At 62.9% G+C, this 43820-nt stretch carries 45 protein-coding genes and 6 pseudogenes; 41 read left to right on the forward strand and 10 right to left on the reverse strand.

The genetic code is table 11. From position 1 onward, the window contains the following. Positions 1 to 332, forward strand: a 332-nt coding sequence (locus GTW51_RS20020; protein WP_163045826.1) for a DUF389 domain-containing protein, incomplete at its 5' end; no start/stop codon positions are given. 39 nt (positions 333 to 371) lie between these two features. Here the strand turns inward: GTW51_RS20020 and GTW51_RS24095 are convergent. Continuing rightward, positions 372 to 1195 (reverse strand): annotated as a pseudogene (locus GTW51_RS24095) (ISL3 family transposase); the annotation flags it as partial. 102 nt (positions 1196 to 1297) lie between these two features. Here GTW51_RS24095 and GTW51_RS20030 point away from each other — a divergent pair. Further along, positions 1298 to 1753, forward strand: a pseudogene (locus tag GTW51_RS20030) (transposase); the annotation flags it as partial. A gap of 162 nt (positions 1754 to 1915) precedes the next feature. After that, positions 1916 to 2909, forward strand: a pseudogene (locus tag GTW51_RS24650) (IS110 family RNA-guided transposase). A gap of 714 nt (positions 2910 to 3623) precedes the next feature. Here the strand turns inward: GTW51_RS24650 and GTW51_RS20040 are convergent. From GTW51_RS20040 to GTW51_RS20050, 3 genes are read right to left on the reverse strand one after another with little or no spacing between them, the layout of a single operon-like run. After that, positions 3624 to 4250 (reverse strand): response regulator, encoded by a 627-nt coding sequence (locus GTW51_RS20040; RefSeq protein WP_163045827.1) that lies wholly within the window; start codon positions 4248 to 4250, stop codon positions 3624 to 3626. A gap of 21 nt (positions 4251 to 4271) precedes the next feature. After that, complete coding sequence (locus GTW51_RS20045) at positions 4272 to 5708, reverse strand: sensor histidine kinase (RefSeq protein WP_163045828.1); 1437 nt, start codon at positions 5706 to 5708, stop codon at positions 4272 to 4274. A gap of 10 nt (positions 5709 to 5718) precedes the next feature. Beyond that, positions 5719 to 6246: a hypothetical protein gene (locus tag GTW51_RS20050; RefSeq protein WP_163045829.1), complete on the reverse strand. Its 528-nt coding sequence runs from the start codon at positions 6244 to 6246 to the stop codon at positions 5719 to 5721. Positions 6247 to 6587: 341 nt separating this feature from the next. Between GTW51_RS20050 and GTW51_RS20055 the strand changes: the two genes are divergently transcribed. The 12 genes and pseudogenes from GTW51_RS20055 to GTW51_RS24570 all read left to right on the forward strand — a co-directional run. Then, positions 6588 to 8525 carry a methanol/ethanol family PQQ-dependent dehydrogenase gene (locus GTW51_RS20055; RefSeq protein ID WP_163045830.1) on the forward strand — a complete coding sequence of 646 codons (1938 nt, stop codon included), beginning with the start codon at positions 6588 to 6590 and terminating at the stop codon, positions 8523 to 8525. Then, on the forward strand, positions 8476 to 9552 hold the full coding sequence (gene moxJ, locus GTW51_RS20060; RefSeq protein ID WP_163045831.1) for a methanol oxidation system protein MoxJ: 1077 nt from the start codon (positions 8476 to 8478) through the stop codon (positions 9550 to 9552). Before GTW51_RS20055 ends, moxJ begins: the two co-directional genes overlap by 50 nt. After that, on the forward strand, positions 9552 to 10094 hold the full coding sequence (moxG, locus tag GTW51_RS20065; protein WP_163045832.1) for a cytochrome c(L), periplasmic: 543 nt from the start codon (positions 9552 to 9554) through the stop codon (positions 10092 to 10094). The genes moxJ and moxG overlap by 1 nt, the downstream gene beginning before the upstream one ends. Before the next feature lie 107 nt (positions 10095 to 10201). Next, positions 10202 to 10495: pseudogene (locus tag GTW51_RS20070) on the forward strand (methanol dehydrogenase [cytochrome c] subunit); the annotation flags it as partial. A 224-nt stretch (positions 10496 to 10719) separates the two neighbouring features. Beyond that, positions 10720 to 11763: an AAA family ATPase gene (locus GTW51_RS20075; protein WP_425483293.1), complete on the forward strand. Its 1044-nt coding sequence runs from the start codon at positions 10720 to 10722 to the stop codon at positions 11761 to 11763. A 14-nt stretch (positions 11764 to 11777) separates the two neighbouring features. Then, positions 11778 to 12680 (forward strand): DUF58 domain-containing protein, encoded by a 903-nt coding sequence (locus GTW51_RS24770; protein WP_484463066.1) that lies wholly within the window; start codon positions 11778 to 11780, stop codon positions 12678 to 12680. A gap of 38 nt (positions 12681 to 12718) precedes the next feature. After that, on the forward strand, positions 12719 to 13609 hold the full coding sequence (locus GTW51_RS20085; protein WP_163045835.1) for a hypothetical protein: 891 nt from the start codon (positions 12719 to 12721) through the stop codon (positions 13607 to 13609). Then, complete coding sequence (locus GTW51_RS20090) at positions 13609 to 14637, forward strand: VWA domain-containing protein (RefSeq protein ID WP_163045836.1); 1029 nt, start codon at positions 13609 to 13611, stop codon at positions 14635 to 14637. The genes GTW51_RS20085 and GTW51_RS20090 overlap by 1 nt, the downstream gene beginning before the upstream one ends. Then, positions 14634 to 15266 carry a hypothetical protein gene (locus tag GTW51_RS20095; RefSeq protein WP_163045837.1) on the forward strand — a complete coding sequence of 211 codons (633 nt, stop codon included), beginning with the start codon at positions 14634 to 14636 and terminating at the stop codon, positions 15264 to 15266. Before GTW51_RS20090 ends, GTW51_RS20095 begins: the two co-directional genes overlap by 4 nt. Then, positions 15263 to 16804 (forward strand): SRPBCC family protein, encoded by a 1542-nt coding sequence (locus GTW51_RS20100; protein ID WP_163045838.1) that lies wholly within the window; start codon positions 15263 to 15265, stop codon positions 16802 to 16804. Before GTW51_RS20095 ends, GTW51_RS20100 begins: the two co-directional genes overlap by 4 nt. A gap of 70 nt (positions 16805 to 16874) precedes the next feature. Further along, a pseudogene (locus GTW51_RS20105) lies at positions 16875 to 17646 on the forward strand (IS5 family transposase). Then, positions 17645 to 17725: pseudogene (locus tag GTW51_RS24570) on the forward strand (type II toxin-antitoxin system prevent-host-death family antitoxin); the annotation flags it as partial. The pseudogenes GTW51_RS20105 and GTW51_RS24570, both read left to right, overlap by 2 nt. Positions 17726 to 17734: 9 nt before the next feature. Here GTW51_RS24570 and GTW51_RS20115 read toward each other — a convergent pair. The 3 genes from GTW51_RS20115 to GTW51_RS20125 all read right to left on the reverse strand — a co-directional run bounded on the left by GTW51_RS20115 (position 17735) and on the right by GTW51_RS20125 (position 20567). Next, complete coding sequence (locus GTW51_RS20115) at positions 17735 to 18160, reverse strand: LacI family DNA-binding transcriptional regulator (RefSeq protein ID WP_163045839.1); 426 nt, start codon at positions 18158 to 18160, stop codon at positions 17735 to 17737. Between the two features lie 139 nt (positions 18161 to 18299). After that, positions 18300 to 19442 carry a mandelate racemase/muconate lactonizing enzyme family protein gene (locus GTW51_RS20120; RefSeq protein ID WP_163045840.1) on the reverse strand — a complete coding sequence of 381 codons (1143 nt, stop codon included), beginning with the start codon at positions 19440 to 19442 and terminating at the stop codon, positions 18300 to 18302. Positions 19443 to 19511: 69 nt separating this feature from the next. Next, entirely contained in the window at positions 19512 to 20567 is a 1056-nt protein-coding gene (locus GTW51_RS20125) for a LacI family DNA-binding transcriptional regulator (RefSeq protein WP_163045841.1), read from the reverse strand. Positions 20568 to 20783: 216 nt separating this feature from the next. On the opposite strand from GTW51_RS20125, the gene GTW51_RS20130 reads away from it, so the two are divergent. From GTW51_RS20130 to GTW51_RS20205, 17 genes are all read left to right on the forward strand, one after another. Then, positions 20784 to 22088, forward strand: a complete 1305-nt coding sequence (locus GTW51_RS20130) for an ABC transporter substrate-binding protein (RefSeq protein ID WP_163045842.1) — start codon at positions 20784 to 20786, stop codon at positions 22086 to 22088. A gap of 117 nt (positions 22089 to 22205) precedes the next feature. Further along, a complete protein-coding gene (locus GTW51_RS20135) occupies positions 22206 to 22931 on the forward strand; it encodes an SDR family NAD(P)-dependent oxidoreductase (protein WP_163045843.1) in 726 nt (241 codons plus the stop codon). Positions 22932 to 22938: 7 nt separating this feature from the next. After that, positions 22939 to 23799, forward strand: a complete 861-nt coding sequence (locus GTW51_RS20140) for a carbohydrate ABC transporter permease (protein WP_163045844.1) — start codon at positions 22939 to 22941, stop codon at positions 23797 to 23799. A 4-nt stretch (positions 23800 to 23803) separates the two neighbouring features. Continuing rightward, positions 23804 to 24637 carry a carbohydrate ABC transporter permease gene (locus GTW51_RS20145; protein WP_163045845.1) on the forward strand — a complete coding sequence of 278 codons (834 nt, stop codon included), beginning with the start codon at positions 23804 to 23806 and terminating at the stop codon, positions 24635 to 24637. A gap of 3 nt (positions 24638 to 24640) precedes the next feature. Continuing rightward, positions 24641 to 25645: an alcohol dehydrogenase catalytic domain-containing protein gene (locus tag GTW51_RS20150; RefSeq protein ID WP_246233299.1), complete on the forward strand. Its 1005-nt coding sequence runs from the start codon at positions 24641 to 24643 to the stop codon at positions 25643 to 25645. Next, positions 25645 to 26715 carry an ABC transporter ATP-binding protein gene (locus tag GTW51_RS20155; protein WP_163045847.1) on the forward strand — a complete coding sequence of 357 codons (1071 nt, stop codon included), beginning with the start codon at positions 25645 to 25647 and terminating at the stop codon, positions 26713 to 26715. The genes GTW51_RS20150 and GTW51_RS20155 overlap by 1 nt, the downstream gene beginning before the upstream one ends. A gap of 120 nt (positions 26716 to 26835) precedes the next feature. After that, entirely contained in the window at positions 26836 to 28296 is a 1461-nt protein-coding gene (locus GTW51_RS20160; RefSeq protein WP_163045848.1) for an NAD-dependent succinate-semialdehyde dehydrogenase, read from the forward strand. Next, on the forward strand, positions 28293 to 29228 hold the full coding sequence (locus GTW51_RS20165) for a PfkB family carbohydrate kinase (protein ID WP_163045849.1): 936 nt from the start codon (positions 28293 to 28295) through the stop codon (positions 29226 to 29228). Before GTW51_RS20160 ends, GTW51_RS20165 begins: the two co-directional genes overlap by 4 nt. Further along, on the forward strand, positions 29225 to 30262 hold the full coding sequence (locus GTW51_RS20170) for a tagatose 1,6-diphosphate aldolase (RefSeq protein ID WP_163045850.1): 1038 nt from the start codon (positions 29225 to 29227) through the stop codon (positions 30260 to 30262). Before GTW51_RS20165 ends, GTW51_RS20170 begins: the two co-directional genes overlap by 4 nt. Before the next feature lie 610 nt (positions 30263 to 30872). Further along, entirely contained in the window at positions 30873 to 31175 is a 303-nt protein-coding gene (locus GTW51_RS20175) for a hypothetical protein (protein WP_203566203.1), read from the forward strand. Between the two features lie 112 nt (positions 31176 to 31287). Then, complete coding sequence (locus GTW51_RS20180; protein ID WP_163045851.1) at positions 31288 to 31998, forward strand: hypothetical protein; 711 nt, start codon at positions 31288 to 31290, stop codon at positions 31996 to 31998. Continuing rightward, complete coding sequence (locus tag GTW51_RS20185; protein ID WP_163045852.1) at positions 31995 to 32183, forward strand: hypothetical protein; 189 nt, start codon at positions 31995 to 31997, stop codon at positions 32181 to 32183. The genes GTW51_RS20180 and GTW51_RS20185 overlap by 4 nt, the downstream gene beginning before the upstream one ends. A gap of 599 nt (positions 32184 to 32782) precedes the next feature. Then, the gene (locus tag GTW51_RS20190; protein ID WP_163045853.1) at positions 32783 to 32962 is read left to right on the forward strand and encodes a hypothetical protein; all 180 of its coding nucleotides are present in this window, start codon (positions 32783 to 32785) and stop codon (positions 32960 to 32962) included. Positions 32963 to 34260: 1298 nt separating this feature from the next. Continuing rightward, the gene (locus GTW51_RS24400; protein ID WP_281354637.1) at positions 34261 to 34383 is read left to right on the forward strand and encodes a hypothetical protein; all 123 of its coding nucleotides are present in this window, start codon (positions 34261 to 34263) and stop codon (positions 34381 to 34383) included. A gap of 291 nt (positions 34384 to 34674) precedes the next feature. Further along, the gene (locus GTW51_RS20195; RefSeq protein ID WP_163045854.1) at positions 34675 to 35100 is read left to right on the forward strand and encodes an HD domain-containing protein; all 426 of its coding nucleotides are present in this window, start codon (positions 34675 to 34677) and stop codon (positions 35098 to 35100) included. A 457-nt stretch (positions 35101 to 35557) separates the two neighbouring features. Beyond that, positions 35558 to 35962, forward strand: a complete 405-nt coding sequence (locus GTW51_RS20200; RefSeq protein ID WP_163045855.1) for a lysozyme inhibitor LprI family protein — start codon at positions 35558 to 35560, stop codon at positions 35960 to 35962. Positions 35963 to 36178: 216 nt separating this feature from the next. Beyond that, complete coding sequence (locus GTW51_RS20205; RefSeq protein WP_163045856.1) at positions 36179 to 36376, forward strand: hypothetical protein; 198 nt, start codon at positions 36179 to 36181, stop codon at positions 36374 to 36376. A 185-nt stretch (positions 36377 to 36561) separates the two neighbouring features. On the opposite strand, the gene GTW51_RS20210 is transcribed toward GTW51_RS20205, so the two are convergent. Next, a complete protein-coding gene (locus GTW51_RS20210; protein WP_163045857.1) occupies positions 36562 to 37224 on the reverse strand; it encodes an SOS response-associated peptidase in 663 nt (220 codons plus the stop codon). A 111-nt stretch (positions 37225 to 37335) separates the two neighbouring features. Next, positions 37336 to 37599, reverse strand: a complete 264-nt coding sequence (locus GTW51_RS23645; RefSeq protein ID WP_203566204.1) for a WGxxGxxG family protein — start codon at positions 37597 to 37599, stop codon at positions 37336 to 37338. A gap of 790 nt (positions 37600 to 38389) precedes the next feature. On the opposite strand from GTW51_RS23645, the gene GTW51_RS20220 reads away from it, so the two are divergent. From GTW51_RS20220 to GTW51_RS20250, 9 genes are all read left to right on the forward strand, one after another. Then, on the forward strand, positions 38390 to 38683 hold the full coding sequence (locus GTW51_RS20220) for a hypothetical protein (protein WP_163045858.1): 294 nt from the start codon (positions 38390 to 38392) through the stop codon (positions 38681 to 38683). Next, positions 38661 to 38912 carry an SH3 domain-containing protein gene (locus GTW51_RS24655; protein WP_425483294.1) on the forward strand — a complete coding sequence of 84 codons (252 nt, stop codon included), beginning with the start codon at positions 38661 to 38663 and terminating at the stop codon, positions 38910 to 38912. Before GTW51_RS20220 ends, GTW51_RS24655 begins: the two co-directional genes overlap by 23 nt. 576 nt (positions 38913 to 39488) lie before the next feature. After that, complete coding sequence (locus GTW51_RS24775) at positions 39489 to 39782, forward strand: GFA family protein (RefSeq protein ID WP_484463065.1); 294 nt, start codon at positions 39489 to 39491, stop codon at positions 39780 to 39782. Next, the gene (locus GTW51_RS24780) at positions 39710 to 39907 is read left to right on the forward strand and encodes a GFA family protein (RefSeq protein WP_484463067.1); all 198 of its coding nucleotides are present in this window, start codon (positions 39710 to 39712) and stop codon (positions 39905 to 39907) included. Before GTW51_RS24775 ends, GTW51_RS24780 begins: the two co-directional genes overlap by 73 nt. A 289-nt stretch (positions 39908 to 40196) precedes the next feature. Continuing rightward, positions 40197 to 40382 carry a hypothetical protein gene (locus tag GTW51_RS20230; RefSeq protein ID WP_163045859.1) on the forward strand — a complete coding sequence of 62 codons (186 nt, stop codon included), beginning with the start codon at positions 40197 to 40199 and terminating at the stop codon, positions 40380 to 40382. Between the two features lie 185 nt (positions 40383 to 40567). Further along, positions 40568 to 40786 carry a hypothetical protein gene (locus tag GTW51_RS20235; protein ID WP_163045860.1) on the forward strand — a complete coding sequence of 73 codons (219 nt, stop codon included), beginning with the start codon at positions 40568 to 40570 and terminating at the stop codon, positions 40784 to 40786. A 103-nt stretch (positions 40787 to 40889) separates the two neighbouring features. Beyond that, complete coding sequence (locus GTW51_RS20240) at positions 40890 to 41105, forward strand: hypothetical protein (protein WP_163045861.1); 216 nt, start codon at positions 40890 to 40892, stop codon at positions 41103 to 41105. 310 nt (positions 41106 to 41415) lie between these two features. Continuing rightward, a complete protein-coding gene (locus GTW51_RS20245) occupies positions 41416 to 41919 on the forward strand; it encodes a hypothetical protein (protein WP_163045862.1) in 504 nt (167 codons plus the stop codon). 13 nt (positions 41920 to 41932) lie between these two features. Continuing rightward, positions 41933 to 42145, forward strand: a complete 213-nt coding sequence (locus tag GTW51_RS20250) for a helix-turn-helix transcriptional regulator (RefSeq protein WP_163045863.1) — start codon at positions 41933 to 41935, stop codon at positions 42143 to 42145. A gap of 41 nt (positions 42146 to 42186) precedes the next feature. Here the strand turns inward: GTW51_RS20250 and GTW51_RS20255 are convergent, their stop codons facing one another. Next, entirely contained in the window at positions 42187 to 43611 is a 1425-nt protein-coding gene (locus tag GTW51_RS20255) for an EAL domain-containing protein (RefSeq protein WP_163045864.1), read from the reverse strand. Between the last annotated feature and the right edge of the window lie 209 nt (positions 43612 to 43820).

Consider the following 43820-nt stretch of genomic DNA (forward strand, 5'->3'; position numbering starts at 1 on the left):
GGGCGAACTACTGGTCCAGCATCCAGGGCAGCGGTGTCGCCACCTCGATCCTCGCGGGGGTCGCCGGCGGCGTCATCGTGTCGTCGCGGATGAAGGTCCTCGCCACCGGCGTTATGGTGGCGCTGGCACTCATACCGAGCATGGCGCTGATCGGGATGGGACTCGCCATGGGCAACATGGAGCTCGCCGGCGGTGCCGCGGCTAGGTGGGCGGTCGAGGTCGCCTGCGTCCTGTTCGGCGGTGGGGCGATTCTCGTGGCGAAACGGTTACTGCTGCACCGGCGGCGGCCATTGAGGGGGTCGGGCCGGCGCGGCATGCCAAGCGCCAAGTGAGTGGTGCTCCGCAGGAGTGGATCAAAGATAGCCTTCCTACTGGAGCCGTTCGGCCGCCGTCAGGGGCTGTGGGTCGACGATCGTTGCGCCCAACGCGGCACGGATCGCCTTCATGGACTTCGACACCGCCTCGAGAAAGGCGGCGCTGGCGTTCTCCATCAGGTGCCAGCGGTCCGCGACCTGGATCGCATCGGGCGGCGCTCTCGCTGTCGCCTCGCCATAGCCACCGCCTCGATCGCGCGAGACCACCCGAATGCCGGGATGGGCGCTGAGCCACGCGGCGACGGTCGCGATCTCACGGTCCGGCAGCAGCTTGACGATCTGGCGACGCTCGAGGTCGCAGACGATCGTTTCGTAGCGTTGGTTGCGCCGAAAGGCCCAGTCGTCGACGCCGACAAAGCAAAGGGCATCGGTCCAGGGAACGAGCCCGGCGCCGTATGACGCGAAGCAGCGTATCGTTGCTCACCGGCAGCATCAGTCTGGCAGCGAAGACGGCGCCCGGCCTACCGCCGAGCGCCAACCGAGGTGATGGACGATCCCCTCCATGCGATCGGCGCGACGGGCTCGTTCCGGCACGGCTGTCCCGAAGCGCTCGGCGAAGATCTTCTGCCGACATGTCCGTCCGTCACACCGGAAGCGCGTGTCACCAGCCGAAGCTGGACGGCATGTCCGCCTAGGGGCAGGTCCGCCACGCGCCGATGGTAGCGGCTGTGGAACCGCTGCGAGAGGCGATCGCAGGCCGGGCATGGCGCAGAGGAGTTACGGGCGGATGCAGTGACGATCAGGATGCCGCCCGAATATTCCTGACGATCAACGGCAAGCCCTGCGGGCACAATGGACGAGAGCGAAAGGCTGCACGGCATCGCGACGATCCCTATCGGAAATCGCCAATCCCACCGCCAAACTGCACCAGAGATGAGTCAGACCCAATCTTGGACGCGGATCGCGGGTCATTTTTTGAAGGCCGTTTGACAGGCGAATGGGCGACGCGGCGACGGAGGTCGGAGCAAATGATGACCGCGCCGCTTCGCAAGGTCCCGTCAGCACGATCGATTGCTCGCCTGATGACGCAGAAGCGCGATCATCTTACCAAGGCAGAGACGGTCATGGTCGCAGCCATCGAGGCCGGCGCCCCGACCTTAGCGGATGCGCGGGTTCTCATCGATCGTTTCCAACCTGTCGTCCGCGGTCGCGCCGTCTTGGATCTCGACCTCTGGATGGCCGACGCCAGCCCCAGTCTCCTGGCTTCGTTCGTCCGTGGTCTCCGAGACGATCTGGCCGCTGTCCGGGCCGCAGTGATCGAACCGTGGTCAAACGGCCAGACCGAAGTCCAAGTCAACAAACTGAAGCTCGTGAAGCGTCAGATGTATGGTCACGCCAAGATCGATCTGCTGGAAGCGCGGCTTCTCGGCGCAGCATGATCGTCATCGGATATGCGTCAGACCCCAAAATTGCACACATGGAGTAATTGCGGTGGCTGCGCTCCTGGAAGCGAGGTCCGGTAGGATCGGCCTCGTTGAAGAGCCAGCAAGGAGCGCAGCCATGAGTCAGTATGTCGGGATGTACCGCAGAAAGAGACGGCGATCTGCGTTGTCGACGAGACGGGTAAGGTCGTTTTCGAAAGGAAAGCGGCCTCAAATCCTGGCGTGCTAGCGAAGCTTATCGCCAAGCATGCGCCGGAGGCGGCGCGGATCGGCTTCGAAAGCGGTATGATGTCCGGCTGGCTCTGGCATGAGCTCGGCCGCTTGGGGCTGCCGGTCGTCTGTATTGATGCTCGGCACGCGCACGCCGCGCTTTCAACCCGAATGAACAAGAGCGACGAGAACGATGCTCCGGGCTTAGCCCAACTCGTCCGCGTGGGCTGGTATCGTGAGGTTAGGGTCAAAAGCCAAGAAAGCCAAGCAACGCGTTCGCTACTGACAGCGCGCTCGCGCCTGGTGATGATCCGCAAGGACCTACAGAACCAGATGCGCTCGATGCTCGCCGAGATCGGGCAGCGGATGCCACGGGCGGTCGGACGAGCCTTCACGAGCCGGATCCGGGAGCTTCTCGTCGATCGCCCTGTCCTCTCGGGCATCATCGAGCATCTTCTCTCGTCTACGAACATATCCTCGCCGAGCAGGCCAGAATCGACAAGAAGCTTCGGAACGTCGCCCGGTCTGACGAGGCGGTTCGCCGCTTCATGACCGTTCCCGGCATCGGTGTCGTCACCGCGCTCGCCTATCGCCACACGATCGACGATCCGTCTCGGTTTGCATCCGCTCAGACGGTCGGCGCCTACCTGGGACTGACACCGAGGCGGCACCAGACCGGCAAAACAGACACGCAGGGCCGCGTGTCCAATGGGGCGACCGCGCCCTGCGTGTCTATCTCTACGAGGCCGCTACCGTTCTCCTGCACCGGACAAAGCGATGGTCTCGGCTGAAGGCTTGGGGCGAACAACTCGCCCGCCGTGTCGGCTTCAAAAAGGCCCACACCGCAGTCGCCCGGAAGCTCGCAGTCATCCTGCATTGTATTTGGACCGATGGCACTGAGTTCGATTGGGGCAAGGAGCCTGCGATGATCCCAACCATCTGACCGTCATTCTGATCGGCGTCGCATCGCAACCGAGGCGACCTGATGTCCCCGCCGGGACGACGGTGACGGCGACCTCGGTCATCCGGCTGACGCAGGTATCCTGACGTCGTTGCACACATCGAGGCGTCCACCCCCGAAAACCATCATGAGGCAGTGACCTCGAAAAGGACCCTGACCCCGGCAGAGACGTCAAAGCAGGAGTTGACAGCGAGCCGCAATTAAAGGGCCGGATCACAGCCTGCCACGCGTCTTGCCGACAAGCGGCGGGTGGGGCTCTTCCATGTCGCCTTCGTACTTCACAGCCGGGTCAGCCTCGCGCATTGTCTGTAGCACGCCGCCGATAACGGTGTCAGACGCCACGGCGCGTGCGACCACCTAGTGAGCGAGGCTCTCTATCTCTCTGACCCTGAGGGCAACGGGATCGAGATCTATGGCGACCGCCCGGGCGAGACCTGGAGTTGGCAGGACGGCATGGCCACCCGCAGGCTCGACCTCGGCGCCCTCGCGACCGACGCTCCGGCGCGGCCCCGGCCAGGGATGCCTCCCGGCACGTCCGTCGGGCGCGTTCATCTGCAAGTGGGTGAAGGGCAGAGGCGGACATGTTCTACCCCAACCTCCTCGGCCTCGACAATGTGAACCGCTCTTCCGACGCCAGCTTCTACTCCAGAGGCGGCTTTCACCACAACATCGGCTCCTTTCGGAATGTCGCCGCCATCAGTTCAGAAGGCGGATAGACTTGATCATGAGCTCTGGCAGGCTCCTTGCGGATAGCTTTGTTTTCAGGATCGATGAGGTGTTAGCGACTGTCTTGTAGCTGATCCCGAGTCGGCTCGAGATGTCCGTATAGGAATGGCCGCGGCTGATCAGGCCGAGTATCTCCATCTCACGGGAGGTAAGTCGGTCCAGCAATCCCCGGTCGCGCGGCTGATTTAACATCGCGACTTTGGTTGCCATTTCCGGCATGAGAAACGATGCTCCAGCGAGCACTGCAAGAAAAGCCTCGCGTATCACCTCCGGTGACACATCTTTCTGCACGTAGCCGTTCGCGCCGACATGCAGCACCTGCCGAACGATCGTGGGATCGTCATGCATGCTGAAGACGAGGATAGGCGTGCTGGAGCCGAGCGCCCGGAAACGCCGCAGGAATGACAGGCCCGCAAAAGGGTCATCGCGGAAGGAAAGGTCGAGCACGATCACGTCGGGTCGCCGCTGACGATAGGTACGGAATCCCTCGACAAGGCTGATCGATCCCACGACGTCGCAGACGCCTGTCGCCCCGACCGTGTGCATGAAACCCTTTACCACGATCGGGTGGTCGTCGATGATGAGAGCGAGCGGCATCTGGCCTCCAAGAATACGTGCTTAAAGAAAAGGGGTCATCAGGGCGTGCTGACCCGCAGGTGCCGGCACGCAGATGACGATGACGGTTCGATCGTCCTGGCGCTCGGGACCGAAGACCTGCCCGCCCAGCGTCTCAACCCTCTCATGAAGGCCGCTGAGGCCGATTCCTCGCGCCTGATCGTCGCCCAGGCCGTGCCCGTTGTCGGTGACTGATGCAATGAGCGTACTGCATTTGCCATCCTGTTCCTCGAGATCGATCGTGGCGACGATCTCGGTCGCTTTCCCATGGCGCAAGGCATTGAGAATAGCTTCCGCGACAAAGCGGTGGATCGTGAGATCGACGGTCATACCGAAGGTGAGGTCGTTCGTATTCGAATGGACCTCGATCGTCGGATAGGGGGCGAGCCGCCTGAATTCCGTCGCCAGGATATCGACGGCGCGTACCAGCGGTACGCTGCCGATGACCATCGGCTTAAGCTTCGACAGGATACGTCTCAGGAGAAGCTGAACATCCGCAATGCCCTTTTCGAGCGAGCCAAGCGGCGCCTCGATTTGTTCGAGCACCTCGGGGCCCTGGTCGCCGACGGCGCGCTTGAGATCGGAAAGAGCGGCCCGCACGGCAAAAAGATTCGGGCCGATCTCGTCGTGCAGTTCGTTGGCCACCCTGCGGCGTTCTTCGTCATGCGCGGTCAGGAGACGATTGGCGAGGTGCTGGTTCGACGTCGTCTTGTTCATGAGCGATGCGGCGAGTTCGTTGAAGCCGCTGGCGACCGGCGCGAACTCGGCAAAGCCCGCCTCGGGCAGGCGCGTATCGAGATGGCCTTCCTTGAGGCGCAGAAGTCCCGAAGACGTCTCCCGCAGGCGCCGGAATACGGTGTTCACGTAGAGCATCGCCACGAGCGAGATCAGGCCGCCATAGATCATCGTCATTGGCAGGACGAAGCGGAAGTCTTCCCACACTTCCTCGATCTCGTCCGAATCGTCTGACCTCAAGAGGATCTCGGCGAAGTGCCGCTCGTTTCGAGTCGCGACCGGAATGATGGCATGGATATCGGTGGACTGGATCAGGCGCGTGAAAAATGCGGGCGGGTCGCCATCGCCGTCGGTCTCGGTATCTGGCAGCGTGCCATCGAGGGAGGCCACCGGAATCTCGCGGCCGCCGCTGAAGGTCATATCCACCCGGACATGGCGAATCTGCTCGATCTGGGCGCGCAGAACCGACAGATCGTCCGCTGGGGTCGATGAAGCTTCGATGGCGTGCAGCCGCTCCCGCACAAAGCGCTCTGCGATGAAGAACGAGGCTTGTACCTCCCGCGTCGTGGCGACCCTTGCATTGACGATCATGACGACCGCGAGGGCAAACCAAGCTGTGATGCTGACGAGCGCGAGGCCGATGGCGATCCGTCGCTGGAGGGTCGCGCGCGGCTTGCGCCCCGCCGAATCCTGAAAGTCGGTCATTGCCGCCTCGTCAAAAGCCTTCGTCACGAGCTTCCCGAGCGAGTTGGCGGATTGCCTCGTCATGACCGACGCCGGCAACTCGCAGGTTGAGGTAGTGATGAAGGTCCGACGTGAAGGACCGTCTGGTCTGTCCGGCCGCCGACTCGATTGCATGGAGGAGTTGGGGGATCGGCATGGCCGCGTTCAGTTCAGCCAGCCGGTCGCTCCCCTGGATCAGCCGGTTTGCCAGCATGCGCGGGGTTTCGACATAGTAAGCCCGGGCATCGGTGAGCAGCGTCTCGTACTGGCTGACGAGCGGCTCGCTCAGGCTGATGTCGTCGCGACTCTCGGCGACCCGGGCCAGAAAAAGTGCTGTCGGCGTCTTGTCGGTCACCTCCTGCCATCGTGCAGGTGCTGCGGATTGCTCGCGCTTTGCGCTGTCGGCCATCTGCGGAGGGCTCGGGTCGTCGCAAGCCGAAACGGCGAGCACGACGAGGGAAAGGAGCAGCAGGGGCGGGTGCGTCGGGAGCCTCGATGGCCACGGCCGCGAGTCGAGCATGACGACGTCTCCTCCCTTGGCGCTGCGCTGCCGGATAGCAGGCAATACCTACCTCATCCGTTGTTGGGCCGACAGGGGAAGTATTCCTAATCTGGTTTGGTCGGGCGAGAGGCGACGTGACTGGATCCCGCACCGCTCGAAGCATTGTCGTGCCGGTTCGACAAGTGAACCAAGCTGGTAATCGACCGGGTATTTCTTCCCGAATATTCTGCCGTCGGCTCCTAATGACAGGTTGGCAGGCGCGTGACAGGTTTTTCTCTCCGCTCTGGGAGGAACGCAGAATCCGTAGTTCCGCAACCACTTATGGCCGACGCAGGAATTATGCGTGGCAAGGGGGAGAGATGAAGAAATTCCTGAACTCGACGTCGGCGGTCACGCTCGCCATTGCACTTCTGGCGGCGGGTTCCGTCACGGCGATCGCCAATGATCGTCTCGTGGAACTCGCGGAGGATCCGGCAAACTGGGTAATGACCGGGCGCGACTACAACGCGCAGAACTATTCCCGCTCCACGGAGATATCGAAGGAAAACGTCGCCCAACTGAAGCCGGCGTGGTCGTTCTCGACGGGCGTCCTGCACGGCCACGAAGGCACGCCCTTGGTGGTCGACGGCATGATGTATATCCACTCGCCGTTTCCGAACACGACCTTCGCACTCGCCCTCGACGATCCGGGAAAGATCGTATGGCAGAACAAGCCGCAGCAGGACCCGACAGCGCGTGCGGTGGCATGCTGCGACGTGGTTAATCGCGGTCTTGCCTACTGGCCCGGCGACGACGAGACGGACCCGCTGATCTTCCGGACCCAACTCGATGGCCTGATCGTCGCCATGGACGCGAAGACCGGCGAGACCCGCTGGCAGATGGAGAACTCGGATATCGCCGTCGGTTCGACGCTGACGATCGCGCCTTACGTCATCAAGGATCAAGTCATCGTAGGCTCCTCGGGCGCCGAGCTCGGCGTTCGTGGCTACGTGACTGCGTACGATGTGCGCAGCGGCGAGCAGAAGTGGCGTGCCTACGCCACTGGACCCGACGAGGACATTCGTCTGGCCGAGAACTTCAACGAACCGAACCCGCATTACGGTCAGTTCGGCCTGGGTCTGGAGACATGGGAGGGCGAAGCCTGGAAGATCGGCGGCGGCACCAATTGGGGCTGGTACGCCTACGATCCGGGTGAAGACCTCTTCTACTACGGATCGGGCAATCCGGCGCCGTGGAACGAAACCATGCGGCCGGGCGACAACAAGTGGACGATGGCAATCTGGGGCCGCGATCCCGACGACGGCATGGCCAAATTCGCCTACCAGAAGACCCCGCATGACGAATGGGATTATGCCGGCGTCAACGTGATGATGCTCTCCGATCAGGAGGATCGGGAGGGCAACATGCGCAAGCTGCTGACCCATCCGGACCGCAACGGCATCGTCTACACGCTTGACCGGACGAACGGTGACCTCGTCTCGGCCGACAAGATCGACGACACGGTGAACTGGGTGACCGAGGTCGACATGGAGACCGGCATCCCGGTCCGCGACCCGGAATTTGGAACGCGGATGGACCATGTCGGCCGCGACATCTGCCCCTCGGCGATGGGCTACCACAACCAGGGACACGACTCCTACGATCCCGAGCGTCAGTCCTTCTTCATGGGAATCAACCACATCTGCATGGATTGGGAGCCCTTCATGCTGCCCTACCGCGCCGGCCAGTTCTTCGTCGGCGCGACGCTGAACATGTATCCGGGTCCGAAGGGCGACCGCCAGGCCAATCTGGGACTGGGTCAGGTCAAGGCTTACGACGCGATCAACAACGAGTTCAAATGGGAAGTCATGGAACGCTTCGCGGCTTGGGGCGGTACGCTCGCGACCGCAGGCGGCGTGATGTTCTACGGGACGCTCGACGGGTTCATCAAGGCGCGTGACTCCGATACGGGCGATCTGCTGTGGAAGTTCAAGCTTCCCTCCGGCGCCGTCGGCCACCCGATGTCGTACGAGCACGACGGGCGCCAGTACATCGCCATCTACTACGGCGTCGGCGGATGGCCGGGCGTCGGCCTGGTCTTCGACCTGAACGATCCCACGGCAGGACTCGGTGCGGTGGGTGCGTTCTCGGAACTCGCCAACTACACCCAGATGGGCGGCGGCGTCATGGTGTTCTCGCTGGACGGCGAGAGTGTCTACACCGACGACATCAATACGGGCGAGTACGAGCCGACCAGCCTGATCAGGGGTGATCGTGACGCGGCCAAGAAACAGCCTTCGGATCGCAATCCGAGCTGAAGCCTATTGCAACTGCAGGCCGGCACCTGACGCCCGGCCTGCAGCCCTCGCCCAGGATTTCTCATCAACCATCGGACACGTTCTCATGAGCACCCGCCGAGCCCGAACTTTGCCGCGCAGGACCCCACACGCTGCTTGCGTCTCCGCCGTCCTCGCCGCCTCTCTCGCCACGACCAGCCTGGCTTTGGCGCAGCCTGCGGACTCCGTCGTCACGTCGCCGACCCCGGCCGTTGCGAGCGGACCCAGCGAAACGTCCGACAGCGACATTCTCAAGGTGTGTGCCTCCACGAAGGAATCACCTTATTCGACGCGCGACGAGGACGGCTTCGAAAACCGCCTCGCCGAAATCCTCGCCGAAAGCATGGGAAGAACCCTCGAGTACGAGTGGATCAGCAAGCCCGCGATCTACCTCGTGCGCGACGGTCTGAACGAGAAGACATGCGACGTCCTTATGGGAACCGATGCCGGTGACGGGCGTCTTCTGACGTCGAACCCCTACTACCGGACGGCCTATGCCTTCGTCAGCCGATCGGACCGGGGGTTCGAAGGCACGCGCTGGCAGGATGTCGGTTCGAAGGAGCTTGGGCGATTTGCGACGCGCCTCTACTCGCCGGCTGAGACAATCCTGAAGTATTCCGGTAAGTACGAAGACAATCTGGCGTATCTCTACGGCTTGGTAGATTTCAAGTCTCGTAGAAACCAGTTCCTCGACGTTCCTGCGGACATGATCGTTCGAGAGGTGCGAGGGGGCGAAGCCGATCTCGGGATCGCCTTTGCGGCGGACGTTGCGCGCTACGTCAAGGCGTCCGGGGGCGAGCTGAAGCTCACGCTGATCGAGAACGATCTCGAACTACAGAACGGACAGACCGTCGAGCTGCAATATGCGCAGTCGGTCGCGGTTCGCCCGGGAGACGAAGCGCTTCTCGCCGAGATCAATGAAGCTCTCGACAAGGCCTCTTCGAGGATTACTGAAGTACTTGTCCAGGAGGGCGTCCCTCTCTTGCCGCTCGAGGAGACGACGAATTGATGCAGGGATCCGATGCATTCGGTATCAAGAAGCTCGCAATCGCCGCTTTTTTTGCCAGTACGACAGTCACGACCGCTTTAGGCTCGATACAATTCTATCACACAACGCAGGGAACGCCGCTCGATCTGTCTCTTGGCTCGGAGGAAGGGAGAGATACGGAAGCTGTGAAGCACTTTCTCGAGACCGGCGACAATAAATATATGAGCGACGAGTCAGTCCTCAAGAAAGGCGAAGAATTGTACCTGACCGCCTGTTCGGGGTGCCATGGCCACTACGGCGAGGGCAAGATCGGCCCGGGCCTCAACGATGATTATTGGACCTATCCGAAGAACGCCACCGACAAGGGGCTCTTCGAAACCATGTACGGCGGAGCTCAGGGCATGATGGGTCCGCAATATGGCCATCTGACGCTCGACGAGATGCTGAAGGTGTCAGCCTGGGTGCGCCACCTCTACATCGGCGATCCGGCCAAGGCGAAGTGGCTGACACCGGAGCAACGCAAAACCTTCAAACCCTTCGATCCCGACGCGAACGAAGGCTGAGATTGCCGTTCGGTGGAGGCATACAGGCCCGCCTGCCGAAAGGCACCGCAGAAGCAGGGCTCCCTTGGTCCCGCGAGAGGCAGAATTGAAAAGGAGGAGGAAAAGCCATGAAGAAGATAGCGATACTGGGTGGTTTCGCGATAGCAGCAGCGTCGACGGCCTGGGTTCCGGCTCTCGCCTATGACGGCACCAATTGCCGCGCACCGGGCAATTGCTGGGAGGCCAAGCCGGGTTACCCGGAGAAGGTGGAGGGATCGGAATATGATCCCCAGCACGATCCGATGGAACTCAACAAGCAGCAGGAATCCATCCAGGGAATGGAGGCGCGCAATGCACAGCGCCTGAACCACTTCAAGCAGACCGGCGAGTTCATCTTCGACGTGAGCGAGATCCCCGCGAGCAGCGCGGGCGCCGGCGAAGATACCGATGATGGCGATGCATCGGCGACCGATGCGAACGAGCCAGAGGCCTCCGGCCAGTGATTAGGCACCAACTGAGCCGGTAGTTCCTGCCGGGCGCGTCGTGGCGCATGCAAGGTCCTCCCAAAGGCACATGGGCTCGGGCCGTCCGGCAGGAATGTCTCATCGACCCGGTCAGTGTCGAATTCCCCTTTCCCCGACAACGCATGATGGATGCGATCTTGCTTGAGCGTCCGAACATAGACCTGGCGGAATGGCGACAACGAACGCAGGATTTCGAGCGCGAGATCGGAAGCGCGATCCTGGGTCAGTATGACGCCATCCGATTGTTGACGATCGCCACCCTGTGCCGGGGTCATGTGCTTCTGGAAGGCGATGTCGGTGTCGGCAAGACGACATTGCTGCGAGCAGTCGCCCGCGGATTGGGCGGACCCTACGAGCGGATCGAGGGAACGATCGATCTGATGCCGAACGACATGCTGTATTCGGCCTATGTTGCGGAGGATGGTCGTCCGCGCGTGGACCCGGGGCCGGCGCTCGCGCATGGCGAAAACCTCGCCGTATTCTTCTTCAACGAGATCAACCGCGCTCGTCCTCAGGTCCACTCGCTGCTGCTGCGCATGATGGCGGAGCGCAGCGTGAACGCCTTCCGGCAGGAGACGCGCTTCGTCCACCTGCAGGTCTTCGCCGACCGCAACAAGGTTGAGCGCGACGAAACGTTCGAGCTACCGGCAGCGGCGCGTGACCGCTTCTTCATGGAGATCGCAATCGCGGCGCCTCGTGATCGCGATGATCGGCGCCGCCTGGCTTTCGAGCCGGCCTTCCACGATGCCGATGCGCTGATCCAGGAGGTTCCGGAGGGGCTGCTTCCCTATCATCGCCTGAACGACCTGGCCGTTGCGATTCAGAGGGCTGTCGCGGTCAGTCCGGCCATCGAGAACTATGTTCTGAACCTGTGGGACGCGCTCCGCGATCCGGTGGGCCATGGGATCGTGATCGAGAATGTAGACGTCTCCCGTCTCATCATCGGCGGCACCAGCCCGCGCGGATTTTCTGCCCTCGTCCGGGCTGCGCGCGCAAGAGCGTGGATGGAAGGACGCGGCAGCGTCGTGCCGGAAGACGTGCGGGCAATGTTCCCGTCGGTGATGGGGCATCGGATCTTCTTCGCACCGATCTACGAGATGCACAGGGACAGGCTCGCGCCGGCGCTCCACGCCGCCGTGTTCGATGCCATCCCTGTTCCAGCCTGAGACCGAGTTCGCCGATGGTTGTCGCACCGAACCTACCTGCCGCGACCGAGTCGGACCTCGAGGAGTTCGCCGACCTCATCTACGCGCTGAGGCACCGCGTGTCGTCTTCACGGCCCGGCAATCATGCCAGCAGAAGCCCCGGATCACACGGCCGGTTTGCCGGCCTCGACCGGTTGAGCGGCAATTCCGACATTCGCCGGTTGGACCTTCGCGCATCGATCGCCAACCCATTCGAATCCGTCTGGGTGCGGCGGTATCTGCAGGCGGCAAGCGGCGTGGTCCACATCGTCGTCGATCTGTCCGGATCGATGGGATTTCGTGGGAGCGTTGCGCGTCATGCCGTCGCCGCGACGCTCGCGGGCGGATTGACCCGAACGGCGATCCGGAGCGGAGACAGGGCGAGCGTCCGCGCCGCGACTGGCGACAGATCCGACGCCTTCGTCATGGAGCCGACACGCCGGGCGTCCGCGCCGTCGGAAGTCGCAATGGCGCTCGCGGCCATTGCACCGACGGGATCGGGTCTTGCTGCCTTGCGCGAATGTTGCTCGCAACTGTCGACGACGCCCGGCCTCGTCTTCCTGATCTCCGACTTCGCTGCCGCTGTGGACGAGATACGGCCGGTCCTCGACGCGCTAGTCATGCACGATGTGCGGGCCGTCGTCGTCGGCGACCCCGAAGCCGAGGTGCCTGCGGCACGCTTCGGACTGGCGCATCTGGACGACCTGGAAGACCGCCGGGGAGGAGTCGCTTTCCTGCGGCCTTCGCTCCTGAGGCGCTGGCGCGAACGTCGGCGCGAGCATGGCAGGGCGCTCGCCGGCCTCTTCGCCGAAGCGGGATGCCTCGTGATCCCGGTCACCGGCCAGATCGACCTGGAGCAAATCACCGAGACGTTGATCGCCGGGCAGGCAACTCTGTGATCGCGTGTCGCACAAGGTTATGGGGAGCGGCACTCCTCTTGGCGCCTCCCTGCTTCTGCTGCCTGTCGGCCAGCGCCCAGGAACTGCTGATCGATGCCGATCCGCCGCGCCGCGTCGGCTGGTTCGTGGGCGACAGTCTGGACTGGTCGGGACACGTATCGGTCCCCGTGGGGCTCGAGCTGGACAGCGCGTCTCTGCCCGAACCCGGTCCTTTGGACAACTTCACCGAGATCAGCTCGATCACGGTCGCCGGGGAGGCGGAAGGCGATGCAACGCGCTATGATTTCCACGTCGTCTATCAGAGCTTCTACGTTCCGCTGGAGCCCCGCGAGATCACCATCCCGCCGCTGAACATCGGCTTCCGCGCGACCGACGAGAATGATCAGACGCGCCGAGACGTCGCCTTCCCCGCCTGGCCAGTCGTGCTCTCGCCGCTGCGTCCGATCCTGGAGCGGTCGTCAATGGAAGCGATGCGCCCGGACAAGCTGCTGACAGTCATCGATACGACCCGGCGGCAGGGCGTGGTTGCAACCTCCTGGGCGGCCCTCGCCATCCTCGTCGCGGCTTTCGGCTGGCATCGCGGCTGGGGACCCGCACGCTATCGCAGGTCACGCCCGCTTGCCCGAGCCTGGCGCGACATAAGGCGAGCTCAGCTTGCGGAGGTGCAGGGCTACGAGACTGCTCTCCTGAGACTGCATAGGGGCCTCGACGAGGCCTTCGGGCACCGGATCCTGGCTGACGACCTCGATCGGCACCTGCTGGGGCGTCCGGCCTTCGGCGACGTGTCCAGTGACCTCCATCGCTTCTTCGCGGCTTCGCGCGCGCATTTCTTCGCCGGTCGGACGAGTGCTGCCGCGAGCGTTCTTCCCGGCAACCTCCTTCGCGAGCTTGCGCGTCGTCTCAGCGCCATCGAACGGGGCAGTCGCTGATGTTCGCGCTCGAATTCGATCATCCATGGTTGCTCCTGGCGCTGCCGATCATGTTCGCGCCTTTTCTGGTCTCGGCGCTCCGGCGCTCGCCGCATCCTTATCGCCTCAACGCCCCGCTCGACCGGGCGTCGCAGGCGCTCTCATTGGCCTTGCCGGTCCTTGGATCAATCGCGCTGCTCCTCCTGCTCCTCGGCTTGGCAGGACTTCATCGTACCGATCAGGTCCTCATGCGGGAGGGGTTGGGTGCTCACCTCATGATCCTCATCGACCGTTCGTCCTCGATGGAAAGCACCTTCGCCAACCGCCGTCCTGATGGCGAGGAAGAGTCGAAGGCGGAAGCTGCGAAACGTCTGCTGACCGCGTTCATCGAGCGACGCCCGCATGACCGGGTGGGCGTGGCAATGTTCTCCACCGCGCCGCTGCTGGCGGTGCCGCTGACGGGCCAGCACGAGATCGTCAAGGCGGCGATCGCCACCATGGGCTTCCCGGGCCTTGCCCAGACCAATGTCGGAAGAGGGCTCGCGCTGGCGGCTGGCAGCTTCGGTTCGGAGACGGCGTCGGCTTCGCGCGCCGTCCTCCTCGTTTCGGACGGCGCGGGGGTGATCAGCCGCGAAGTTCAGGCGCAGCTTCGCGATATTATCGCAAGGCAGCCGGTGAACGTCTACTGGCTCTTCCTGCGCACCGAAGGAGCGAAGGGAATATTCGAGGTGCCCGCAACTGGCGAGCGCGACACGCCACAGACACGGCCCGAACGGCATCTGCATCTGTTTCTGCAAACGCTGGGCGTTCCCTATCGCGCGTTCGAAGCCGATAGTTCGGACGCGGTGCGCGAGGCGATCGGCGAAATCGACCGGCTGGAGGCGCGTCCTCTCCTTTACGAGGAGCAGGTGCCTCGTCGCGAATTCGATCGTCTTGCCTATGCCGGTGCCGCGGTCTGCCTGCTTTTCCTGGTCCTCATGAAGTCTTTCGAGACGACGCTCGTGGTTCGCTCCGTACCGCTTCCGGCGATCAGGAGGGTCGTGAGGTGACGGCGCTGCGAGTGATGTTTTCCACCGGTGAGACGACCACGCGGCGTAAGGGCCGAAGACTGATGACGGCGTCGCTGCGCGACAGCCTGCAGACGGGGTTGTTCGCTATTGCGCTGATCTGCCTGTTTGCCTTTGCCGCCTACCAGACGCTGTCGCTTCTACAGGCGTGGCAAGCGAACCGGTCAGTCCATGCGCTGGCCTCCGGCGCTGCCGTGTCGCTGGATGAGGATGCACCTGCCGAAGTCGTTCTCGCGGCAACCTACCGTCATCTGCGTCTGCGCGACGTCGCTGCGGCCGAAGCGCTTGGTCCGCGGTTTCAAGCCTACGACTCGCCCGACGTCGAGGCGGCATACCGCTTCGCCATCGCCAATGCGCGGATGAACGAGGCATTCGACCAGATCACCGCCAACCAGATCGACGAGGCGACTGTCACCGTCCGGCTGGCCCAGCAGGACTACCGCGCGGCGATGCGGCTCGTGCCCGGGGATTTCGATCTCAAGTACAATTTCGACATCGCGAGCCGGCTCGTCAGGGTCTTTCCGCGACCGGCAATCGAACCGGAAGAAGAGGGCCAGCGGCCCCGCGACGTCTGGACCGACCTGCCCGGTGTTCCACGGGGGCTGCCATGAACTGGCTCGGGCGGCGCGGCATCGCCTTCTGGCTCCTGGCCGCTGCCTTTCTCTCTGCCACGGGCGCGGCCTTCGGACCGACGCTTGCGCGCGAACGAGACGTCCTGACGCTGTTCTTCGTCATCGACATCACCCGCAGCATGCTGGCACGCGACCATGGGACGACGGATGCACCACTGAGCCGGCTGGAACAGGCCAAGCGAACGATCGGCGGGGTGACACGGCGACTTCCCTGCGGCTCGAAGGTCGGCCTCGGCGTCTTCGCAGAGCGCCGTAGCTTCCCGCTGATCGAGCCGGTGGAGGTATGCGCGAATTTCGGCCCATTCAACGAGGCGGTGGCAGGGCTCGAGTGGCGCATGGCGTGGGAAGGCGACAGCCGGATCCTGAGTGGGCTCGCCTCGGCGCAGGATGTTGCGCAGAAACTCAGCAGCGACCTGGTGTTCATCACCGACGGCCACGAGGCGCCGCCGGCGCCGATGGAGGGGCGTCGCACCGCTCCCCGCTCCGATACGACGGCCGGCCTGATCCTGGGGGCCGGTGGAAGCGAACTGGTGTCGATCCCCAAGTTCGACGACCTCGGCAATCTCGACGGTTTCTATTCGCTTCAGGACATCGCCGCAGGGGCGCGAGTGAGCATCGTGCCGCCCGGCGCCAGCAAGAGCGGGAACTATCATCCTCGGAACAATCCGGTCGGCAATCTCGCGGCGACGTCCACTGAGCACCTCACCAGTGTCCGCGAGAGATATCTTCGGGAAATCGGGGGCGAGGCGGGGCTGGGCTACGCGCCATTGAGCGACATCGGCGCGATCACGACTGAGATCGACATCCATACGAGCGCCCACCGTCTGGACGCCTCGGTGGACCTCTCGCCTGGCCTCGGGGCTCTGTCCCTCTTCTGCATCCTGGTAGCCTACGCCTGGAATGCTTCTGTCGTGTGGCGTGTGAAACCCGCTACCCGGCCATCCCATACTCGCACACAGGATCGTAATATGACCTTCAACCGACGCAACCTTCTAGCCACGGCGACACTGGCAGCCCTCACCGGCGCTGTCTTCACTTCGCCTGCCTTGTCCCACGGACCGACCCCCCAGAAGACCGATGCGAGCGTCGAGATTGAGGCACCCTTCGACGCGGTCTGGAACGTCCTGGCCGACTTCGCTTCGATTGCCGACTGGCACCCGGCCGTCCACTCCGCCAGCCCCGGAGAGGATGGCAAGAGCCGGGTACTGATCCTCGATGGCGGATCGATCATCGAGACGCTCGACGTATCGAGCAAGGAGCGCGGCGTGGTCGCTTGGCGGTTGGCTACCCCTAACCCCGACGCGCTGGCGGTGAGCTCCTACAATGACAAGCTGATGGTGGAGCCGACCGGCGATCAGATGACCACCGTGCGGTGGATAGGGCGCTTCTACCGGGCGGATACCAGCAACTTCCCGACGGAGGGGCAGACGGATGAGGCGGCGATGGAAGACATGACGCGCTATGTGGAGAGCGGCCTTGCCGGGCTGAAAGCTTATTTCCCCGTGCGACCCAACTAGGTCATAGACCCATAAAGCTCTTCCGGTGATGTGCGTGTTCTGATTCACTTCCCATTTTGGGGAGGTTCCGATGGCACGTTTTGATCTGACGGATTTCGAGTGGTCGGTGATCGAGCCGCTTTTGCCCAACAAGGCGCGGGGCGTGCCGCGGGTGGATGATCGGCGGGTGCTGAATGGCATCTTCTGGCGGCTGCGCACCGGTGCGCCCTGGGCCGACATCCCGGCGCGCTACGGCCCGCATACGACCTGCGTCAACCGCTTCAACCGGTGGCGGAAGGCCGGCGTCTGGGATCGGCTTCTGGACGCCGTTTCAAAGGGCTTACGATGGCGATATCCAGATGATCGACTCGTCCTCGATCCGTGTCCACCAAGCATGGCGCCAACGCGGAAAATAAGACGGACGATCCCGTTGCATGGGTTGCTCGCGCGGCGGGCTCACCACCAAGATCCATGCCCTCGTCGATGCCTGCGGCTTGCCCCTTGCGCTGAAGCTGACCGAGGGCCAGGCGCACGACGGACGCAGTGCCCGCGACATGCTGGACGAGATCGGAGCAGGTCAGATCCTGCTCGCCGACAGAGCTTATGACGCCGACGCACTGCGGCGCAGCCTGACGGAATGTGGCGCCTGGGCCAACATCAAGCCGATGCCGCGCCGGCGCAACACTCCCGCCTTCAGCCGCTTCCTCTATCGCTACCGCAACCTTCTCGAGCGCTTCTTCAACAAGATCAAGCACTTCCGGGCCGTCGCGACACGATAGGACAAACGCGACGACAACTTTCTTGCCGGCATTAAACTCGCTTCATTCCGGATCTGGTGTCGGTTTAATGAGTCGATGCCCTAAGCCGCGGAAGCCTATCGATGCCGCGCTGCTTCAATCGCTGACGGCCGCGATGCCGCCCCAGTCTCAGAGCGCCCGCTGATGTTGCGGCTCATGTCGTACCGTCAGGAGCCGATCCGCAGAGGCGACTGCTCTGCGTCAGCGGCGAATGGTAAAGGCCAGTCAGGACGAGGGCCGAGGGCGACCAGGAAAGGTAGGCGCGCACGAGGTCGAACTCCGCTTCCTCGTCGTAATCGGTGTTGCCGAACATGATCTGAAAGCCGCGAGCCGACAGGATGGCCTGCAGGGCGGAGGCGGTCTGTGCGAAGAAGGCGTTGCTCATTGACGGGACGATTACGCCGACGACACGCGAGCGCGCAGCGGCGAGGCCGCCCGCCATCAGGTTCGGGACGTAGCCGAGCGTCTCGATGGCGTTGGCAATCGCCGCACCTGCCTTCTTCGACACGGCCTTCGGCCTTCGCAAATAGAGCGAAACCGTCGAGGGCGAAACATTCGCTGCCTCCGCGACGTCGCTCATTTTCACGTTTCGACGGTTACGGCGGGTTCGCCGTGTCGATGCTTCGTCCACCCCCGCTCCCAACTGCCGTGGTTCGACGTCTCGCTCCGACGCCCATCATCCACCATCACATGATTCGCCACGAAGATGTTACGATGCTTCAGCCCGGCAATGGCACCGCGTAGCGCTTCAGGGCGGCGAGATCGGGCGAGACGCCAAGGCCGACCCCCTGCGGCACCAGCATGTCTCCCTCTATCACTGGCGGAAAGCCGAGGATCAGCTCTTCCCGCAGAGGATTGGGGTTCGCATCGACCTCGAGAAGCCCGCCACCGCCGACGGCGGCGAGCAGGTGCAGCGATCCGATCAGCCCGATGCCTCCGCCCAGCCAATGCGGGCAATAGACCACGGCGTGGTCTAGGGCATTCCTTGCGATCGGCAGGCAGCCCGAGATGCCGCCCCACTTGCCGATGTCCGGCTGCAGATATCGGACGGCGCCACTTTGCGTCATCGCCGCGAATGATGTCGCACCTCTGAGGTTCTCCCCGTTCGCGAGCGGGACGCCGCAGTCGGCGGCGATCGATCGCCATACGTTGATGGGCGTATCGGCTCGGACCGGCTCCTCCAGCCATCTCGGCTGAAGCGGTTCAAACAGCTGTGCCATGTGTATGGCGGTCTCGGCATCCCAAGCCTGGTTCGCGTCGACCATAAGATCGGTGTCTCCGCCGAAGGTCTCGCGCATCGCCTCGAGATTGCGGCAGTCGCGTTCCTCGCCGAATCCGACTTTGATTCTGAACCGACGATGGCCGGCCTCAGCCTTCTCCGCAGCGAGTCGCTCGGGCGCATCGGCATTGAGTCCACTCGCATAGGCTTTGACTTGCGTGACATCCGGCCCGGCGAGGAACCGATGCAATGGCTTGTCGTCCCGTCGCGCGAGCATGTCCCAGATGGCGATGTCGATGCCGGCGATCGCCTGCGCCAGCGGACCCGGTTCTCCGCTCTGGATGGCAAGAACCGCCGTGGCGTCACTGAGGAAAGCGAATGCAGCGTTGGGATCGTCAAAGGGGCGCCGCGTCACGAGTGGAGCCAGCACTGAGGTGATCAGTCGCGCCCGATGCTCGGCCCCGACGGCAGGAAAATTGCACCAGACCTCGCCCCAACCCTCCGCTCCGTCCGTTCCGATGACGCGAACGAACACGGCAGGCCTGTCCCGCATCACGCCGAAGGACGTCACGACCGGAGTCTCGATCGGCACCCGAAAGACCAGCGGCACAACATGCGCGATGGAAAAGGCGTGGGAGGACATCTTAGATCCTTCGTCAGGTTCGGCGTCGGGCTGGGGGACTGAAGGCCCTTCCAGCGCGCGGGAGAAGATTCATGCCCACTTCGGCGGTGACGACGATTCGCGGACGACCAGGGAGAAATCGATCTCGCGATGCATCATCGCCGGATGCCCAGCGAGCGTCTGCACCAGATATTCGCCGGCCCTCGTCCAGATCTCGTCGGTAGGCATATGGATGGTCGTCAATGCCGGCTGCAGATGCCGGCTCCATTCGAGATCGTCGAACCCGACCACCGAGAGGTCCTGCGGCACGGCAAGACCCAGCTTTTGGGCTTCCAGCATGACACCATAGGCGATGACGTCGTTGCCGCAGACGATGGCCGTCGGGCGCTCGGAGCGCTGCAGCAGCGTCCGGGCCGCCTGCCGGGCTTCGTCGAGCTTGTAGTTCACCTGGATCTGCCATTCGGGCGGAGGCGTCGCGCCGGCTTCCGCCAGAACCGATATGATGCCGCGCAGACGCGCCTGGGCACGGTCGTTGTTCCGCTGCAGCGCCGCGACGATGCCGATCGATCGGTGTCCGAGATCGATGAGATGGCGCACGATGCATCGTCCGGCGGCTTCATTGTCGACGCCGATGCTCGGATAGGGCTTGTCCGGATCGTAGACGCCGACATTGACGAAATCGATCTGCTGGGACTGCAGCAAGTCACGCAACGCCTCGTGATGGGCGTCGCCGCGCAGCAGCAGCCCGTCAATCCCCCGGCTGACCAGATTGCGCGCCTGTGCAAGCTCCACATCGAGATCGTACTCGTTAGTCGCCAGGAGGAGGAGATAGTTCTGACTTGACAGATAGCGCTGGAGGGACTGGAGCCCTTGCGCGAACATCGCATTGTCGATGGTCGGGATGATCGCCCCGATCGTGCGGGTTCGCCTGGAGGACAGGGCCCGGGCTGAGGCATCGGGAATGTACCCGACCTCGTCGACGATCGCACGGATACGCGTGCCGAGCTCGGCGCTTACGGATTCGGGGCGATTGAGAAACCGGGACACCGTCGCCGTCGACACGCCGGCCTGCTTGGCGACGGCTCGAATGCCGATGCCGCGTGCGCGACGGGTGGTCGTGTCGATATCTGAAGTAACCGATTTCATAAGGCGTGCGTAATCCCCAATGTTGATGTCGAATAGCCGAACCATCACAGCTGGCGCAACCTAGCTCTATGACGCAGTGCAGCGACGATTTTGCCTCGGTTTATCCTCGTCGAGATTGACGAACGGTTTCCGTAAGGCGTATGTAACCGGTTACAAAAGCGGCCCGGGATCGGGGAGGAATCGATCCGGGAGCCGTCGGTGCAACGGGAGGAAACCATGGCATCACGTGAACGCAACGCATTGGGCTGCATTCTCGCCGCGCTGACGCTTTCGACCACGGTCGGAGCGGCGTCCGCGCAGACCTTCGACTGGAAGGCTCACGAAGGCGAAACGATCACCTTCCTGGCCAACAACAATCCGGTCGCCACGGCGCTCCTCAAGCATCAGGACGAGTTCGAGGAACTGACCGGCATCGACCTGCGGGTCGACAGCTATCAGGAACAGCAGATGCGCCAGCGCCTGCTCACGGTCCTCAACGCGCGATCGGACGAAGTCGACGTCTTCATGACGCTCCCGTCGCGTGAAGGCATGCAATATTCCGCGGCCGGTTGGTATGCCGACCTGACGCCATTCACGACGGACAGCGTCTCCCCCGACTATGATTTCGACGGATTTGGAACGGCCCTGGTCGATGCGGCGAAGTTCGACGGCGTCCTGACCGGCATCCCGCTCAATATCGAGGGGCCGGTCCTCTACTACCGGACGGACATCTTCGAGACCTGTAACGTCCAGCGGCCCGAGAGCATTGCCGACATCGAGGCGGCCGCGAAGACCATCAAGAAATGCGATTCCTCGATCACGCCTTTCGCCTCGCGCGGCCTGAAGCCGGCTGTCCCCTACACCTTCTCCAATTTCCTGCACAATATGGGCGGGCAATACATGAGGGACGGCAAGTCCAACCTCTGCTCGGCAGAGGGCAAGGCGGCGCTGGAGACCTATGCGAACCTTCTGAAGGACTACGGCCCTCCAGGCGCGGTCAACTACTCCTTCTACCAGCTGACGTCGCTCTATCGTGCCGGTCGGTCGGCGATGAGCTTCCAGTCGTCGAACGAGTTTCCCTCGGTGATGGAGGGTGGCGAACGCCTCGAGGACACGGCCATCATGCCCCTGCCGAAGGGCGACGGCGGATCGGTCCCGACCACCATAGGCTGGGCCATTACGATCTCGGCCTTCTCGGGCAATCAGGATGCAGCCTGGTATTTCGTGCAATGGGCGACGAGCCCTGAAATGCAGGCGAAGCTCGCCCTCGAAGGGATTGCGCCGCCGCGCCAGTCGGTTTCGCAGGACCCGGCCTACAAGGCCTGGCTCGAAGATCAGCCGCTTCGCAAGCAGTGGCAAGAGACGCTCGATGAACTCGCACAGACCGGCAGCTCGGAAGTCGGCTTCCCGATCATCCAGAACCCCGAATCGCGCGAATATATCGGGCAGGCGGTCAACCAGATCCTGCTTGGCGAGGCCGATGTGGACACCGCTTGCGCGGCTGCCGACGAGGCGCTCGATGCCTTGATCGCGCGGGAATGATTTCCACTCCCCATCGACCCTCGTGATCGGCGGCACGAAGCAAGCCGATCACGAGGGTCCTCGCGTGCCTCGCCTCGGGCGAGGCACGCCTCTCGATGAACATGCGAGCCGTCCGCCATGAACAAGTTCGCCCTTGCACCCGGATTCCGGGCCGCCGTGATCGGTGGTGCCGGCGGCATCGGTCTTGCGATCCTGCGCCAGCTCGATGACCTCGGTGCGGAACTCCACGCAACCGGGATCGGCACGGCTGAACTCGCCGACTGCGACGCACCGCAGGGCACCCGGCTCTCCGTCCTCGACATCACTGACCAGAGCGCTGTCGACGCCTATGCGAACGACGTCGGTCCGGTCGACCTCCTGGTAAATTGCGCAGGCATCCTGAAGCGGGACGAGGAATACACGATCGACATCTTCCGCGAGGTAATCGAGGTCAATCTCATCGGCACCATGGCGACCTGTCTTGCCTTCCGCCAGGGGCTTTCGACCCGCAAGGGCTCCATCGTCAACATCGCGTCGATGAACGCCTTCGCCGGCCTGCCCCGTCTTCCGGGATACTGCGCCTCGAAGGGCGGCGTCGTCATGCTGACGCGGTCGCTGGCGCTCGCCTGGGCGGCCGAAGGCATCCGCGTCAACGCCGTCGCGCCCGGCTTCATCGAGACGAACATCAACGCCGAGGGCCGCAAGGACGCGGCCCACTACCAGAAGATCGCCGAACGGACCGCTTTCAAGCGTTGGGGCCAACCTGACGAGATCGCCGGCACGGTCGCCTACCTCGCAATGCCCGCCGCGTCATACGTGACCGGCGCGGTCTACGCCGTCGATGGCGGCTTTCTGGCGGGATAAGACAACGATGCAAACTGCCAAGGGCCAACTTGCAGCGCTCGGTGCGCCGGCCGTCCTCTTCACCGTAGCGATGATCGCCTTCCCAGTCGTCTACACCCTGTATCTCAGCATGGAGGCCTTCAGCGCCACCGGCACGACGCGGTTCGTCGGCGCCGAAAACTACACGCGCATGATGAGCGACGAGAATTTCTGGGATGGCCTCGTCATCACCTTCTACCTCTACGCCCTGTCGCTGACGCTGCAGCTGATCTTCGGCACCGGTCTGGCGCTGCTGCTCTTTCGTGCCAAACGGCTGCCGGGTGTCGTGAGATCGCTCTTCATCTCGCCCTTCATGATGCCGCCGGTCGTTGCCGGAATGATGTGGCTCGTCATTCTGGACCCCTCGCTCGGAGCTGCGAACTACATCCTCACCTCCTTCGGGTTGCCGCCGTCCGAATGGCTCGCGTCGCCGCAATGGGTCGTGCCGACGCTGGCGCTGATCGATACCTGGCAGTGGAGCCCCTATGTCGCGCTGATCGTGCTGGGTGGCCTGCAATCGCTGCCGCCCTCCGTCTACGAAGCTGCCGAAATCGACGGCGCCTCGGGCTGGAAGCGCTTCTGGCGCATCACCCTGCCGCTGCTGCTTCCGACGCTGGTCACGGCCATGGTGCTGCGCTCGGTCGATCTCCTGCGGTTCTTCGACCTGATCTACATCACCACTCAGGGCGGTCCGGCCAATGCCTCGCTCACCCTCAACATTTACGGCTTCCGCACCGGTTTCGAGTTCTTCCAGCTTGGCTATGCCAGCGCACTGATGGTGACCCTGTCCGTCATCGTGCTCGGCGTCACGCTCGTCCTCAACCGTCTGCGCCACGCCGTTGCCTGGTAACGCCATGTCATCGCTCGCCAACCGCCCTTCCGACCGGTTCGTCACCATCATCAACGTCGTCCTGCTGGTCGCAGCCGGCATCGCCGTCCTCGCACCGGTCGCATGGATGGTGCTGTCGTCCTTCAAGCAGAGCTTCGAGGTCACGGCCTACCCGCCGACGATTGTCTTCGAACCGACCCTGGACAACTACCGCTCGCTCTCCGAGACGACGCCCTTCATTCAGTTCGGGTTGAACTCGCTGATCGTGACGATCGGATCCACCGCGCTCGGCTTGCTTCTGGGTGCGCCGGCCGCTTTCGCGGTTTCCTGGACGCGGATCACCTGGCCGGCGATCGTCACGCTGCTGGCGCGCATGGCACCGGGCACGTTGTTCCTGCTGCCCTGGTACGTGATGTTCCGGCAGGTCGACATGATCGGGACCTATAGCGTTCTGATCCTGACCCATGCCGTGATCACCATGCCGATCGTCATCTGGGTCCTGCTTCCGTTTTTCGATAACATTCCAAGAAGCGTCTTGGAAGCAGCCCAAGTCGACGGATGCACGCCGGTCCGCATCTTCTGGCGCATCGCATTGCCGCTGGTCGTCCCCGGACTTGCGGTCTCGTCGATTCTCGCCTTCGTGTTCTCCTGGAATTACTTCCTCTTCGCGCTCGTCCTGTCGAATTCCGAAACCAAGACGCTGATCGCCGCTTCCTTCAATTTCATCGGCGAGGGCTCGACCAACTGGGGCGGGCTGATGGCGGCCGCGACCCTGATCGCCCTGCCCCCGCTCGCCCTCGCCCTCGTCGTCCAGCGCTGGCTGATTTCGGGCCTGACGCTCGGCGCTGTGAAAGGCTGAACCATGATGTCGACCAAGGATCAAATGCGAGCCGCCGATTTCCAGGGCAGCGACGTGATCACCATCACATCCACGACAAAGCCCGTGCCCGGCCCCGGTGAAGTGCTGCTGCGCGTTTTGCGCACGGCCCTTTGCGGCTCGGACTTCAAGCTCTGGCACAAGGGCGCGGAGTTCATCGCCGGACACGAGATCTTCGGACGTGTCGAACAGCCGGGCCATGCCATGGATGGCAGGCGCTGTGCCGTCTACATCCCGTTGCATTGCGGTCGCTGCGAAGCCTGCCGAGCCGGCAACACCCAGATGTGCATCGAGGTCTCGTCGCTGATCGGCTGGAACCGCGACGGTGGCTATTGCGAATTCGTCTGCGTCCCGGACAACTGCCTTCTCCCGGTTCCGGACGACATCGACGACGATCTCGGCCCTCTCCTCCTCGATACGATCGGAACCTCGGCCCACGCCGTGCGTGAGGCGGAGCGCTTCCTGCCGCGCGAGGCCGACCGCAGCGTCCTCGTCACCGGCGCAGGCCCTGTCGGGCTCGGCGTCGTCCTCGCATTGAAGGCGCTCGGCTACGAGGATGTCTTCGTTTCGGATCCGAACGAGGCACGGCTTGCCATAGCGCAGGATTTCGGCGCGAAGCGCTATGCCGTGGGCAGCAAGGACAAGCGCTTTTCCCTGATCGTCGAATGCTCGGGCGCCCATCCTGCCCGCAATCTAGCGATCGAACTCGTCCTGCCGAAGGGAGTGATGGTCCTCGTCGGCGAGAATGCCGCGCCCTGGACGATCACCGAAGACAAGATCTTCAGACGAAAGGATTTCGCGATGCTGCGGACCTTCTATTTCCCGAAGTCCGACTTCGAACCCAATATCGAGCTTCTGCGGGCGAACAAGGAGCGATACCGGCGCCTCGTCGACGACGCCTTCGGGCTCGACGCATTGCCGGAGAAATTTGCCCGCTTTGCCGCAGGCGAGACGATCAAGCCCGTCCTGGCTTTCGCGGAGGCACGCTGATGGCCTTGATCCGCATGCAGCAACTCGTCAAGAAATATGGCGACCTGACCGTCATCCCCGGTCTCGACCTGGACATCGCCGACCATGAATTCGTCGTGCTCGTGGGCCCATCCGGATGCGGCAAGTCCACGCTCCTGCGCGTGCTTGCCGGCCTGGAACCCATCGACGGCGGCGAGCTTTATATCGGCGACCGCAAGGTCAATGATGTTCCCGCCGCACAGCGCGACATCGCGATGGTCTTCCAGGACTACGCCCTCTATCCGCACATGACCGTCCGCCAGAACATGGCTTTCGCGCTCGAAATGCGCGGCATGGGACGCAGCGAAATCGCAACGCGTGTCGAGCATGCCGCAAGGCTTCTCGACATCGGCCCCTATCTGGATCGCCGGCCGAAAGCGCTTTCGGGAGGACAGCGCCAGCGTGTCGCCATGGGACGGGCAATCGTCCGCGATCCTCAGGTGTTCCTGTTCGACGAACCCCTGTCCAATCTCGACGCCAAGCTGCGTGCGCAGGTCCGCACCGAGATCAAGGCGCTCTCCCAGACGCTCCGCACGACCATGGTGTTCGTCACCCACGACCAGATCGAGGCCATGACCATGGCCGACAGGATCGTCATCATGAAGTCCGGCGTGATCCAGCAGGTCGGAACACCGGAGGAAGTCTACGAGACGCCCGCCAACCAGTTCGTCGCGAGCTTCATCGGTTCGCCCTCGATGAACTTCATGCCGGTCACCCGCGACGGCGAGCAGCTGGTGCTTGCCGATGGAAAGCATCTTGCCGACACGGCCGATCTAGCCCGGCGGATGCCCGCCAATGGCAGTGCGGTCCTAGGCGTGAGGCCGGAGCATTTCCTCGTTGTTCCGGAGGCGAGTGCCGCGATCTCGGCACGGATCGATCTCGTCGAGCCGCTCGGCTCGGACACGCTTATTCACCTCAAGATCGCTGGAACCGACGCCATAGCCCGCGTCGAACCCGATCTTCGGCCGCGCCCCGGTGATGTCGTCTCGCTGGCTCCGGTTCCCGGCAAGACGCATCTCTTCGAGGCAAGTTCAGGTGCGGTCATCCTCTGATTTCGGGACGGCTGCCACCGGCATTTCCCGTCCGAGACCGACGACGGACTGCAATGCCGACACCCAAACCAGACGACAGGGCCGCACGGTTCGACCAAATCCCAAGGAGGTACAGCCACAATGTCCATCGACGGTCTGAAAGACCCTTCCCTATTCACCCAGTGTTGCCTCGTCGCAGACCGCTGGATTGCCGTGGACGGCGACAATGGCATCGCGGTCATCAATCCGGCGGACGGCGCACTGGTCGGTACGGTCCCCAGCATCGGCATCAAAACGCTGCGCGAGGCGATCGACGCGTCCGAGGCCGCGCAGAAGCTCTGGGCGCGCAGGAGTGCCAAAGAGCGTGCCGGCCTGATCCGACGCTGGTACGAGCTGATCGTCGAAAATGCCGACGATCTCGCGCGCATCCTTACCGCGGAACAGGGCAAGCCCCTGGCCGAGGCGAAAGGCGAGATCGTCGCCAATGCAGCCTATCTCGAATGGTTCGCCGAAGAGGCCAAGCGCGTCTATGGCGACATCGTCCCGCCGCCCGGCAACGATCGCCGCGTCCTCGTCATGAAGCAGCCGGTGGGCGTCTGTGCCGCAATCACGCCGTGGAACTTTCCCAATGGCATGATCACCCGCAAGGCAGGTCCGGCCCTTGCAGCCGGATGCACGATCATCGTCAAGCCGGCTTCGCAGACACCCCTTTCGGCGCTGTCGCTCGGCGTTCTGGCCGAGCGCGCCGGTATTCCCGCCGGCGTCTTCCAGGTCGTCACCGGCAAGGCCGCGATGATCGGAGAGGAGCTCTGCGCCAACACCAAGATCGCCAAGATCAGCTTCACCGGCTCGACCGAGGTCGGCCGCTGGCTGATGCGCAAGGGCGCCGACACGATCAAGCGCCTGTCCCTGGAACTCGGCGGCAACGCACCCTTCATCGTTTTCGAGGATGCCAACATCGATGCTGCCGTCTCGGGCGCGATGGTCGCGAAGTTTCGGAATTCCGGGCAGACCTGCGTCTGCGCGAACCGCATCTATGTCCATGAGACGATTGCTGCGGAATTCACCCGCAAGCTCGCAGCCGAGGTGGATCGCCTGACCGTCGGGCGCGGCGATGCGGACGGCGTCATGCAAGGCCCGCTGATCGACGACGCTGCCGTCGCCAAGATGGAAGAGCATCTGAAGGATGCACTCGACAACGGCGCCGAACTCGTGACCGGCGGCAAGCGTCACGCGCTGGGCGGCACCTTCTTCGAACCAACGGTGATCACGAAGGTGACCCAGGCGATGAAGCTCGCCCATGAGGAGACCTTTGCGCCGCTGGCGCCGGTCATCGCCTTTTCGAGCGAAGCCGACGTGATCGAGATGGCCAACGACACCGAATTCGGGCTGGCTGCTTATTTCTATACGAAGGATCTCGCCCGCACCTTCCGGGTCGCCGAGGCGCTCGAAAGCGGGATCGTCGGCGTCAATTCCGGGCTGATCGCCAATGAGATGGCGCCCTTCGGCGGCTTCAAGCAGTCCGGTCTCGGACGCGAGGGCTCCAAATACGGGATCGAGGAATATCTCGAAACCAAATATGTCTGTGTCGCCGGCCTATGAGCGGCAAACACCCGACATGGCCGCGCAAAGAGGCGCGCGTCGCCTGCCTCGGCCTCTCGGCGCTCGACTATATCTGGGTCGTCGACGAACTGCCGGGCCATGCGAGCGCGAAGGTCCGTGCGGACGACTTTGCGGTGAAGGGCGGTGGCATGGCTGCGACGGCGGCCGTCACAGTCGCCCGTCTCGGCGGCCACGCGTCCTTCGTCGGCCGCGCGGGCGCCGACCGCGAGGGTGAACTGATGCGCGCCGAACTCTCGGCGGAAGGCGTCGACATCGAGCATTTTCGGCTCTTCGAGGGCGCGCGCTCGTCGATCTCGGGCATCTTCGTCGACAGGAACGGCGAGCGACAGATCGCCAATTTCCGCGGCGCGGACTTGCCGGCGGGCACGGATTGGCTGCCCTTCGGGGTATTCGGCAGTTTCGGTGCCCTCCTGTGCGATCCGCGTTGGCCGGAAGGCGCGAGCGCAGCCTTCGGCGCCTGCCGAAAGCTTGGCGTTCCCACGATCCTCGACGGCGATGTCGCGGAGGCACAGATCTTCGACGCGCTGCTGCCGCTCGCCGATCATGCGATTTTTTCAAAGCCCGCGCTTGCCGGCTATGCCGGCAGCGCCGACGGAGCAGCCTTGCAAGCGATAGCCGAACGCCACGGCTGCACCGTGTGCGCGGTGACTCTGGGCGAAGCCGGCGTCCTCTATTTGGAAAACGGCGAGTTCCACAGCGTTGACGCCTTCCGCGTCGATGCAATCGACACGACGGGTGCCGGCGACGTCTTCCACGGCGCCTATGCCTATGCCGTCGCGCGCCGTGCGCCGACGAGCGAGGCCATGACATTCGCGGCCGCCGTCGCAGCGCTCAAATGCACGCGCCCGGACGGGCGCAGCGGAATCCCAACCCTCGAAGCAAGCCTATCATTCTGGAGACACCAATCATGACGAGCATCGGAAAACTGCGCGGACTGACCCGCCTGGCGGATGACGACGGCCATTTTACGATGGTCGCGCTCGATCAGCGTCCGCCGCTGATTTCGGCGATCGCAAAAGCCAAGAATATCCGGCCCGAAAACGTGACTTTCAAGGACATGCTGGCCGCCAAGCGCATGCTGGTCCAGGCCCTCGCCGGCGACGCAAGCTCGATGCTCCTCGATCCGAACTTTGCGGTGCCGGCAGCCCTTGACATCCTTCCTGCCCGAACCGGCCTCATCGTCACGCTCGAGGAACATCGTTTCGTCGAGACGCTCGGGGGGCGGCTGTCGCGTTCGATCGACAACTGGTCGGTCGGCAAGATCCGTCGCCTCGGCGGCGACGCCGTCAAGGTTCTCGCCTGGTACCGCCCGGATGCCTCGCCGGAGGTGATCGAGCATCAGAGAGACTACGTCCGCACGGTCGGCGCCGAATGCCGCCGGCACGACATTCCTTACGTTCTCGAACTTCTGGTCTATCCATTCCCCGACAGCGCCGGCCACACGACGGATTACGTCGAATCCCCAGATAAGCGTGCCGAACTCGTTATCGACAGCGTGCGGGAATTCGCAAAGCCGGAATACGGCGTGGATCTCTTCAAGCTCGAGACGCCGCTGCCCGGCTCTTCCTTGCCAGAATGGTCGGATGCGGCGGATTCGAAAGCGGCGGCAGCCGAATTTGACGCGGTGGGATCGATCTGCCGCGACGCAGGCATTCCCTGGGTGCTTCTCTCGGGCGGGGTGACGCCGGATCAGTTCGGCCGTGTCCTCAACTACGCCTATGCCGCCGGTGCGCAGGGGTTCCTGGCGGGCCGCACGATCTGGCTCGACGCGATCCAGTCCGCTTTCCCGGACGAGGCAAAGGTTCTTTCGGAGCTGAAGGCCGACGGCAAGCAGCGCTTCGAACGCCTGACGCAGATCACCCGAAGCCACGCGAAACCCTGGCTTTTTCCGGCCTCGGAAGTCGCCTATACACGCGAGGGCGCCTTCGCGGCTGCCTACGCCTGACGGCGGACTTGCAGCCGTCACCATGGTCCCAGGGCGACAGATGCGCTGTCCTGGGACGAGCGCGAGTCGTGCGAGATGAAAAATTAAGCAGCCAACAGGTAGTGCTTCGGCCGTAGTCCAAAGTCGGCGCGAGCGACGCGGGCCCGCTGGCAGGCCCACTAAAACACTGCCCGTCCCCAGTCCGCGCTCGGCTGGAGCACCCCGTCCGCCTTCGCCGCCACCTTCCTTCCATCCCCGACGGGCGCCGACGCTGCGCCTTGGCAAGGGCTCCGCGCCGACGCCCGTCGCTCAACCCGCAAACGAACTCAGCAAAACCGCCGGGAGCGAACTCACGACTGGATAAAAATTAGGGGCAACGTCAATCGTCCTCGAAACCCATTGCCCAAACTCCCGCGAAACTTGCGGATTCGTACCCGGAAACGAGCCGCCGAACTTGTGGCTTTTGCTACCTAATGCCGGGGTTATCGGCGTCCAAAAATTGCACGCCGGATCACAAAGGGACCACCTCATTCCGCTCTCGCGTCAGGCTGCCGAGACGATCGGCGTCCTCAGGACCATAACCGGCCGAGGCCCCCTCGCCTTCCCGAACAGCCGTCACGCACATCGCCCTATGAGCGAGAACGCAATCGGCTATCTCCTCAACTGCGCCGGATACCACCACCGACACGTGCCGCACGGTTGGCGATCGACTTTCTCCACGGGGATGAACGAGCGCTTCCCCGCAGATCACCGCATCATCGATCTGATGCTGGCCCACACGCCGAAAGACAAGGTTGAGGCGGCCTACAATAGAGCGGCGCACCTCAGGCGACGCCGCGAACTTTATCAGGCGTGGGCAGATCTGCTGATGCAGGAGCAGAGGCCGACGGCAGATCTACTGATCCTGCCGCGGCGAACAAGCCGCGCCGCCTAAGCGTCCACAAGCAGAGCGGTTTTCAAGCACCCGGCAGGAGGTCCGAAATGGACCTTCTCCCGATGAACGCCCGGGCTCTGTCCGGTTTTTGGTCAACGAAGGAGGTATTCCTATGAGACATTGGGCATTCGATAAGGACATCACCAAGGAGCTGAGCGCGGCCTGTTCCACAGCCGGCATCCCAGCCAGCCGGATGCGCAAAGGCGGGCTGCCGCACATAGCAACGATCCGGCGGTGGCGGACAACAGACCCACAGTTCGACGCGCGGCTCGAGGCCGCTTCTGGTGCGCAGCCGAAGGTGTATGATTGGGAGCAGGTCCGGCGTGAACTGCTGGCGGGCCACTCGCTAAGCGGCTTGCATAAGCAGGTTCCCAATATGCCGATGTGGTATGAAATTGCGGCCCGCGGCAGGGCTGAACCGGCCTGGTATGCGCCTATCAGAGAGGCCTTGGTCGAGAGAGAACGTGAGCGTCTGCGTCGTCGCGCTGAGCGGAAGAGTGATCTGCTGTGTCGGCTCCACCGCGGCGAAACACTGGCCGAGATGCTCAGTCGCGGTCTGATCGGCAGGTCGCTACTGGTCAAATGGCGGGCCGGAGATGCCGACTTCGACTCAGCGATCAGGACCACGATCGCCGATCGCCAGGCTGTGGAGGCAGCCCGAACAGCGGCAGCAACCGAGGCCAAGCGGACGCAGCGATTTTTCCAAAGGGAGCAAGCCAGGCAGCGCCGGCTAGGAAAGCGCGGCCCTCCATGGATCCGGTTTATGCCTCCGCCGAGAAAGCCGTTCCACGAACGTATCCTAGGGAGGCTCGAGATGACGTGATCTCCAGCATCTTCCTAGCGGTACTTGAGGGCGAGATACGCCCGGACCAGATACCGCCCAAGGCGAAGAACTACATCACCGCCTACTGGCGCGGTCGGCCGGAGTTTCATGCCCTGTCGTTTGACGCCCCTGTCGGCGGCAGCGGTGGGACGCTCACCCTGCACGACGTCATTGCTCAGCAGTAGACGGCCTCACTCCCGGCAACATCGCGCTGGCGTTCGTCGGTGCCGGCGCGAGCCCTCGGCCGAAAGTCTGCTCGGTTATCACGAAGTGCCGTTCCACCGCCGTAGCCATCGCCTCAGCCATCTCTGCTTGAGCGAGGTCGTGGTCCTGCCAGGACACGCGCGGCCGCTTTGCAGCGCAGCGCTGCCGCGTCTCCGGCGGCACACCGGCAAGGGCGAGCTTTATGACAGTCCGGAGTTGGCGGGCAGTATGCGACATGGAGTCCTCGTCGAGAATCAGGGTCGAAGGTCTGCCGCACGACAACAATTCTCCCCTCCGCCTTCTCGTCGTCAATCCCTCGATTATCAGCTGCCCAAGTAGCTTTTTGGGCGCCACTCGCTGGACACATAGATCTTACGGGGCTGGCTGAAACCGCTGACGCACCGAGCCCAAGGGGCGAGCTGAACGTCAGCTAAACGGCGCGTTCCGGAGCTGTTCGGTTCGGCTGTGGCCTATTCCCCGACGAACCAGCGAGTTTCGAGTCTACGAGGACGGCGCACACGAAAATGCTGGCTCTCTGCACTTCCCGGAACATCGCTGCCACATCGAATTGGAGACTAGGATGGGCAAGAAGAGGGCTCCGAAAGCCGTACGCATGATTGTAGGCGCGTTGGCATTCATGACCGTCTCCGTCTTTATTCTTGCGGCCATGGGGGCTTATTTGGTCGTCGGACTGCAGACTGATACGTCTCTCGTTCCCCGCTCTGACGGTGGTGAGCTGGAAGCCTCCTGGGTCGAGTGAAGGGGCCGCCCGACGCGGTCCGAGGGCGAAACGAGGATGTCCGCACTGCCACCCGCTTTAGCGAGCTCTCCCCCTCATTCCGCACGAAGCAATATCGGAGCGGGAAGCAGGAGAGGCAAAGTCGGCGCCCAGACAGACGATGCACGAGTAATTGGGCCGATTAGAAGTCAGGTTGCGGCATCCGGCAGCAGAGCGGCGACTTGCCGCTTCATCGAGCCGAGCCAGCTTCTCTTTGAAATGGTCCGGGAGATGAGGGTCAGCCTGCGAGCCAGCTCGGTTTGCAAGGTGACGACACGCCTGGGGATTCTTGATTAATTCGAACAGGAACGACTTCTGGAGGTCATTGGGGCGCCTAAATTCCATCTGGTCCCATCTTCGTTATTAAACAACGAGATAATACCCGGTCCGTTCCGGCTCCCCTCACCTGGCCGTGGACCGAGTTATCGGACGGTCGGCGAGATCGACCCGGCACGACGTCATAGCCTAACAGGAGGCGATGTTGGCTGACTGCTTGATTTTCAACCTGTTCCTGTAACACTTGGCCCGCCTGCGCGACACGGAGTGGATCATGACACGCGTTGGGAGAGCGAACTGATGGCGCGTTCGCGTGGAATCTGGTCGACGAGCAGCGTCCTCTACCAATCCCGAGCAGACGCCGCCGAGGCCGATGCTGCAAACGCCGAGACGGACGGTCAGCGACAGCGGCATGAGGAATCACGAAAGAACTGGCAGCGTCTAGCCGACCAGGCGCGGCGGCTTGAAGCTGAAAAAGCGCGCAGGCTGACGGGGAGCTCAGATGACTAAAGTGCATGAGCGACGTCCTGGGGACGATCAGTAATGTCTGAGAAGCCAGCTATTCGCCATCTCGGGCTCACCCCTTCCCGGGTTGCCTTGATGCACCGCCTCAACGACAGCCCGGTCGAGGATTCGGTGGGGCTCGAGATGAACGAGATGACCGGACACGAGTTGCGGGCGGCGGACCATCTGACGCGTGCGAAGATCGCTGAGGTTGTTCCGGGCTGGCGGATGACATTCTGGTACCGCCTGACGCCGCGAGGCCGCGAGGCCGCGAGATGCTGCAGGTGCTGTTATCGCTGGGGCTATGAGAACGTTGCGGATGGGCGGGCACCTCGCTCGCCCTTGGCTGCTAAGCGCGACATGGCGCTTCGTCGGTCGATGATGCGCCGTCTGCTCTCACTTCTCTTCGGACCTTCAGCCGAAACCCGGCAGCAAGCGAGAGTCCTGATTGTTCTTCACGGACCTGAGAGGGCGTGCTAAGGGCGCGCGACAAGCTGCGGATGGCGGGTGTGGTGGATGCGGAAGATGACCGCCGCTACGGGGGCGATGTCATGCGCGAGATCGAGCGGCGCACCGGCTATCGGCATGACAAGGACACTGCAAAACCGACGGACGAGCGGTAATAGCCGCGGGGGATTGCCCCGCCGCGTGATCGCGGCAGGGCGCCGAGCGCGCGTGGGTTGGGTTTAACGCGCTCGCAGCCCCCGCCGTGCTCTTCGTCGGAGGCCGGCCGGGAGACTAATCAGTCAGGCGCTAAATACAATGCCGCTGTCGGCTCTCGTCCTGCGCGAGGTCGCCGGGCCCTCCTGCCTGGTCGCCCGCTCCGATGGCGCCCGAGGCATCGCGATGTTGCTCCGCGCCATCCGCTATGCTGACGTGGCCCACGCATGAAACGCCGCGAGATTGGAGTACTCATGACCACGATCGAACGGGCAGCGGCCATCGCTGAGCAAGCTCACGCGGATCAGGTCGACAAGGCCGGTGCTCCATACATCACCCACCCGATCCGGGTTGCACTCGCTGTCGAGGGTGAGGAGGCAAAGATCGTCGCGCTCCTTCACGACGTCGTCGAGGATAGCGAATGGACGCTCGACCAGCTCAGCGCTGCCGGCTTCTCGGATGCCGTTGTCAAAGCCGTTGATGCACTCACCCATAAAGACCGCGAAGATTATTTCGACGCTGTTCGGCGCGCTAAGGCGAACCCGCTGGCCCGGGTCGTGAAGTTGGCCGATCTCGCCGACAATTGTGATCGGACGCGCCTGGGGGAGATAACCGAACAAGACGAGCGGCGCCTGGAGAAGTACGCTAGAGCCCGTGACATGCTGCTGGAGGAGGAATGATCCGCCGGCTGCACTCCCGTCCCATCCATCCATCCCTCCTCTGAGATCCGGCAGGAAGTGGCTCTGCTCGTTGCAACGCATGGGGCGCAGGCAGTATGGCTGATAGCGCGTGATCGCCAGCGGGACGCTTTAGATAATCAGCACTGGCTCGACGGGACGGAGGTGCGCCGCCGCAGCCGCTACTGGAGTAGCGTATTATCGGAGATCGAGCGCCAGTCCGGATACTCGCACCAGCCGGACACGGCCATGCGATATTTGGATATTGCTGAAGAGAAGCGGCGCTCTCGGAAGAAGGCGGCGGAGACGATCACGTTAGACGCAGATTTCCCGTCTTTCCGCTCACCAGCACGTTCTAGATGTCTGCCCGCAACCGTGGACGAATACCCTCTGCGCGACGTTGGCTCCCTTCCGCGCGGCGCGGGCGCCGCTGCATCACGCGGTTCAAAGGAGACGACGGATGCGCTTGCTAGTGCCGCTTATCATCCTGCTCCAACTGCTTGTACTACCGGCGCACGCCGAAGCAGAGTCTGACGCGGAGTATGATGCCTGTGTCGAACAGGCCGACGCCGTCATGCCGGAATACGGCGAGTGCGGCGGCGCTTTCCTGGACCGGAAGGACGAGCGCCTCGATCGAATTTTGCAGGCGGTGATGGAAGCCATCGGCGAAAACAGCAAGGAGCCTTTGCGGGATGAACAGCGGGCATGGCTGGCCTACCGCAACAAGACCTGCCTGTTCTATTTGAACGAGATGGAATACGGCCAGAACGGCCGCTATCTCTCGTACTATGCATGCCGCGCAGCGGTTATTCATTCGCGCATAGATGCACTCGAAGATGTCCTGGCGACCCTTGCGCCGCAGTAACACGCGCAGGCGGCGGTAGCTTGAACGCTGGGGTCGCAAAAAGATGTATGTGCAATGGGATGCTCCTGTACGATGCTCCCAATGCAGAAATCGAAAGGTCAGCATGCCCATCCGAGCAAACATGACTATCGATCAAGACGCCGGAACACCGTTCGGGCTCTCGTGATACTCCATCGGCTCACGCGATCGCCGGTCGAGACCACACCGGAGGTAACGGTGATGGTCATACTGCACGGCCCGCAGGGCGCATGGATCAGGGTGCGCGATCGTCGGCAGGATGCGTTGGAGAGCCTGCACTGGCTAGACGATGCGGAGGTGCGCACCCGCAACCGATACTGGCACGGCGTAGCGCGCGAGATAGAGAACCAGACCGGTTACCAGCATGAAACGAACGCTGGAGAACCAGTTGAGTAGCGGTGGTAACCACTGAAGCGCGCCCTGCCGCGCGGAGGTGAGGCAGGGCGCCAAGCGCGCGTTGGTAGGGCGAAGCGCGCTCATCCCCCGTCTGGTCTGCGGCAGGGGCAAGATGAAGCTTATCCGTTCGGGGGTGGATTACAACGCCGCCGAGGACGACGGTGCACCATGGAGGTTGACGGCGCCTACATTGCCGCCTCCCCGTCTTTCCGCTCGCCCCGCGCCACGATCCGCAGCACGTCGTCCGGCAGCGGCCGCTGCAGCGCCGACGCCTCTGCCCACTCCGCCTGCAACCAGACCTCGATCTCCTCCGGCTCGGTCAGGATCACCGGCATCGCCTTCGGGTGAATCGGCCCGACGATGGAGTTCGGCTCTGTTGTGAGAAAGCCGTAGAGGTCGGCGTTCACCTCCCCCTCCTTCACCTTCCGAACGCTGGTCCAGTTCGTCCAGATCCCGGCGAAGACCATCAGCGGCCGGCTCTCGTCCCGGGCGAACCAGGTCGGCACCTTCTTGCCGTCGATCGTGTCATATTCGCAGAACGACGTGAGCGGCACGACGCAGCGGTTGGCCGGCCCGAGCCAGCGGCGCCAGTGCGGGCTGTTGGTCCGCCGGATGTTCGTCACGCCCGGATCCGTCTTCTTGCCCTCAAGCGCGTATTTGGGTGACGGCATACCCCAGCGCGCCATCGTCAGCTCGCGCACGCCATCCTCGCCGTTGCACACGATCGGCGCCGTCGTATCGGGAAAGACGCCCGGCAGCGGTGGCATGTTGCCGGTCCTATCCCGCATGGCCCGGGTGAACTCGAGGATGGCTGACTGGCCCTTGGTGATGGAGAAAAGATTGCACATCGCAGCAGGAGAGCACGGCGTCGAAGCGCCGTCGAGCGGCCCCGAAACGACAAAAGCCGCCGTCCCGGTGATGAGACGGCGGCACCTGCAGGGCAGGCAAGCAGGTGGCGGCTAGACCCGCGGGCGGTTTGCCGGATCGATCGGCCGGTTGACGGTATCAACATGCGCAGTGCGCTTGCGCCCTGCCAAACCGGCCAGGCCCAAGAGGCCGATGAGCCCGAACCAACCAAGGTCGAAGCCGTCGTCGTCGTTCTGATTCGTCATTGGCTGCACCGTTTCAGTATCTGGCGCAGTGGCCTGAGCGAGGGCGGCGGTGCCGGTCGAGGTGAGGAGGACAGCGGCAAGAGCTGCTGCATAGAGAGGATTGCGTAGCATTTCGATTTTCTCCAGCGGTCACGATTTCCCGGAATGACAACGCGCTGAAAACGTTCCTGTGAAGTCGCCGTGAAGTGCGGTGGCAGCTACGTTCCGGACGAACCAATCCTCGTGGGCCGCGTTGGGTACGGCGATCAACATCGGGTGCGACAGATGTTCTTTTTCTTCTCAAACGGCATCGGCTGCCTGGGCTCCATCATCGCCTCCATCATCCTCAACCTTGTGGTAATGGCAGTTCTCGGCATCTTCTGAGGCGGAAACGACGAAAGCCGCCGACACCCAATCAAGGGCACCGGCGGCTCTGTCACAATGGCGAAAGGATGATGTTATGAGCGAGTGGCAGCCGATCGAGACGGCGCCGGTGCGCTAGGAGGAGCGGCCAGACTTTTCAGTCCCGCCCCCGGCCTCATCACGCTGCTTCACGCGGGAATGGCAGCCCGTGCAGAGGCCCTATCGCTCTCCGTGCCAGAAGATGACCGGATCACCACGATGCGGCTCTACGTGGTCGCAGACGGCTGCTGCAGTGGTTCGTCCATTACGCTCGCATTCGGCGCAGAGGGGATGCTCGGCGAGTTAGGCCTTGGCTATCCGGCGCCATGCTGCTGTTCAGTACCAGCGCCGCCAAGGTTGCTCTTGGGTGCGCTGGCGATCGTACTGCCTGTTGGCTTCTCGCTTGGTGCGCTGGCCTGATGGGCGATGGATCGGTGGTCGGGTGGGCAAGTCGCGCCTCATGCTTGCCAACGCGCATTACGTTTGATTTTCTGCGACGGGAGGTTGCGGAGGAATGGCAATGACCAGTGCCCTCGTTTCGACGGTGACCGGCCTGGCTCGCGCGATGCAAATCCTCGGCCTGTCTTTGCTTGCTGGAGCCGCACCCGTTTCCGCTCAAACTGCATCCCCCGTTCCCGGCGAAGAACACTGCGTGGTCAACGTTGCCGCGGATGACGTGCTCAACCTGCGAGAGGGCCGCGGCACGTCGGCACGCGTGTTGACGGGAAAGCGGTATGGATCCTGCGGCATTATCGTTACCGACCCATGCCAGGGGAGTTGGTGCCGAGTGGATGACGGCCACTATCAGGGCTGACGCTTCATCGCCATGGTTTCCCCCTGCCCGCTACTGCGTTACCGGCGTCTCTCCCGGCGACAAGCTGAGCCTTCGCGCATTTCCCTCATCGCAAAGCCGGGTCCTTCATCGCCTCGGTCGAAACCAGTGCTCCATCTCTTTCCTGCCCTACGCCAAAAGCGGGTGGCAGAAGATCCGCGTCGACGGCTGGGAAGGCTGGGTGAGCGAGCGGTACTTGAGCGGGCAATGACAGCACTGGTTCGCTTGGCCTCGGCTAAGATCCTGCGACGCTCGGCAGATGGATTGCTTGCAGCGAGCAGCTGTTGGCGCAAGCGGGCTGTGATGATTCGTTAACTTCGAGTTGAACTAGTTCGCGCCGGTAGCCGAAACCCACAGATCGATGTCAGATATCTGGTATCAACAGCCCTCTGACTTCCTTGATCCGCCGCATTAGTCGATCGAAGAGGTAGCCGAACAGTCAGGCCACGCCCGGTGGTTCGCGGCCCGCCTTGTATGAGGGCTTCAATGACCACTAGCTCGAAACGCCAACTCCGCACCAAGATCCTCGGGCTTTCGCTTGAGGTAAGGAATTGCGAAGGCAGGTTCGGCGGATGGGAGGGACCGCTGACAGCGGGAGTCGAGCAGCCCATCATGGAATCCGATCGGCGCCGGTTTCCACTGTGACTGCGCCCCCTATCGCCGCGTCACTCTCGGATTTACTGAAGCGCTGAGCGTTCCCATACTCGCGATGCGGGGTGGCCTGGCACCTGCCAACGCGGAAAGCGATTGCTCTTCTCAGAACAGGGTGTCGGGCGTACCGTGCGTCATGACGAACGATGACAACGCTTATCACGACGTTCTAACCGGTGGGTGCCTTTGCGGCGCCGTGCGCTATCGGGCCGAATACAAACCGATCAACGTTCGTGTCTGTCATTGCCGCCTCTGCCAGAAGGCAGTCGGTGCCGCCTTCAACGCCCGTATCCTGCTCGACGGGAGCTTGGTGGACTTCGAAGGACCCTACGCGACAGCTCAGTCGTCTCGGACCTTCTGCGCGGATTTTGCCCGAGCTGCGGAACATCGCTCTTCACCCATCGGCTCTCGAGCGGCTGGACCGGCCTGACCAGCGGATCGCTCGACGATCCAGACCGATTCAAGCCTGAGGCACACACCTGGGTCTCGGCCAAACAGCCCTGGGTCGTCATCGCCGATCAACTGCCTCAATACGACGAGATGCCGCCCACTTAGAAGACACCCACCGCTAGATGAGCCCATATTGCCAGTGTGACCACGAGGACGACGCCGGCCAGAAGAACCCGCGGCAGAGGGCTGCGCACGGTTTCAAAGACAAGAACCAGAGCGACGCCGGCCCCGCCCAAAAGCGCTGCTGCCGTGGCGAAATCCTCGGAACCCCAATTCATGACGGTAACGCTCCCACCAGCAGCCTGATGTAGGCCGCGAGAGCGGCACCGCCATCCTTCTTTACCGCGGCAACGCGTTGGGTTCTAAGGGCCACTCAGCATGAAAAGGACTCAGCATGGCCGCTTCGCCCGGGCGACAGCATTTCGTCGACACCAACAATCAGAAAATCGTCGCGGTCGTTCAGATGATCACCCACCTGAAGCAGGCGGGCGCAGAACGCACCGAGGTCTTCTTCGTCGGCGGAAACAGCGTCGTTGTCCAAGGGGCGATCGATGACGTCTTCGGGCGCCTCTGGCCCTGAAACACGTCCGCAAGCAGCTCCGCGCGGTTAATCTGAACGGTCGATGAACAGGCCGTTCGTGACCCGTTAACCCACATAGACGCATCCCGCTTCACGTGGTTGCAGCATCCCGTCCCTATCGGTGCAACCACCAGGCCGGATCGTCCCCAAGGCGATCCGGCCTTACCATGCTGGAGTGACAATGAATGGATGCGGAGCGGGAACTTCGGGAAGCCGTCAACGGAATGCTAGACTCGCTTGATGCCGTCGTTAAGACCTACGGGGGGCTAGACCCTTACCTGCTCGTCGACCTGATCTCTGAGCAGATCGAATTCTCGCACGACAGGATCGAGGCAGTTATCAGAGAAGAAGCGAGCAAACGGGCAATCCCGCTGCTCCCTGCTCGCCCGCAGACACAGCACTGAGCGTGGCGGAGCGGCTGAAGCAGCAAGCTTGCCCCCACCGCCGCAGCAATGCCACCTTCTTCCGTCTATAGCTTGGCCAACGTCACACGTATGAGGGTCCACCATGTCCATTGTTGAGACCAACGAAGCGGAGCGATCCCTCGCCAAGGGCTCCGACGGCAAGGCCTACGATGTTCATCAGGTCGTTGTTCCCGAAACCGAGGGCGGTCCGGAGAAAACGGAGTGGCTGCTTTCCTCGGGAATCAAGCTGGCGACTAGCGATGGCAGTTCGTTCACGGTGCCGGGCGAAGATCTTGTCCTGACGAAGGTCGGCGGATAGACTTCTGGTTCGATCGTAGCTGCAAGGCCGGGAGGTCTCGCCTACCCCATGCAGATACAAAAAAGGCCCGCCGAAGCGGGCCCTCAAACACATTTTCCGACCTTAGAAGCGCTTATCCCTGTTCTCGGCAGAAAGGTCAATAGTCCTACTGCCCGCGCCGAATAGGAACGAATTCACTTTCTGCGCTTGCTGTCCAAGAAGCGCCGGGCGTCGGCTTCGAGGGTGGATGTGAGGCGAGTTAGGTCCGCAAGCTCGGCATCGGGTAGCGTCGGGATCGGCTCTCGGCTCTCACCCGGCGCGGCTCGGATTGGTGCCGGTCGCAGAGGGTGGAGAGCTCTCGCATTTCATCCACCGCCGCCTCTGCAAGAAAGTAGCCACGCCGCCAGATGCGGCTGTATGCGGCTTCGTAGCTGGTCTGGAACTGCTGGGATACCGGCTCAGCGTAGCCGAAGATGCTCAGGGCTCCGCGCGGATCACCATCGCGGAGCCGAGGGAGCCCATCCCGCCCTCTTGGACAGAATTCGCCTACCGGCTGATGGCGGCGATGCCGATCGAGCGGGATGACGAGGTAGTAAGCTTCCTCGCTGTCCGAAATCTCATGTTCCGCAAGCGGGAGATCGTGAAGGCCCTCGTCGAATGGGTCGACCACGGCTCAGGCGGAAATGACGAGGCCGTCACCTTTGTCCGCGCCTCGGTACCCGACGCCACCGGTCAAGAGGTCGAAGCCACAACACACTGGATGGCAGACACACTGGCGGGCGATCGACGCGGCCCGAGCCATCAGCCGAGGGAGGGATACCACCATGCAGCCTAATCAGGAGCGGGCGATGAGCCAGACGGTCGAGACCACCACCCTCACCCGCGGAGACCGCCTCCTCCGCCTGAGCGAGGTGAAGGGCAAAGTCGCTCTGGGCTCATCGACGATCTACCGCCGCATGTCGGCCGGTACGTTCCCGAAGCCGATCTCCCTCGGCCTCGGCACGGTGCGGTGGAAGGAGAGCGAGATCGAAGCGTGGATCGCGGAGCTGACCGTGCAGTGAAGCTGCGCATGATATTCAAGGTGCCCCGTGCCCGGGCTTCTCTAAGCGAGTGCGATGCTCAGCGCGCGCTTCCCGTCTTTAACGGGTTGATGCCTATCGTTCAGCAGGAATGCGGCCATCTCAATCGGTGCCAAGGGTTTTGCAAAGAGAAAGCCCTGGAACTGGTTGCACATCAGCGTGCGGAGGAAAGCCGCCTGTTCTTCCGTCTCGACGCCCTCCGCGGTGATCCGCATCTTGAGTGAACTGCCGAGCGTCGTAATAGCCTGACGGATGTCCCGGGCCGCTTGATCCCTTTCAATTGCAGAGACAAACGAGCGGTCGATCTTGATTTTGTCGAACGGGAACTGCCAGAGGTACGACAAGCTGGAGTAGCCCGTCCCGAAATCGTCCATTGCGATTGATACCCCTAGCGCTTTCAGTTGCTGCAGCTTCTCTAGGACCGCCCCCGGGTGCTTGATGAAGAGGCTCTCCGTTATCTCCAGTTCGAGGCGGCTTGGTTCCAGTCCAGATGCGACCAGGGCGTCCCGCACGATTTCGGCGATGCTGCTCCCGACGAACTGGGTCGGTGAAAGATTGACAGCGACCGTAAGGTGATCCGGCCACACGGCAGCAGCGCGGCACGCTTCTTCGATCACCCATCTGCCGATCGCGCGGATCTGACCCGTGCCCTCTGCGATCGGAACGAATACCGCCGGTGAGACCATTCCGCGTCGGGGATGCTCCCAGCGGAGAAGCGCCTCGAAACCCATCGTTTCTGACGTCTGCGCATCAACCAGCGGCTGGAAATGGAGACATAGCTGCTGGCATGCAGCGGCCTTTGACAGGTCCGACTCGATCGCCTGGCGTTCTTGAGCGACGCGATCCATGTCTTCCTGAAAGAAGCGAAATCCTCCGCGCCCATCGTCCTTCGCCCTGTACAGCGCGAGGTCGGCACTACGCAGGAGTTGTTCGCCCGTCTTACCGTCGGTTGGAGCCATCGCGACGCCGATTGAGACGCCTACGGTGAATTGATTCCCGCCGACTTCTATCGGAGGTCCAAGTGCCTCGATCAATCGTCTGGCCAGTCCCGATGCGGCATCCTGGTCGGCATTGAACTGAAGGACCCCGAATTCATCGCCACCCAGGCGGGCCAGCATGTCATTCTGCCCGATGCAGATCTGGAAGCGCTGGGCTACTTCAATCAGCAAGGCGTCGCCGATTGCGTGCCCCTTGGTGTCGTTGACCAGCTTGAAGTGGTCGAGGTCGATGAAGTGAACGGCATAGGTCTGGGAGGCTGCATGCCGGTCCTCAACAGCTGCCGCGAGTAGCTCATTGAAGCGGGCCCGGTTGGCGAGCCCGGTCAGGACGTCGTTGTGCGCGAGATAGTTGATGCGCTCTTCCGCCAGTTTGGCGTCCGTCACATCGGAACCGACGCCCCTGTATCCTGCATAAACGCCGCTATCGTCGTAGTGGGGCTGCCCGGTCACTCGCCACCAACGTCGCTCTCCCTCTCGGCATAGCGGAACCGTGACATCCTTGAAGGGCTGGCGCGCATCAATCTCACAGAACAGTGAACCGCACCGGGTTTCCCGGAGGCCATTTGGTTTGAGTCCTACGCGGCGATGGGCATGGCCTCAAGCTGCGCGTAGTAGGCGGCTTCCGCTTCTGCGGGCGGGATGTTTCCGATCGGCTCGAG

Origin of the sequence: Aurantimonas aggregata (assembly GCF_010500835.1) — a bacterium.
Classification (GTDB): domain Bacteria; phylum Pseudomonadota; class Alphaproteobacteria; order Rhizobiales; family Rhizobiaceae; genus Aurantimonas; species Aurantimonas aggregata.

Excerpts from the sequence above, each read along its gene's own strand:
- GTW51_RS20040 (WP_163045827.1), bottom strand. The coding sequence starts at position 4,250 with ATGCCGCTCGCTCTCATCATCGACGACCACCCGATCGTGGTAAAGGGT.
- GTW51_RS20045 (WP_163045828.1), bottom strand. The coding sequence starts at position 5,708 with ATGACCGACTTTCAGGATTCGGCGGGGCGCAAGCCGCGCGCGACCCTC.
- GTW51_RS20050 (WP_163045829.1), bottom strand. The coding sequence starts at position 6,246 with ATGCTCGACTCGCGGCCGTGGCCATCGAGGCTCCCGACGCACCCGCCC.
- GTW51_RS20055 (WP_163045830.1), top strand. The coding sequence starts at position 6,588 with ATGAAGAAATTCCTGAACTCGACGTCGGCGGTCACGCTCGCCATTGCA.
- moxG (WP_163045832.1), top strand. The coding sequence starts at position 9,552 with ATGCAGGGATCCGATGCATTCGGTATCAAGAAGCTCGCAATCGCCGCT.
- GTW51_RS20075 (WP_425483293.1), top strand. The coding sequence starts at position 10,720 with ATGATGGATGCGATCTTGCTTGAGCGTCCGAACATAGACCTGGCGGAA.
- GTW51_RS24770 (WP_484463066.1), top strand. The coding sequence starts at position 11,778 with ATGGTTGTCGCACCGAACCTACCTGCCGCGACCGAGTCGGACCTCGAG.
- GTW51_RS20090 (WP_163045836.1), top strand. The coding sequence starts at position 13,609 with ATGTTCGCGCTCGAATTCGATCATCCATGGTTGCTCCTGGCGCTGCCG.
- GTW51_RS20100 (WP_163045838.1), top strand. The coding sequence starts at position 15,263 with ATGAACTGGCTCGGGCGGCGCGGCATCGCCTTCTGGCTCCTGGCCGCT.
- GTW51_RS20115 (WP_163045839.1), bottom strand. The coding sequence starts at position 18,160 with ATGAGCGACGTCGCGGAGGCAGCGAATGTTTCGCCCTCGACGGTTTCG.
- GTW51_RS20120 (WP_163045840.1), bottom strand. The coding sequence starts at position 19,442 with ATGTCCTCCCACGCCTTTTCCATCGCGCATGTTGTGCCGCTGGTCTTT.
- GTW51_RS20125 (WP_163045841.1), bottom strand. The coding sequence starts at position 20,567 with ATGAAATCGGTTACTTCAGATATCGACACGACCACCCGTCGCGCACGC.
- GTW51_RS20130 (WP_163045842.1), top strand. The coding sequence starts at position 20,784 with ATGGCATCACGTGAACGCAACGCATTGGGCTGCATTCTCGCCGCGCTG.
- GTW51_RS20135 (WP_163045843.1), top strand. The coding sequence starts at position 22,206 with ATGAACAAGTTCGCCCTTGCACCCGGATTCCGGGCCGCCGTGATCGGT.
- GTW51_RS20140 (WP_163045844.1), top strand. The coding sequence starts at position 22,939 with ATGCAAACTGCCAAGGGCCAACTTGCAGCGCTCGGTGCGCCGGCCGTC.
- GTW51_RS20145 (WP_163045845.1), top strand. The coding sequence starts at position 23,804 with ATGTCATCGCTCGCCAACCGCCCTTCCGACCGGTTCGTCACCATCATC.
- GTW51_RS20150 (WP_246233299.1), top strand. The coding sequence starts at position 24,641 with ATGATGTCGACCAAGGATCAAATGCGAGCCGCCGATTTCCAGGGCAGC.
- GTW51_RS20155 (WP_163045847.1), top strand. The coding sequence starts at position 25,645 with ATGGCCTTGATCCGCATGCAGCAACTCGTCAAGAAATATGGCGACCTG.
- GTW51_RS20160 (WP_163045848.1), top strand. The coding sequence starts at position 26,836 with ATGTCCATCGACGGTCTGAAAGACCCTTCCCTATTCACCCAGTGTTGC.
- GTW51_RS20165 (WP_163045849.1), top strand. The coding sequence starts at position 28,293 with ATGAGCGGCAAACACCCGACATGGCCGCGCAAAGAGGCGCGCGTCGCC.
- GTW51_RS20170 (WP_163045850.1), top strand. The coding sequence starts at position 29,225 with ATGACGAGCATCGGAAAACTGCGCGGACTGACCCGCCTGGCGGATGAC.
- GTW51_RS20175 (WP_203566203.1), top strand. The coding sequence starts at position 30,873 with ATGAGCGAGAACGCAATCGGCTATCTCCTCAACTGCGCCGGATACCAC.
- GTW51_RS20180 (WP_163045851.1), top strand. The coding sequence starts at position 31,288 with ATGAGACATTGGGCATTCGATAAGGACATCACCAAGGAGCTGAGCGCG.
- GTW51_RS20190 (WP_163045853.1), top strand. The coding sequence starts at position 32,783 with ATGGGCAAGAAGAGGGCTCCGAAAGCCGTACGCATGATTGTAGGCGCG.
- GTW51_RS24400 (WP_281354637.1), top strand. The coding sequence starts at position 34,261 with ATGGCGGGTGTGGTGGATGCGGAAGATGACCGCCGCTACGGGGGCGAT.
- GTW51_RS20195 (WP_163045854.1), top strand. The coding sequence starts at position 34,675 with ATGACCACGATCGAACGGGCAGCGGCCATCGCTGAGCAAGCTCACGCG.
- GTW51_RS20200 (WP_163045855.1), top strand. The coding sequence starts at position 35,558 with ATGCGCTTGCTAGTGCCGCTTATCATCCTGCTCCAACTGCTTGTACTA.
- GTW51_RS20210 (WP_163045857.1), bottom strand. The coding sequence starts at position 37,224 with ATGTGCAATCTTTTCTCCATCACCAAGGGCCAGTCAGCCATCCTCGAG.
- GTW51_RS23645 (WP_203566204.1), bottom strand. The coding sequence starts at position 37,599 with ATGCTACGCAATCCTCTCTATGCAGCAGCTCTTGCCGCTGTCCTCCTC.
- GTW51_RS20220 (WP_163045858.1), top strand. The coding sequence starts at position 38,390 with ATGACCAGTGCCCTCGTTTCGACGGTGACCGGCCTGGCTCGCGCGATG.
- GTW51_RS24655 (WP_425483294.1), top strand. The coding sequence starts at position 38,661 with ATGACGGCCACTATCAGGGCTGACGCTTCATCGCCATGGTTTCCCCCT.
- GTW51_RS24775 (WP_484463065.1), top strand. The coding sequence starts at position 39,489 with ATGACGAACGATGACAACGCTTATCACGACGTTCTAACCGGTGGGTGC.
- GTW51_RS20230 (WP_163045859.1), top strand. The coding sequence starts at position 40,197 with ATGGCCGCTTCGCCCGGGCGACAGCATTTCGTCGACACCAACAATCAG.
- GTW51_RS20235 (WP_163045860.1), top strand. The coding sequence starts at position 40,568 with ATGGATGCGGAGCGGGAACTTCGGGAAGCCGTCAACGGAATGCTAGAC.
- GTW51_RS20240 (WP_163045861.1), top strand. The coding sequence starts at position 40,890 with ATGTCCATTGTTGAGACCAACGAAGCGGAGCGATCCCTCGCCAAGGGC.
- GTW51_RS20250 (WP_163045863.1), top strand. The coding sequence starts at position 41,933 with ATGAGCCAGACGGTCGAGACCACCACCCTCACCCGCGGAGACCGCCTC.